Consider the following 54,004-nt stretch of genomic DNA (forward strand, 5'->3'; position numbering starts at 1 on the left):
GCAGCCACGACGAGCACTACTTCCGCAATCCGGGCGCAGTGACGAATGATCCGGTTCCCGCCCCCTACCTTGCCCTCGATCGATGGGAGATCCTGGAGCGGACTGTCGCGAGTGACACGCTCCGCCTGGCATTCGCCGCGTGCCTCTCCAGTACCGACCGCTCCGGTGGTGTGCACGGGCAGTTCGGCAGTGCCACGGCCTGGCCCGAAGTCGAGCCGGCGATCCGTCAGTGGTGCCATCAGCACCTTGAGACGATCGCGTCGAACGCCGCCGCGTTCACAGCGTTCACCGCCTTCAGCCCAGAGCGGTTTGATCAGGCGTGGGCCGACAAACTCCTCGATCGAATCACTGAACTCGCCGCCCTGCCAGGCGAAAGCGAAGACCTCGGCGAGCGCCTCGCGCACCTCGGCGTACTACCTATGTTCGGGTTCCCAACCCGTGTGAGGCAGCTCTACCTGAGGGAACCCGCTCGCTCGTATCCCTGGCCCCCGGATGGGACGATCGACCGGGATCTCGCACTCGCGGTGTCGTCCTTCGCTCCCGGCAGTGAAATCGTGAAAGACGGTCAGGTCTTCACCGTCGTCGGCGTGACGGACTTCACTCCACGCTCCTACGGGAAACCGACTGCGGTCGCCGAGGCGCTCAGAAGTTCCCGGCACGTCGGGCTGTGCTCCGGATGTAATCATCTGGCTGTCGCCGGAGAGGAGGGACCATGCCCGCTGTGCGGCTCCGAACGGTTCCGAGTGGTAGACCTGCGGGAACCCGCCGGTTTTCGGGCCAGTTCTCCTCCCCGCGACTTCGATGGCAACTATTCCTGGTCGGCCCGCATGGTGACAGCCCGTGCCACGACCGACCTGATGGCCCTGCCGCACACCACGTGGGGCGCGGCCGAACTGTATTCGGGACCAGGACAGCGCTACATCGTCAACGACAACGACGGCAACGGCTTCATGTTCCGCGAGGCGTCCGGAAGCTGGGGTGGTTACGTCGTACCGCAGGACATCGATTCCACAGCGAAGGGGTATGGCGAGCCCATTCGGGTGGCGCTCGGCGCGGTGCTCCCGACAGACTTCCTGTTCGTCGGTCCGCGATCGATTACAAACCCTGAGCAAGGACTCCGGCTCGGCCTGGACCTGCCCAAACCTCGATTCCGCACCGATCTCCACCAAGGCCGACGTGCCGCGTGGTATTCACTGGCATTCCTGTTGCGAACCGCCGCCGCCGAGTTCCTCGACGTCGACCCACGCGAGCTCGTCGCCGGAGTGCATCCGGGGCCACATAGTGAAGGGACGGCGCTCTACGCGTTCCTCGCGGACGCGCTGGAGAACGGAGCAGGGTTCAGCACCCACCTCGGCAAGGTCTCTACGGAATTCGCCCAGCACGTAAAGAACTTCCTCGGCGATCTCAGCCGTCCGGAGCACGCGGACGGCTGCGAGACATCGTGCTACGGCTGCCTGCGTGACTACGAAAACATGGTGTTCCACCCGTTGCTGGACTGGCGACTCGGCTCAGATCTCTTCACCGTGCTATCCGGGAAGCCACTCACTCCCGCGTCTTTCGATGTCCATCGTGAGCGGACGTCGCTGGGTGGGCTCCAGGCCCTTTACGGCGGCACGTTCCTCCTTGCCGACGCGGGAGTGATCGGGGTAAAGACGGGACGCGCACCGTACGCCATCGTTGTTCGTCACCCCTTGGAGGCCTGCGAGGAGAACCTCTCCAGCCCTCGTTTGGAGTCCGCTCTCGACGCAGCACTCGCGCATACGGACGACCCGTCGCGAGTCGTCGTCACCGACTGGTTCACGGTGGAAAGGAGTCCCTTGTTGATAATTCAAGAGCTGACTCGCCGTCGCAAGCGCGTCTGACCCATCGCCCAGTTCGCGAGAGTGATCATGGAAACTTGTGAATCGCTGGGAAAAGGTGCCTCCTCACCCTTCCCCCACGTGACCCAGACGCAGGGGGACAATGCGCTGCCGCTGATCCGGCGTGCCTGGTCCGGGGACGCCGGGCACATCGCCGACGTGTTCCTCGCCGCCCGGGCCGAGATGACCTACCTGCCCCGCCTGTACTCCGACGAGGAGACCCGAGCCTGGATCACGGACATCATGCTCCCGGCCTCGCAGGTATGGGTCGCCGAGTCGCACGGCCGGATCGTGGGCTTCGCCTGCCTCCGAAGCAACTGGCTGGACCACCTCTACGTCACACCCGCCGCCCAGGGCCGCGGCGTCGGCACCGCGCTGCTCGGCCACGCCAAAGAGACGCATCCCCATGTGCTCGACCTGTACGTCTTCCAGCAGAACGACGGCGCCCGCCGTCTCTACGAACGGCACGGCTTCACCCTCGTCGAGGAACGGGACGGGAGCGGCAACGAGGAGAACGTGCCGGACGCCCACTACCGATGGCGAAGCTCCGGCGCCCGGTAGCCGAAGCGTCTCCCCCGCACCGATCACTCACACAGGAGTCACAGGCGCGCGAGGACCAGGCCACCGGCGAGGCCGAGGACGACCGACATGGCGGCGACCACGCAGGCCACGACAGCCGGCCCGCGCAGTGGCTTCGCTGCTGCCGCGGGCGAGTCAGCCCGGAACACCGGCAGGATCCAGCGCAGGTAGTAGAAGACGCTGGCGACGGTATTGACGACGGCGACCACGGCGAGCCAGCCGTAGCCGCCGTCCCACGCGGCCGTGAAGACCAGCAGCTTGCCGGCGAAGACGGCGGCCGGCGGGGTGCCGACGAGCCCGAGCAGGCACACGATCAGGGCGAGGGCCGTCCAGGGCGCCCGGCGGGCGAGGCCGGCGTAGTCGCCGAGGGACTCGCCGCCCGTGGCCACGACCACGGCGAAGGCGCCGAGGTTGGTGACGGCGTAGGCGGCCACGTAGAACAGCACCGCCATCCGCCCGAGCCCGGTAGGTCCGGCGACCGCCAGCGGGACCAGCAGATAGCCCGCCTGGCTGATCGTCGAGTAGGCGAGCAGGCGGCGCACCTTGTCCTGGTAGAAGGCGGCCAGGTTCCCGAGGGTCATGGTGGCCGTGGCCAGGATCGCGACGAGGGTGCTCCACCCGGCGCCGGAGGAGCCGGGGAAGATCTCGGTCGCCAGGCGGACCAGTGCCACGAACGCGCCGATCTTCGGCACGGTGGTGACGAACGCGGCGACGGCGGGCGGCGCGCCCTCGGTCACGTCGGGCACCCAGAAGTGCGCCGGCACGCTCCCCGCCTTGAACAGCGGACCGGCCAGCAGGAGCACCATGGCCGCGCCGACGGCCGGCGCGGGCGCCCCGTCCAGCCCGCCGCCGATCGCCTGGTACGCCGTGGCGCCCGACAGGCCGTACAGCAGGGTGACTCCGGCCAGCATGAGGACGCCGAGGAATGCGCTCATCAGGTAGTACTTCAGCGCCGCCTCGGCGCCGGGGGCGTCCTTGGCGAAGCCGGCGAGCGTGTAGGCCGGGATGCTCGCGAGCAGGTAGGCGGCGACCAGGACGAGGAGGTCGTCCGCACCGGCCAGGGCGATGCTGCCGAGCGCGGCGAGCATGACCAGGACGTACGCCTCGGCCTCCCGGCGGTGTCCGCGGGCCCAGCCCGTCAGGAGAAGGAGCACGATCAGCGCCGACGCCAGCACGACACCCCGGGCCACGTTCGTGGGGCCGTCGAGGCGGTAGGCCATGAAGGCCATGCCGTCGTGGTCGCGGGAGGCGGCGAGCGTGGCCGCCAGACCGGCGACGAGTGCGGCCCCGCAGATCCAGGCCACGACGCGCTGCCGGTCCCGCCGTAGGAAGAGGCCGGTGACAAGCCCCGCGACCGCGCCGAGGAGCACACACACCTCCGGGAGGAGGTCGAGCGGGTTCTCGTTCATCGCGTTCACCGAGCGACCAGCGCGGCTATCTGGGCCGCGACCGGTTCGATCAGGTCGAGCAGCCAGCGCGGCGCGATCCCGATGATCACTGACAGCAGGAGCAGCGGCGCGACGGCGGCCAGTTCGTACGGCCTGACGTCGCCGACGCGCGGCGTGAGCTCGCCGGGACGGCCGAGGAAGGCGTGGTGGAGGACCCGCAGGAACAACGCCGCGGTGATCAGGACGCCCAGGATCGCCAGCCCTCCGGTGACGACGGTGCCGGCCGTGCCGGTGCCGATCACGCCCGCGAAGATCTGGAACTCCGCGATGAAGCCGGACAGTCCCGGCAGGCCAAGCGAGGCGAAGGCCGCCACGACCACCAGCTTGGTGAAGACCGGGGCCCGCCCGGCGATGCCGCCGTACCGGCCGAGGTCGTAGCTCTGCGCCCGGTCCCACAGGACCCCGGTGAGCAGGAACAGCGCGCCCGTGACGAGCCCGTGGCTGACCATCTGCGTGACGGCGCCCGTGATCGCCAGGTCCCGGGCGGGCGTCCGGGGGGTGGAGGCGCCGGCCGCGCCGAGGGCGAGCACGATGTAGCCCATGTGGTTGACCGAGGTGTGGCGATCAGCCGTTTGAGGTTGGTCTGCGCGAGGGCGACCAGCGCGCCGTAGATCGCGCTGACCAGCCCGACGCCGATGACCAGCCAGGCGTACGTCCGCCAGGCGCCGGGGAGCATGGGCATGGCGATGCGCACGAAGCCGTACGTGCCCATCTTGAGCAGGATGCCGGCCAGAATCGCGGACCCGGCGGCGGGGGCGTCGGTGTGCGCCGGGGGCAGCCAGGTGTGCACGGGGAAGGTCGGCGTCTTGACGGCCAGCCCCACGCCGACGCCGAGGAGCGTGAGCGCGGCGAGCCCGGGGGCGTCCGCGAAGGGCGGGTGGCGGGTGAGCTCGGTCATGTCGAAGGTGTGCGGTTCGCCGCCGAGGAACAGGCCGATGAAGCCGAGCAGCAGCGCGAGCGATCCGAGGAAGGTGTAGAGGAAGAACTTCAGCGCCGAGCGAAACCGGTCGCCGTGTCCCCAGCCGGCGATCAGGAAGTACATGCCGACGATGGACAGGTCGAAGAAGACGAAGAAGAGCAGCAGGTCCTGGGCGGCGAACAGGCCGAGAGAGGTGGTCTCCAAGAAGAGGAACAGCCCGGCGTAGGCGGGGACCCGCCTCGTCTCGCGCAGCGAGTAGACCGCGCAGGCCAGGAACAGCACCGCCGTCAGCGCCATCAGCGGGAGCGACAGGCCGTCGGCCCCGACGTGGTATCCGGCGCCGAGCGACGGGATCCACCGCAGCCTGGTCTCGTAGGCCATGCCGCCGGGGTAGCCGAGCCACATGACCGCGACGAGGCACAGGTCGGCGGCGGCGACGGCGATCCAGATCCAGATCGCCGTACGGCCCCGCAGCCGCGGAGTGGCGAGCAGGACGGCCACGGCGAGGGCGGGGAGGAAGATCGCCGAAGAGAGCACGTTCACCTCGTGAGAACCACGATCAGGGCCAACAGGACGAACCCCGCCACGGCCTGGGCGAGGTAGTGGTGCGGCAGCCCGGTCTGGGGGCGGCGGGCGAGGGAGCCGAGCCGTGTGACGCCCGTGGCGACACCGCGGACGATCCCGTCGACTCCGCCCTCGAAACGGCGGGTCACGAGCGTGGCGAGGGCCGTTCCCGCCCGGGGCACACCGCGTACGACACCGTCGATCAGCCCGTCGTCGAACCGGGCCAGCGCGCGTGCCGCGGGCGCGGCGCTGGCGACGCCGCGTACGGCTCCGTCGACGACGTGGTCGTCGAACCGGGCCAGCGCCCGCGCGCACGCCATGAGCGGACGCCAGACCAGCAGGATCACGCCCTGCTCCAGGCACAGCCACGACCGCAGGAGACGGGGCGCCCGGAGCCCCCGGCGTGCGAGCACCGGAACCGCCGACGCGACGGCGACCGCCGCCAGCGCGGAGACGACCAGTTCACCCGCCGCGGGGCCGGGCTCGCCGGCGCCGCCGACCAGTCGTCGCCAGAAAGCGAAAATCGTCGGCAGCCCGACCAGGCCGGACGCCACCGCCATCAGGGCGAGCGCGGGGAGCGGCAGCCGGGCGAGCACGGCGACATGACGGGTCCCGGTCCGCTCGGCGTCGTCGTCCACCCGCTCGCCCGCCTGCCCGTCCACCCCCGCGCCCACCCGCTCGTCCACCCGCGCGCCCACCCGCTCGTCCACCCGCGTGTCCGACCGCCGCACCACCGCGACCAGGGCCTTCACGGCGTACGCGGTGGCGAGCAGGGCAGCGGCCGACGCGACCAGGTGCAGCGCCGCCGAGCGCTGCGCGGCGAGGGTGAGGACGGCGTCCTTGGTGATCCACAGCGACATCGGCGGGAGCCCGGCGAGGGTGAGGGCGCCGGCGGCGAAGGTGACGCCGACCAGCGGATATCGTCGTGCGGCGCCGTGCAGGCCCGTGAGGCTTTTGGTGCCGAGCGCCGTCAGCCAGGCCCCCGCGCAGCAGAACAGCAGGCTCTTCACCGCGGCGTGGGCGACCAGGTGGGCCGTGCCGCCCGCCCGCGCGCCCACCCCCGCCGCGAGAACCATGAAACCGATCTGCGCGCAGGTCGAGGCGGCGAGCAACTGCTTGAGGTCGCGCTGCGCGAGGGCGACCGCGCCGAGGAGCAGCGCGGTCAGTGCGCCCGCCCAGGCGACCGCCGTGGCGGCCCACCCGGTGGCCGCGAGCAGCGGCTCCGCCCGGAGCAGCAGGTAGGCCCCGGCGGCGACCATCGTGGCCGAGTGGAGCAGCGCCGAGACCGCGCTCGGGCCCGCCATGGCCCGCGACAGCCAGAACGAGAAGGGCAACTGGGCCGACTTGCCGAGACAGGCGGCGACGATCCCCGCGGCGGCGAGGTCACGCCAGGGAGACGACCCCGCCGCGAGGCCCGCGAGGTCCGTGGATCCGGTCGCGACGAGGGCGCAGCCGGCGGCGAAGTAGAGGCCGAGGTCACCGGCGCGGGTGGTGACGAAGGCGGTGGTCGCCGACCTCACGCGATCGCCGTCCCGCCACCAGAACCCGATGAGGGCGTAGGACATGGCCCCCATGAGCTCCCACGCCATCAGGAGCAGGACGAGGTCGGTGGCGGTGACCGTGGCGAGCATGGCCCCGGTGAACATCAGCATGAACCCGAAGAAGCGGCCACGGTCCTCGTCGCGGGAGACGTCTCCCGCCGCGAAGACCAGTACGGCGAGGGCGACGGCGGCGACCGTGACCACCATGACGGCCGACAGCCCGTCGACCGCGAGTCCCGCCCGCAGCGTCCCGAACAGGACCGCCGACGCCCGGGGCCGTGCCACCGCGAGGAGCACCGCCAGCGGAAGGGTCACCGCCGCGACGGCCACGGCGGTGGCCGGGGCGATCCGGTCGGCCACGCGTCCGGCCAGCGCCAGCACGGCTCCCAGCACGACGGGCAGCGCCGGCAGCGACCACAGGAGCACGGTCATCCCCTGAGGTCCCCGGCGTCGTCGGTCATGTCGACCTCCCGCGCCCGGTAGATCGCGGTCGCGACCGCGAAGCCCATGGCCATCTCCAGGGCCATGACCGTGACCGCGACCAGGACGAGCACCTGCCCGTCGGCACTCGCCGGGGCGGTGAAGTGCCAGAAGGCGCCGCCGGCCACGAGGATGCCGTTGATCATCAGTTCCAGGCCCATCATCAGCATGACGATCGACTGCTGGGACAGCACGCCGTACAGGCCCACCGCGAACAGCGCGACGGCGAGCAACAGGAACGCCTGCAGACTCATGTCAGCCCTCCCCGCCGTGTCCGCCCGCAGGGCCGTGTGATCTCGGTGCGGCCTCCGCGTCCGGCCCTCCAACGGGATCGGCGGGGCGCGGCGCGTCCAGCGCGTCGCCGTACCAGTCGTAACGACCCCGGTGGGTCGCCAGCACGACCGCGGAGATCATCGTGGCGAGGATGGCGACTCCGACGATCATCATTACCAGCATCTTCGGCCCCATGATCGACAGGCCGAGCTGACGCGTCGGGTCGGGCGGTGGGAGACCGCGGCGTTCCGGCCAGGGAGTCAGCAGGACTCCCGCCGCCAGGAGGACGAAGACGCCGCCGGAGACGAGAAGGGCGATCCGCTGGTTGTGCACCATCTTCATGGGCATGAGCCCGGCGGGGTTCATCATGTACATGACCATGAAGACGGCCATGACGAGCATCTCCATGACCATCATCAAGATGATCAGTACGCCGAGGTAGGCCAGGTCGGCCAGCAGGAAGGCGAGCCCCACGGCGAGCAGCGAGGCCAGCAGCGCGAAGGTCGCCCGCGCCATCGAGTCGACCACGAACACCGCGACGCCCGAGGCGACGGCGACGGCCGCGAGCGCCCAGAACGCGATCTCCTGTCCCATCACAGCACCACGATCCCGACGACGAGCATCTGCAGCAGCGTGGCGGGGATCAGCACCAGCCACGACACCTGCGTGAAGCGGTCCATGCGTACGGCGGGCAGCCGGTGACGGGCCCACACCAGCACGGCGAGCACCGCGGCGGTCTTGAGCGGCGTCCACGCCCACGGCGGCAGCACCGGACCGGCGCCGCCGCCCAGGAAGAGCGCAACGGCTCCCGCCGCCGCCACGACGAGCAGCACGTGCCGCCCGGCCTGGAAGATCAGCCGGTCGGGGCCGGACAGCTCGGCGGCCGCTCCTCCGGCGATGTCCGATCCCAGGGGCTGGCCGAAGGGACCCCAGAAGGCCATCGCGAGCGCCGAGACGAGATAGACAGCGAGCGCGACGGGCATCCACACCGCGAACCACAGTTCCCGCTGCGCGCCCGCCACCTCCCCCACGCGCAGCGAACCCGCGCCCAGCGCCGCCGTGATCAGCGCGAACATGTGCGGCAGCTCGTACGCCAGGCCCTGGGCGACGAACCGGTATCCGCCGGCGAGCGGGAAAACGGAGTTGCCGCCCCACCCGGTCAGCCAGACCGACCCCCAGACGCACACCTCCATGGCGTTGAACCAGACGACCCCCACGGGCGGGTCCGCCAGCGGCCCGCCCACGACGGGCAGCACGGCCGCCGCGAGCACGGCGGCCACGGGCAGGCTCCACACCCCGATCCGCGTCAGCAGCAGGTCGGGCAGCGTCGTCCGGCGCCGCTGCTGGACCAGCAGCCGCGCGGCCTCGGCCAGCGGCGCGCCGAGGGCCGAGACCCGCCCCGTGACCAGGACGGCGTGGCAGGCGGCGGCGCCGTACGCGAGCGCGGCCAGCACGGCGAGCACGGCGAGGGGCAGCAGGGTCTCAGGCATGCACGACCTCGCCGGCCGATCGGAGCTGGTCGGTGTCCGGATCCAGGCTGGCGACGACGAGCCGCGCCGCGGCGAGCTCGCAGCCGGTCAGCAATGCGGGCAGGACCTCGATCAGGGCGCGTGAGCGCCGCCCGGCGACCGGACCTCGCGGCCCCTCGTCGCCGCCCAGCGCGCGGTCGTCGTCCAACTCCCCGTCGGCCGGGCCGCACGGCCCTCCGTCTCCAATGAGCGCGCGGTCGTCGTCCATCTCTCCGAGCGCCGCGCGCGTCTCCCCCAGCCGGCGGCGCAGCCGCGCCCACACGTCGCCGGCCGCCCACGGCAAGTCCGGGATGTCGACGGGTCCCACACCCCGCAGCATCCAGCGCAGCACACGGGAGCCCTCCACCCGCCGCGCGAACCTCGCGTACGCGGGGGCCAGCGTGCCGCCCGGTTCTCCCCGCAGAGCGCGGTCTCGCAGCCGCGTCGCCTCGACGGCCGCCCACTCCCAGCCGGCCACGGCCAGCAGCCGGCCGAGGCCGTCCAGGTGCGAGGCCGCCCTGCGCCGCGCCGCCTCGCCCCGCGTCACGCGCCGGCCGTCCAGGGCCGCGAGCCACGGCTCGTCCCAGAACCTCTCCCACCCGGCCCCGCCGAGGAACCGTACGGAGGCCTCCTGGATCACGTCCCCCTGCGTCACCGTGTCCACGACGAGTCCCGCCGGCCAGTACGGCAGCACCGGGCCGAGCGGCACGTGAAGCCGGTCGAGGGTGAGCCCGTCCCGATCCGGACCCCGCTCGGCCATCGCCAGCCCTCCCGGCGCTCCCATGTGATGCTCGTGCCCGCCGTCGTCCTGCCCGCCGTCGCCGTGGTGGCCGTCGCCGTGGTCGTGGTGTTCCTGTGCGGGGCCGCGCGCCTCGGTGCGCTCCGACGCCTCCGCCCGTTGTGCGCGGCCGTCCGCCAGATGGGCGATCCCCCTGTCGAGCGCCTCGGCCACCCGCTCTTCCGATGCGTCGTGAGGGAGGTCCACGCGGACCCGTGGGCCGGGCACCTGGCCCCAGACCCTGTCGACGGCCTCCGTGAGGGAGTGGTCCGGCGTACCGCAGACGACGAGCATGCCCGCGTGGACGGGCGACTGCGCCCCCCTCCACCCGCGTTCGAGGATCGCGGCCTCCGCGAGCAGGCGGACGCGGGTGCCGTGCGGGACGCTCACGACCATGGGCCGCGGACTGTCCGCGGCCCGGGCGAGCAACCACTCGCTCAGGCCCACCGGAACGCGCCCTCCCGCCAGGCGTAGGCGACCCCGACCAGGAGCAGCGCGAGGAAGACGAACATCTCGGCGAGGGCCGTGCCGCCTGTCTCCGTGACCACGACGGCCCAGGGATACATGAAGACCATCTCCATGTCGAAGGCCAGGAAGAGCAGGGCCACGGCGTACCACCGCACGTGGTAGCGCGAAAGTGCGTGCTCCTGCGGCCTTTCGCCCGAGAGGAACGGCTCGACCTCCAGCGAACCCGGCAGCCGTACGAGCACCGCGACTGCGTGGAGCGCGGTCATGCCCGCGAGCAGCAGGACCAGCAGACCGGCGATGCCGCTCCACCCCTCCATTTACCCTTACCTCCCCATGCGCCCGATTCAGCCCCGTTCCCCCCGCCTCGCCCTTCAACCGCCCCGGAAGGGCCTCCGGGCTGATCGCCCGGAGGCCCTTGCCGCGGTGTCGGTTCAGCGGAAGCGGCGGAGCCTGAGGCTGTTGCTGACGACGAAGACGCTGGAGAACGCCATCGCCGCCCCCGCGATCATCGGGTTGAGCAGGCCCGCGGCGGCCAGCGGCAGGGCCGCGACGTTGTAGGCGAAGGCCCAGAACAGGTTGCCCTTGATCGTGCGCAGCGTGCGCCGCGACAGCCGGATCGCGTCGGCCGCCACCCGCAGGTCGCCCCGCACCAACGTCAGGTCGGCGGCCTCGATGGCCACGTCGGTGCCCGTGCCCATGGCGAGGCCCAGGTCGGCCTGGGCGAGCGCGGCGGCGTCGTTGACGCCGTCGCCGACCATCGCGACCGTCCGGCCCTCGGCCTGCAGCCGCTTCACCACGTCGACCTTGCCGGCGGGCAGCACCTCGGCGATCACATCGTCGATCCCGACCTCGGCCGCGACCGTACGCGCGACCGCCTCGTTGTCGCCGGTCAGCAGCACCGGCGTCAGCCCGAGCGCGCGCAGTTCGGCGACGGCGTCGGCGCTGGTGGGCTTGACGACGTCGGCCACCACCAGCACCGCGCGCGCCCGGCCGTCCCAGCCGACCGCGACCGCCGTACGGCCCTCGGTCTGTGCCTCCCTCAGTCTCTTCTCCAGCTCCTCGGGAAGGTGCTGGGACCATTCCTCCAGCAGGCGGGGCCGGCCGACGAGTACGGCGTGGCCGTCCACGATGCCCTGCACCCCGAGGCCCTCGATGTTGGCGAAGTCCTCCGGCGACGGCAGGACGCCCACCCGCTCGGCCGCGCCCCGGGCGATCGCCTGCGCGATCGGGTGCTCGGAGGCGTGCTCCAGGACCCCGGCCAGCCGGAGCACCTCGTCGTGGTCCTCCCCTTCGGCCAGGTGGACCCCGGCCAGGGTCATCCTGCCCTCGGTGACGGTGCCGGTCTTGTCGAGCACGACCGTGTCGATCGCGCGGGTCGACTCCAGCACCTCGGGGCCCCTGATCAGGATGCCGAGCTGGGCGCCGCGGCCGGTGCCGACCAGCAGCGCGGTCGGGGTGGCCAGGCCCAGCGCGCAGGGGCAGGCGATGATCAGCACCGCCACCGCGGCGGTGAAGGCCGCACCGGCGCCCTCGCCCGTGCCGAGCCAGTAGCCCAGGGTGGCGACCGACAGGGCGATGACGATCGGCACGAAGATGCCGGAGATGCGGTCGGCGAGGCGCTGCACCTGGGCCTTGCCCGTCTGCGCCTCCTCGACCAGTCGCGCCATCTGGGCGAGCTGGGTGCCGGAGCCGACCCGGGTGGCTCGGACGACCAGCCGCCCGCCCGCGTTGACCGTGGCTCCGGTGACGGTGTCGCCGGGCCGCACCTCGACGGGGACCGACTCGCCGGTGAGCATGGAGGCGTCGACCGCCGAGGAGCCCTCCTCGACCACGCCGTCGGTCGCGATCTTCTCCCCCGGCCGTACGACGAAGTGGTCGCCCGCCTTCAGCTCGCCCACGGGGACGCGCACCTCGCGGCCGTCGCGCAGCACGGCGACGTCCTTGGCGCCCAGTTCCAGCAGGGCCCGCAGCGCCGCACCGGCGCGCCGCTTGGAGCGGGCCTCGAAGTAACGCCCGGCCAGGATGAACGCGGTGACCCCGGCCGCGGCCTCCAGGTAGATGTCACCGGAGCCGTCGGTGCGGGCGATGGTCAGGTCGAATCCGTGGGTCATGCCGGGCACCCCGGCGTCGCCGAGGAACAGCGCCCACAGCGACCAGCCCAGCGCGGCGATCGTGCCGAGTGAGACCAGCGTGTCCATCGTGGCCGTGCCGTGGCGCAGGTTGGTCCAGGCGGCCCGGTGGAACGGCAGTCCGCCCCACACGACGACCGGGGCCGCGAGCGTCAGCGACAGCCACTGCCAGTACGTGAACTGCAGCACAGGGATCATCGCCAGCGCGATCACCGGCACCGCGAGCACCACGGAGACCAGCAGCCGGGTCCGCAGGGCGGCGAGTTCGTCCGGCTCCGAGGGCGCCTGCTCGGGTTTGGGCGGCTCGGGAAGTCTGGCGGTGTATCCGGCCTTCTCCACCTCCGCCACCAGCGCCTGGGGGTCCAGGCCTTGGGGGAAGGTCACCTTCGCCTTCTCGGTGGCGTAGTTGACCGTCGCGGTCACGCCGTCCAGTTTGTTGAGCTTGCGCTCGATCCGGTTGGCGCACGACGCGCAGGTCATGCCGCCGATCGAGAGTTCGACCGCGCCAGGCGGCCGGTCACCGGTGATGGAGGCCATCACCCCTCCTTTCGCGTCATGCCCGGCGTCAGTGGCCGGAGTGGGCGTGCTCGGATCCGTGGTCCGCCGTGTCAGCGGGAGCGGCCCCTGAGGGTTGCCCCGCCCGTACGGTGAAGGCGGCGGTACGCACGGTCCCGTTGTGCTGGAAGTCGAGGAAGAGCCGGTAGTCGCCGCGGCTGGGCACCTCGGCGTAGAAGGTGATGCCCGGGCCTGCCGGGGTGACGCCGTCGCCCGGGGCGCCGTCGGGGTGGACGTGCAGGTAGGCCAGGTCGCCCACGCGCAGCGCGACCAGGTGGCCGTAGGCCGCAAGGTACGGCTGTAGGTCGGTCACCGGCCTGCCGTCCTTGCTGATCTCGGCGACCAGCCTGCTCGCCGTACCCGGCGTGAGGGTGCCGTCGAGCCGGACGGTGTATCCGTCCACTGTCACCCTACGGCTCGGCGGCGGCAGCGGCCGGGGCGCGTAGTCGCCGGCGGCGTACAGGTCCGCGCCGAGGGTCAGGCCTTCCCCGCCCTGGGGGACGAAGTCGGCGAAGACCCGATAGGCGCCGGCGTCGGGCAGCGTCAGCGGCACCGACCAGGTTCCGTCACCGGCGAGCTCCGGGTGCACGTGCCGGAAGACCGTCGCGTCGCGGCTCACCACGATGAGGTGCAGCTTCTTGTCGTGCTGCGTCTCGTAGGCGGTCACCGGGCGGCCGTCCGGGCCGTCCACCGTGAACCGGAACTCGGTCCGCTCGCCGGGAGTGATCGTCGTGGTCCGCGGGGTGAGGGTGTAGCCGCTCTGGGAAACCTGAAGCCCTCCCGGCACGTGGTCCGCCTTCGGCGCGGCCTGTGCCGGGGTCGCGTGGCCTCCGTGTCCGTTGCCTACAGGCGCCGACGGCGGAGTCGCGCCGACCGCGCCGCCGATGCCGAACGCTCCCGCGAAGGCCACGGCGAGGCCGAGTACGTAGGCGCCCATCCGGGCCGGTGTGTTCATGGGTGATCCACCACTTCGTATCCGGCCTCCTCGACGGCGGCCCTGATCGTGGCCGTGTCGAGGGGATTCTCGCTTTCGACTGTCACAAGCCCGGTAGCCAGATCGACCTCGACACCCGTGACACCGGGGACCTCGCCGACCTCTTCCTTCACGGAGCTGACGCAGTGACCGCAGGTCATGCCGGTGACAGTGTAGGTGGCGGTCGTCATGACACTTCTCCTTCGTTTGGCAATCGATCAGTAACGGGAGGGCCGGAGGCTTCCCCGACCTTTATGTCGCCCTTGGTAGGTCCGTTGTCCCTATTCAACACCCTACCCCCCTAGGGTATTTCCCGGGCCCACCGCTGCCCGGGGCGGACCCGCTCGACCGGCTCACACCTGCACGGACGTCTCTTCGGCACCCACAGCGGCGGGGGTGGCCGGCTTCGGCCCGCGCATGAGCAGCAGGGTCAGTACGGCCCCTGTCACTGCCACCACCGCCGCGCCGATGAACGCGGCCTGGAAGCCGTCGGTGAGCGCGGCCGGGCCGTCCGCACCTCCGGTCGCGGCGAGCGCGGTCATCACGGCCAGGCCGAGCGCCGAGCCGATCTGGTAGGTGGTGTTGACGATTCCCGAGGCCAGCCCGCTCTCCTCGGGCCGTACGCCGGACATCGCCGACATCATCGCGGGGATGTAGGCCAGGGACATGCCGACCGCCGCGACCAGCGAGGCGGGCAGCACATCGGTGACGAAAGCGCCGTCCGGCCGGACCAGGGACAGGCCGGCCACCCCCGCCGCCAGCACGGCGAGCCCGAGGACGATCAGGGGCTTGGCGCCGAACCGGCCGAGCAGCCTGGCGGTGATCCCGATCATGAAGATCATGATCGCGATCGTCATCGGGAGCAGGGCCGCTCCGCCGGGGAAGGCACTGTAGCCCAGGACCTGCTGCAGATAGAGGTTGAGGAAGTACCACATCGGGATCCAGGCGGCGCCCAGCAGCGCCATCGCCAGGTTGGCGACGGCCAGCCCGGGGGCGCGCCAGACGGCCGGCGGCATGAGCGGCTCCCGGATCGCCCGCTGCACGAGCAGGAACAGTGTGAGCAGCACGACCGCCCCCGCCAGTTCCAGCAGCGTGGCGGCCGAGCCCCAGCCCCGCTCGGGCGCCCGCACGATGGCGAACACGGCCAGGGCGATCCCGGCGGTGACGGCGACGCCGCCGAGCACGTCCACCGACCCGCGCCGACCGGCGACCGCGGGCAACAGCGCGGGTACGGCGAGCAGGGTCGCCACACCGATCGGGATGTAGACAATGAAGACCCACGGCCAGCTCAGATACTCGGTGACGACCCCGCCGAGGAACACCCCCGCGGTGCCGCCGGCCGGCGCGGCCGCGCCGTACAACGCCATGGCCTTGCCCAACTCCCGGGCATCGTGGGAGAAGAGCATCATGAGCAGGGTCATCGAGGCGGGGGCGATGAGCGCGCCGCCGACGCCCTGCACGCCCCGGCCGAGGATCTCCACCCACGGGCCGCTCGCCGCGGCGGCGACGGCCGACCCGGCGATCAGGATCAGCCAGCCGACGGTGAAGATCCTTCGGGCGCCGAACAGGTCGGACAGGCGGCCGCCGAGCAGCAGCAGGCCGCCGAAGGCGATGACGTAGGCGTTGAACACCCACTGCAGCGCGCCCGGGGAGAAACCCAGGTCGCGCTGCATATCGGGCAACGCGACACCGATGATCGAGGTGTCCATGATGACCATGAACTGCGCGGCGGCGAGCACGACCAGTGCCCGCCACCTGCGCGGATTGACGGCGTTCATGCCGCACTCCTGTTCTTCGCATCCGCCCCGCGATGGGAGGATGCGCTAGGGGGTTGGGTGTGACGTCGAATGACCGGCCCCGCGGGTGGGCGTGCATGCCAGTGCACGCCCACCGCCTTCTTCCGGGCCTGAACTCTTAGGACTGGCCGGCCAGTGTGTAGCCGGCCTGCTCCACCGCGGCGCGGATCTCCTCGTCGGTGAACCCCGAGCCGCTGACGGTGACCGCGCCGGTCGGCAGATCGACCGTCACGCCGGTGATGCCGCCGACCTTGCCGATCTCCCCGGACACCGACGAGACGCAGTGGCCGCAGGTCATCCCGCTCACCCGATAGACCCTGCCGTCCGCCGCACCCGTCTCAGCGGCCGCCTCGGCCTGAGCCGACTCCGTGCCGCACGCGCATGCCGTGCACATGTCCGTCCTCCTTCGCCTGGTACCCCTAGGGGGTAAATCCGGAGCGACCGTAACATACCCCCCTGGGGTTTGTCTTCCCTGGTTCGCTCCCCGAAGGAAGCCAGGTGGTACACCTCTCGGCGTGGTACAGCCGCCCCCAGAGCCGTCCGGCAGGGAAAGCTCGTGGGTGTCGCCCACCCGCAGGTCAGGTCCGGAAGCGATTCATGGGAAAGCCATGGGATGACGCGCACCCGCACACGGAGAGTGTTCGTCCATGAAGCGTCTTGCCGTTCCCGCCGCCCTGCTCTCGGCCGGCCTGCTGGCCGGTGCCTGCGGCTCCACGGACACCGCCACCCGCGAGGTGTCCTCCATGTCGTCCATGTCGGCGGCACCGGCCGAATCGCGGACTCCTGCCACCAGTCCGGCCGCCGATCACAACGAGCGGGACATCTGGTTCGCGCAGATGATGATCCCGCACCACCGCCAGGCTCTGGAGATGGCCAGGCTGGCTGAGGGGCGCGCCGCCGGCAGCAAGGTCAGGGAGCTGGCCAGGAAGATCGAAGCCGCCCAGGATCCCGAGATCCGGACGATGACCGGCTGGCTGGAGAGCTGGGGCGTCAAGGCCCCCGGCGAGGACGGCATGCCGATGGACCACATGGACCACGGCATGCCCGGAATGATGTCCGGCGAGGACATGAACAAGCTCAAGGGCCTCGAAGGCGCCGCCTTCGACAGGGCGTTCCTGACGATGATGATCCAGCACCACGAGGGCGCCGTCACCATGGCCGAGGAGGAGCAGGGCGCCGGCGTCTACGAGCCGGCCAGGCGGCTCGCCGGCTCAATCATCACCGGTCAGTCCGCGGAGATCAGCACCATGAGGAAGCTCCTGAAGTAGGACTTCCGGGCGGGTGGGCGATGATTCCCTCGCCCATCCGCCTCTGGTGTCAGCTCGACCTGGGGCACTGCCTGCCGAGCTTGGCGACCTTTCCGGAGAAGGCCTTCGCGTGCCTCAGCTCGTCCTTCGCGGTGCCGTTGAGCACTGCGGCCGCCTCGGTGTCGCCGGCCGCCGCGGCCTGCCGGGCGAAGCCCGGGTACATCCGCGTGCCCTCGTACGTCTCTCCCTTGATCGTCGCGCACAGGTTCGTCCCGGTGTCGCGGACCGCGCCGGCGAGGTTCGCGTGCGCGGCGAAATGCTCGGTGCGCTCGACGGCGGCGGTGCGGTGGAACAGCCTGGCGAGCCTGGGCTGCCCGGTCTCCCGTGCCCGGTCTCCGTAGAGGGTGTATTTGGCGTAGGCGAAGGCCTCGCCCTTCATCGCCGCCCGGAGGTTCTCCAGGGTCCTGGACGAGGAGACCTTGGACGGGCCGGCCTGGATCTCCACCGGCTCGGCCCGTACGTCGGTCGGGATCGTCGCCCCGGACGACGGGTCGGTGATGGCCTTCCGCGCCTGGCGGAACTTCTCCCGGTGCCTGGCCTCGTCCCGGCCCACCTCCGAGAAGAGCCTGGCGGCCTCCTGGTCGCCGTCCGCCCTGGCCTGCCGGGCGAACTTCTTGTACATCGTCGTCGCCTCGTACGACTCGCCGCCGATGCTGTCGCGGAGATTCGCCGCGTTGTCGCCGACCAGGCCGATCAGCTCCGCCTGCTCGGTGAAGTGCTCGCGTAACTCGGTGTGCGCGGTGTGCCGGTACAGGTTCGCGACATCGGGCAGGTTCTCCCGGTCGGCCTGCTTGGCATAGGCGCGGTAGGTGACGTTCGCCAGCGCCTCGCCCTTCATCGACTTCGTGACGTTGGTACGCGTGGACGGGTCGACGTCGTCCGAACGAGGAGCGGACGCCGCCATCGCGCACCCGGCTCCCACGGACAGAAGGACGACCGTGCCCGCGGTCGTGAGCGAGATTCTCCAGCAGACGAGACCTCGGGTTTCCATGTGACCCCCCGATGAGCGTGCGGTCCGGCACGAGCAGGGCGGTTTCCCGCGTGGTCACCAAGTCGCTACGGAACACCAGCCCTTCTGACGGTGATACCCCGCCGGCCGAATCCCCGGGACTCGCGGTGGTCAAGGATTCGGACGCCGGTCAGGGCCGCCGGCCCCCGGCGGCGCGACGAGGGAGGTAGGCGGTGTAGCCGGTGCCCCGGAGCCGGTGGGCCCTCCACGCCTGGACGTAGCCGGGAGGTGGGGAGCTTCTGTCGGCGAGCGCCGCGGTGGGTTCGGTCGCGGCGCGGCGCAGCAGGGCGGCTTCGGTGATGTTGCGGTTGTTGCCGCTGACGTCGGCGGAGGCGCAGCCGGCGTAGTAGCCGATCGGCTGCGAGTGACTGCCGGTGACCAGGCAGGGCGGGCGCAGGCCGAGGCGGCGCAGTCCGTCGGCGACCGCCCGGTAGCGGTCGGCGGTGGCCCGCGCACCGGCGGCCCTCTCCTGGAGCACCTCGTACTGCACCGTCAAATGCGCGACGAGCAGCGCGGCCAGGACACCCGCGACGACGATCCGGCCGGGCGCCGGACGGACGGCCCGCACGGTACGCGCCGCCAGCGTGGCGACGGGCAGGGCCAGCAGGGCGTATACGGGCAGGAAGAAGCGCGGCGCGGAGTAGCCGATGAGGAGGAGATAGGGGACGCTCAGCGCGGCGGCGCACGCCGCCGGCAGCACGGTCTCGGCCGCCCGCCCGGTGCGCAGGGCCACCGCGCAGGCCGTCAGGGCGAGCACGGGGAGGGCCAGCCACCACAGCGTGAGTGCCGGGTGCGTCAGCGGGACCGCGCAGGGGCGGCACAGCAGAGGCCCGTTGAGGCTGCGCCAGGCGTCTCCCCCGGCCCAGTGCAGGCCCATGCCGCCTTCGGTGGCGCTGGAGGCGTGCAGGCGGGCGCCCACGCCGCCCCACCGCACGTACGCCTCGGCGACCCATTGGGCGGCGCCTGCGGCGAGCCCGCCCGCGACGGCGAGGGCGGGGGCCGGGCGCCGCCAGACGGGCACCACGCCGCAGGCGGCCAGCAGCGGCGCCGCGAGCCAGACGCCGTCGGAGAACCGGAAGAGCGTGGCCGCCGCGACGGCGCCGCCCAGGCCGATGAGCACGCCCCAGGAGGCGCCGGGCCGCTGGGCGCGCAGGAACCAGCCGGTCGCCGCCACCGCCGACAGCGCCACCCACAGGTTGGGCATGGCCTGGGGGCCGTACAGCACGGTGACCCACAGGCCCGCGAACAGCAGGGCGGCGAGCGCGGTCCGGCCGGGCCCGAGCAGCGGACGCCAGACGCGGTACGCGGCGTAGAGCGCGACGGCCGACAGCAGCGCCAGCACGATCCTGATCACCGAGGTGGAGCCGGTGACGGCCAGCACGGGGGCCGCCAGGAAACTGATCCCCCGCGAACGCGGCGCGCTGAAGTAGGCGGCCGGATTACGCGGATCGACCTGGGACAGATACACCGTCTCGTCCCAGCCGAGCCCGAGGAGAGGCGTGACGAGGGCCAGCTGGGCCGTCGCGTAGCCCGCGGCCACGAGGGCGAGCCACGGGATCCGCCCGCGCGCCCGGCCCTCCGCCCCCTCCTGCGGCCGGACCGCGGCCCGGACGGTCATGCGCCGATCACTTCGCCGTACGACGGCCGGATGGCCCCGGCCAGGCACAGGAGAAGGGAAGTGGACATCGTCCCCCCGGAACGCGGGCCCATTCGGATCACAGCAGCCTACCGCCGGCCGCGGTTGCCGAGTGGTGACGGTTCGGGGGCCGTTCGGCACTGTCGGCCGGCCCGCCGGGGCTGTCGGATGGAGGCGACACTTCGGCGACATTCCACGCGTGGAGGCTCGACATGCCGCGTCCTCTCGGCGTCCTGGGTGATCGGTGGCGGGAACAGGCGTTTCTGGCTGCGACGGGTGTGGCGCTGGTGGGCGGTGGCGCGGCCTGGCTGGCCGGGGCCACGGCCGTCGCGGACGGGTTCTGGACGGCGGGGACCGCGGTGGCCGTCGTGCCCGCGGTGGTGTGGGTGGTCGCCGCGGTGCGGAAGGGGCGGGCGGGTGTCGACCTGATCGCGGCGCTGGCGCTGGCCGGGACCCTGGCCGTCGGGGAGCACCTGGCCGGGGCCCTGATCGCGCTCATGCTGGCCACCGGGCGGGCGCTGGACGCGGCGGCGGAGCGCCGCGCGTCACGCGATCTGCGTGCGCTGCTGGAGCGCGCGCCGCGCTCCGCCCGTCGCCGCAGCGGCGGCGACGTGGTCGTCGTCCCCCTGGCGGACGTACGGATCGGGGACGTGGTGGTGGCCGGCCCGGGCGAGGTGGTGCCGGTGGACGGCCGGGTCCTGACCGGGCCGGCGATGCTGGACGAGTCCGCGCTGACCGGGGAGTCCGCACTGGTCGAGCGCGGCGCGGGCGAGGCGGTCCGCAGCGGCGTGGTCAACGCCGGGGCCGCGGTCGACATCGAGGCGACGGCGACCGCCGAGGACAGCACGTACGCGCAGATCGTCCGGCTGGCCGAGCAGGCGGGCGCGCAGCGGGCGCCGGTGGTGCGGCTGGCCGAGCGGTACGCCGCCTGGTTCCTGCCCCTGTCGCTGGGGGTCGCCGGGGCGGCGTGGTGGCTCAGCGGGTCCGCGGTGCGGGCGGTGGCGGTCCTGGTGGTGGCGACCCCGTGCCCGCTGTTGCTGGCCGCCCCGGTCGCGATCGTCTCGGGGTTGTCGCGGGCCGCGCGCCGGGGTGTCGTCGTCCGGGACGGCGGGGCGCTGGAGCGGCTGGGGCGGGCCCGCACCCTCCTGCTGGACAAGACAGGCACCCTGACCACCGGCCGTCCACGGGTTCTGCAGGTCGTCGCCGCCCCCGGCCGTACCCCGTCGGAGGTGCTGCGGCTGGCGGCGTCACTCGACCAGATGTCCGCTCACGTGCTGGCCGAGGCGATCGTGGCGGAGGCGCGGGCCCGCGGCCTGGCGCTGCCGGCGCCGCGGGAGGTGACCGAGGAGCCCGGCCGCGGAGTGACCGGCACGGTGGACGGGCGGCGCGTGACCGTGGGCAAGACGACGGCACCGCTCGACGCCCGTCCCGGCTGGGCTCGCGCGGCCGACAACCGGGCCGCCCTGGACGGCGCCGCCGTCGCCTGGCTCACCGTCGACGGCACGTTGTGCGGTGCGGTCCTGCTGCTGGACCCGCTGCGGCACGACGCTCCCCGTACGCTGCGGCGGCTGCGCTCGGCGGGGATCGGCCGCCTGCTGATGCTGACCGGCGACCGCGCCGAGCCCGCCCGGGAGGTCGCCGCCGTGGTCGGGCTGGACGAGGTGCGGGCCGAGCAGTCGCCCGCCGACAAGGTCGCCGCGGTCAGGGCGGAGGCCGCACGGGCCGTGACGGTCATGGTCGGCGATGGCATCAACGACGCCCCGGCACTGGCGGCGGCCGACGTCGGGGTGGCGATGGGGGCGCGCGGGTCCACCGCCTCCTCCGAGGCCGCCGACGTGGTGCTGGTCACCGACCGGGTGGACCGGCTCGCCGACGCCATGGAGATCGCGGTGCGCACGCGGCGCATCGCCGTGCAGTCGGCCGCGGGCGGCATGGCCCTGTCGCTGGCGGCCATGGTGGCCGCGCTGCTGGGCCTGCTGCCCCCCGCGGCCGGGGCGCTGCTGCAGGAGGGGATCGACGTGGTGGTCATCGTCAACGCGTTGCGTGCGGTGCTCCCCCGGCGCGGCGCCGGGCCGGTGCTGGAGCCGGCCACCGAGGACCTGATCCGCCGCTTCGCCGCCGAGCACGACGATCTCGCCGACGTGCTGGACGCCGTACGCGACGCCGCGGGCCTGCTCGCCGTCGAGCACGGGCCGCGCGTATTGGGCGCGGTGCGGGAGGTCGACCGGTTGCTGACCGAGCGGTTGCTGCCGCACGAGTACGCCGAAGAGCACGAGCTCTACCCGGCGCTGGCCGGTCCCCTCGGCGGACGAGAGGCGACCGCGACGATGAGCCGGGCGCACAGTGAGATCGACCGCCTGGCCCGCCGGATCGGCACGCACGTGAGAGTCGCCGGCGCCGCCGGCCGGTTGCGGCCCGAGCAGCTGGAGGACCTGCGGGCCTGCCTGTACGGGCTGCACTCGGTGCTGCGACTGCACTTCGTCCAGGAGGAGGAGAACTACTTCTCCCTCGCCCCCTGACCGCCAGGACCGTGATTCTTTCATCGAGGGAGAGTCGTCCGACCAGGTCGTCGAAACTTTCGTTTATGTCGTGTTCTTGTTCTTCCCGAAAACGGGTCACTAGTCTCGCGGCGACGTAGAAGCGCTTCGACGACCTCGAAGGGGACGGCCCCCACCGTGAGACCCGAGTTGAACCGCAGAAGCTTCGTCGCCCTCGCCGCGGCGGCTCCCCTCCTTGCCGCCTGCGGGGGCGGGGCGCGGCAGAAGGCCGGCGCGAACACCGGGGCGGGCCTGCGAGCGGCGTTACCGGCCTACGTGCCCAGCGGCTCGGTCAGGCCGGACATCCCGTCCGTGGCGGGCGGAGCGGGAGCCGCGACCGATCCCGCCTTCCTGGCCTATCCCTCCAGCCGCGTCGCCACCGTCCGGGGAGTTCCGGGCAGGGGCGGGAGCTACACCGCCGTCACACCGCTGTGGGGCACGGTGCCGCCGGCGGGAAACTCCTTCTACGAGGCCATGAACACGGCCCTGGGCGTCACCCTCACCATGAAGCCGGCGGACGGCAACAACTACAACACGATCGTCCCGACGATGACGGCCGCCAGGCGCCTGCCCGACTGGATCCAGCTGCCGACCTGGTGGAACTCCGTCTTCGACGTCGGCGGGCTGGCCGGGACGCAACTCGCCGACCTCACGCCCCACCTGGCGGGCGACAAGATCAAGAGGTATCCGAACCTCGCCGCCATCCCGACCGGCGCCTGGCAGACCGGAGTGTGGGGCGACAGGTTGTACGGCATCCCCTCCTTCTCCAGCGACTTCGTCGTCGCGGGCGCCGTATTCAACCGCCGGGACATCCTGGAGGCGAAGGGAATCACCGCCGGCCAGGTGCGGTCGGCCGACGACCTGATGAACCTGGGCAAGGAGCTGACGGACGCCCGACGCGGCGTCTGGGCCTTCGACGACGTGTGGACCTATCTCTTCCCCGCCTGGAACGTCCCCCTGACGTGGGACGTCCAGGACGGCAGGCTGATCCACAAGTACGAGATGCCGCAGTTCTTCGAGGCGCTCGACTGGCACCACCGCATGGCGCGGGCGGGCTACCTGCACCCGGACGCCGTCGCCGGCCGGAACGCGGACGCCGCCACCCGCTTCTACTCGGGGAAGGTCCTGATCAGTGGGGGCGGCACCGGCGCCTGGAGCCTCACCGACCACCAGTCCGGCACCGCCGCCGACGCGGACTACCGCCGCGGCGCGTTCGACTTCTTCGCCGCCGACGGCACGAGCGCGCCCCGCGTCGCCATGGGACCCTCCACGAACGTCGTCAGCTATCTCAACAGCAGGCTGCGGCCGGACCAGATCGAGGAACTGCTGGCGGTCGCCGACTATCTGGCCGCCCCCTTCGGCTCGGCGGAGTACACGATGGTGAACTTCGGGGTCGAGGGCGTCCACTTCGCGATGAAGAACGGGGTCCCGACCGCGACCGAGGACGGCAGGAAGTTCGTCCAGGCGATGACCTTCCCGTTCCTGGCCTCGCCGCCCGCCGTGATCAGCAACCCCGGCGCCGCCGTCGTCACCAGGGACCACGCCGCCTGGCAGGCCGCCAACGTCAGGGCGCTCTACAAGCCGGTCTTCTGGAACATGAACATCGGCATGCCCCGGTCTCTGTCGGCGGCCGCCGCCGCCCAGGCCGTCGAGGACGCCGTCAAGGACTGCTACCACGGGAGAACGAAGGTCTCCGAGGTCCAGGCCGCCGTCTCCACCTGGAAGACCGGTGGCGGCGGCGACCGGCTCAAGCAGTGGATGACCGACAACGTGCTGGACAAGTACGGCACGGGCCGGTGACCACCCCTCACCCGTTGCGGGAGCGTCCGGGCCGCCGGATCAGGCTGCGGCGCGACCGCTCCCTGCTGATCATGGTCGCTCCCGCGGTCGTCCTGCTGCTGGTCTTCAACTACGCCCCGCTGTTCGGACTGTTCACCGCGTTCCAGTACTACGACCCGCCGGCCGGGGTCGGGAACAGCGAGTGGGCGGGCTTCGACCAGTTCCGCCGGCTGTTCGCCGACCCGTTGTTCTGGGGCGCGCTCCGGAACACGCTCTATCTCAGCCTGGTCCAGCTGGTCCTGTTCTTTCCGATTCCGATCGCGCTGGCGCTCCTGCTCAACTCGGTGCTCAGCGTGCGGGTGCGCACCTTCATCCAGTCGGTCGTCTACTTGCCGCACTTCTTCTCGTGGGTGCTGGTCATCACGATATTTCAGCAGATGCTGGGTGGTGCGGGTGCGCTGAACCAGTTCCTGCGCTCGCACGACCTGCAGACGTGGGATATCACCACCGATCCGGGAACCTTCGTACTGCTGGTCACCTCCCAGGTGGTCTGGAAGGAGGCCGGCTGGGGGATCGTCGTCTTCCTGGCCGCTCTGTCGGCCATCGATCCCGGGCTCTACGAGGCGGCGGCCGTGGACGGCGCCGGACCCTTCCGGCGGATGTGGCACATCACCCTTCCGGGCCTGCGCGGAGTGATCGTACTGATGCTGGTGCTCCGCCTCGGCGGCGCGCTCTCGGTCGGCTTCGAGCAGTTCCTCATCCAGCGCGACGCGGTCGGCCACGAGACCGCGGAGGTGCTGGACACCTATGCCTTCTACTACGGCATCGGCACGGCCGACTACAGCCTGGGCGCCGCGGCCGGGCTCTTCAAGAGCGTGATCTCGCTCCTGCTCATCTGGGGCGCCAACAGGCTGGCGCATTCCTTCGGCGAGGACGGGCTGTATCGGAGATGACCAAGGTGTTCACCATCGGAACCCGTACGAGTGCGCCGACGACGCCGCGAGCGCGGCGCCCGCCCTGGCAGGAGCGGCCGACCGTCGCGGGCCGGTCCGCCAAGGGCCTCTCCCTCGGCGGGGTGCTGGCGCTCATGCTGGTCCCGCTGTGGATCGTCGTGGTGACCAGCCTCTCCACTCCCGGCGCCGTCAACCGGGCCGGCGGCCTCGTGATCTGGCCGGACGGCCTCACCTTCCAGGCGTACCGGGAGATTCTGACCGACCCGACCGTACGCACCGCCCTGATGGTCAGCCTCGGCATCACGGTCGCCGGCACGGCGCTGTCCATGGTCGTCTCGGTCCTGTGCGCCTACGGACTGTCGCGGCCGGGTTCGCCCGGGCACCGCCTAGTCCTGGCGCTGCTGGTCGTCACGATGTTCGTCAGCGGCGGGCTGATCCCCACCTTCCTGGTGGTGACGGGCCTCGGCGGCTACGGGCGGTGGTGGGCGCTGGTCCTCCCGAGCGCGGTCTCGGTCTTCAACATCCTGGTGCTCCGCGCCTTCTACACGAGGACCTCCGCCGAACTGGTCGACGCGGCGCGGATGGACGGCGCGGGCGACTGGCGGATCCTCTGGTCGGTGGTCCTGCCGGCCTCGCGCGCGGTGACCGCGGTGATCGCCCTCTTCTACGCCGTCGGCTACTGGAACTCCTTCTTCACCGTCATGCTCTACCTGCCGACCGACAGCGAGAAGTGGCCGTTGCAGTACGTGCTGCTCACCTATGTCAACCGCGGGGCCGGGATGCCGGGATCGGTCAACGCGGGCTTCGGCATGGCGTACGCGCGGACCGCTCCCCTGTCGACGCAGATGGCGGTGGTGGTGCTGACCCTGGTGCCGCTTCTGGTCGTCTACCCGTTCGTCCAGAAGCACTTCCGTACGGGGGTTCTCACGGGCGCGGTCAAGGGGTGAAGCACCCGGCCACCACGGGTGCCAGAATGGCTCCAGACCGTCGCGTCGAGGCCGGTCGACTCAGGCGGACGGCGTGACGGACGTGCCGTTGACGAGGGAAGGGCGAACGTGACGGACAACCGATCGGACGGACCCGCGGCCGACGAGCAGAGCTCGCAGGGCGGCGGGCCGGGGTCGGTCACCATCGCCTACATCGCCGAGTCGGCCGGGGTCTCGATCCCCACCGTGTCGAAGGTGATCAACGGGCGCTCGGGGGTGTCGGCCCAGACCCGCGCCCGGGTCGAGGAACTGGTCACCCAGTACGGATACCGCAAGCCGAGCGGAAGCCGGAGCAACATCGTGGAACTGGTGTTCCGCGAGCTCGAGAGCATGTGGGCCGTGGAGATCATCCGTGGGGTCGAGCGGGTGGCCCGCAAGAACCGCGTCGGAGTCATGGTCTCGGAGTTCGGCCTCCGCGACTCGGTGGGCATGTCCATCGACGACACGGTCGGACGCCGCCCTCAGTGCGTCCTTTCGGTGGCGCAGCTCGCGCAGGCCGAGCGCGACCAGCTGACCGCGAAGGGCATCCCGTTCGTCGTCTTCGACCCGATCGACGAACTGCCGGACGACGTGCCGTTCGTGGGCGCCACCAACTGGAGAGGCGGCCAGGCGGCGGCCCGGCACCTGATCGAGCTGGGGCACCGCCGCATCGCCATGATCGGCGGCCCGGATCACCCGTTCTGCCGTGCCCGGCTGGCCGGCTATCTCTCCGCGCTGGCCGAGGCCGAGCTGCCCGCCGATCCCGGCCTCATCGTCCGCACCCTGCTCACCCGCGAGCACGGCTACGCCGCGGCACGCGACCTGCTCTCCCGGACCGACCGGCCCAGCGCGATCTTCACCGCGAACGACCTGCAGGCGCTCGGCGTCTACCAGGCCGCCCGCGAGGCGGGACTGTCCATCCCCCAGGACCTGAGCGTGGTCGGTTTCGACGACCTGCCGGTCGTGGCGTGGGTCGACCCGCCGCTGACCACCGTTCACCAGCCGTTGAACGAGATGGCGGCCGCGGCGACCGAGCTGGCGCTGGCCCTCGGGCGCGGCGAGGAGATCACCCAGGTCGGGCTGGAGATCGCGACCACCCTCACCGTCCGCGAGAGCACAGCGCCCCCCAAGCGCTGAGCACTCGCCGTCACCGCGTCAGCTCCGGGTCCACTTCTGGTTGTTTCCGCCATTGCAGGCCCACAGGACGATCTTCGTGCCGTTGGCGGTGCCCGCACCGTACGCGTCGAGGCACTTGCCGGACTGGACGCCGCTGACCGTGCCGTCGGCGTTCAGGTTCCACTGCTGGTTGACACCGCCGTTGCAGTCCCAGATGACGACCTGGGTGCCGTCACCGGTGCCCTGGCCGTAGGCGTCCAGGCACTTGCCGCCGTAGACCCGCAGCTCCCTGGAGGAGGTCGGCGTCCACTGCTGGTTCGGCTGGCCGTTGCAGTCCCACAGCTGCGCCGGCGCGCCGTTCGCCTGGGAGGCGCCGTTGACGTCCAGGCACCGGCCCGAGCCGACACCCTTGATCGGGCCGGCCGGCGAGGTGCTGCCGCCGGGGCGGCGGTACAGGCCGACCTCGGCGATGGCGGGATTGGCCCGGGCGCCGGTGATCCGCAGCCTCACCTGGCTGGTGCTGACGGGAGAGGCCAGGCGGATCAGCTTCTTGTGCCCGATCGTGGTGTCGGTCGCGATCTGGGTCCAGGAGCTGCCGTTCCACGAGTCGAGCGCGAACGACCTGGTTCGCTGACCGATGTTCAGGTCCTCCTGCACCGAGATGACGTCGAAGGTCCGCGCCGCCGGCAGGGTCAGCACGAGTCCGCCGGTCGTGCCGGTCGGCTGCCAGGAGCTGTCCAGGTTGCCGTCCTGCGCGAGGCTCGGGGTGTGACCCGTGCTGTTGGAGGTCCCGCTGTCGTTGGCGACGGTGGCGCCGTTCGCCAGGTTGGTGGCGAACGTCTGCGACACCATGGTGCCGAACTGCGACAGGGTGTCGATCGCCGACTGGTCCAGCAGGCCCTGCCGGTTGGGGGAGATGTTCAGCAGGAAGTTGCAGTTGCGCCCCACCGACCCGTAGTAGATCTCCAAGAGTTCGGTCGGGCTCCGCCAGGTCTCACCGGTCTGCCAGAACCAGTTGTGGCGCGCCGACAGCGTCCCATTGCACTCCGCGGGAGACCACCGCAGCACGTTCCACGAGCTGGTCCCGTCCGACTTGCGCTGGGACAGCACCGCGTCGCTGCCCACATCGGCGGCGGTGTTGAACCCCGGCACCGGCAGCGCGGTGTCGGCGGCGGTGGCGGGATCGCCGTTGGTCGGCACAACCGACCACTCCGACTGGCGCGCGTAGCCGTTCTCGTTGCCGACCCAGCGCACGTCCGGCCCGCCGTCGCCCTCCATGACCGCGTTGGGCTGCAGTCTGCGGGCCATGGTGGTCCAGTCCCTGAAGTTGTAGGGCTGGGTGCGGCCGGTCGGGTTGGCACCGTCCAACCACAACTCGTCGATGCCGCCGTAGCGGGTGAACAGCTCGTAGAGCGTGTTCTCGAAGTAGGTGTTGTAGTCGTCGGAGTTGAAGGTGAACGTCACCCCGTTGACGATCTCGGAGGAGTCGGTCGGGATCGTCACCTGCCTGGACGGGCTGCCGTTGGCGAACTTCCCGCCGGGCTGGTTCTCGTGCAGGTCGGCCGGTGACACGTACAGACCGGCCTTCAACCCGTACTTGTGCATGGAGTCGGTGAAGCTCTTCACCACGTCACCCTGGCGGCCCTGCCAGGACGAGGACGCGACACCGAAGTTGCTGTACTTGGACGGGAAGAGCAGGAACCCGTCGTGGTGCTTGGCGGTGAGGATCGCCCCCTTGAACCCGGCGGCCTTTATCGCGGCAGCCCACTGGTCGGTGTTGAGGCCGGTGGGCTGGAACGCGTTCGGGTCCTCGGTGCCGGTGCCCCACTCCCGGCCGGTGAAGGTGTTGATGCCGAAGTGGATGAAGTTGTACTGCTCCAGCCGTTGCCAGGCCAGTTGACGCGACGACGGCACGATGTCCGCGGCCTTGGCGATGATCGTGGCGGACGAGTCCGACGGCGCCACCGGGGCCACCTGGACCGAGGCCGCCAAGGCGGGGGCGGTCGTCGCCGGCGCGAGCACGACCAGCCCCAGCACGGAGAGTGCGGTCAGCGTTCTTCTCGCGAAGGCGCGCGTCCTCGGCGCGGATCCGAGCCTGTTGGAGGGATGCATGGGCAGTCCTTTCCGGAGCGTGTGGGGTGCGGCGTCAGCTTCGGGTCCAGGTCGTATCGATTCGATGACGATCAAAGGTCGATCTTGGGCAGCTGGGGAGGACACGTGTTGCTCGTACGACCAGGCGGTGCGGGCCGGACGGCCCGCACCGCGGGGCGGGTCAGTACGAGTAGGTCGTGGTGCAGACGGTGCCGTTCAGGGTGAAGGAGGCGGGCGGCGGGTTGGCACCGGTCTGGTTGCCGACGAACCCGAGGCTGACGGTGTTGCCGGCGTTCGGAGCGAGGTAGGTGTTCGAGCCGGCCGGGGTGACGACCACGTGGCTGCCGTTCGTCGAGAAGGTGCCGTTCCAGGTGCTGTCGGAGACCGATTCGGTCGTGGCCGGGAAACTGAACGCCAGCGTCCACCCCGTGATGGGGGTGGAACCGGTGTTGGTAACGCTGATGTTCGCCACGAAACCGCTGCCCCAGCCCGTCGCGAGGGTGTAGGTGACGGCGCAGGTGCTGTCGCGCGGCGTTCCCGTGACGAAGGTGACCGGCGTCGAGGGCATCGAGAGATGGCCCTTCTGGTCGACCGCGAGCACGTTCAGCGTGTAGGAGGTGCCGGGGACCAGGTTCCGCGCGGTGAACGAGGTCGAGGTCGACTCACCGAGCAGCACGCTGTTGGTGCCGAACTGCTGGTAGACGGCGTAGCGGGTGACGGCGCCGCCGGTGGACGGCCGCCAGGAGACGGTCGCGGTGCCGGCGGTGACGTCGCTCGCCACCGGGCTGCCGGGCGCGGTCAGCGTGGTGCTGACCGGGTTGGTGGCCGACGGCGTGAGCTTGAGCGTCACGATCGAGTACGGCGGGACGACCTGCGTGCTCGCGGTGCCCTGCTTGGACGTGGCGATCGCGGTGTACCCGGAGCCGAGGGTGTGGACGGTCGGGGTGGCGTTGCTCGGGGTCCAGCCGTCGTAGCCGAGGTGCACGGTGTAGGCGTTGCCGGGGTCCTGGTTGATTAGTTCGACGCTGAGGCCGCCGTCGGCGTTCCGGGCCGCGTGTACGGTGACGAGCCGGTTGTCGGAGGCGGCCTTGACCAGCGTGTCGCCGGGAAGCGCCACCCTGCTGAGCATCTGCAGCGCGTAGTAGGGCGCGAACGGCGTGTTGAGCGGTGGTTCGCAGACGTTGTCACTGTTGCAGTTGCCGCTCGACAGCAGGCCTCCGTCGCCGTACGACGTCGTCCCGTCGGGCGCGGTGGTGACGTCGCCCATGCCGTTGCGGGTGTCCCAGTAGTCCACCGTGAAGACGCCGTTCTCCAGCGCGGCGAAGTAGACGTCCGCGGTGAACAGGCCGCCGACCTGGGTGTCCGACTGGTAGTTGGACGAGGTCTCCGTCAATGCGATACCGATGTTGGGGCCGTTCCGGCCGGCGTACCGGTCGATCTGCCGCCGCACCTGCTCCAGTTCGCCGGGAAGCAGCCGCACCTGCTGGAGGACGTCCGCGGCGGTGGTGTGGTTCGGGTAGTAGTGCATGATCACGAAGTCGATGTACGGCCCCGCGATCGACAGCACCGTCTGGTTCCAGGCCGCGGTGTCCCCGTCCCCCACGACGCCGTCGGGCCAGTTGCCCGGATCGGTGACCACGGCCCCGATCTTGATCGTGGGATCGACCGCCTTCATCGCCCGGGCGTACTCCACCACGTTGTTCGCGTACGTGGCCGGCGTCTTGCTCTCGTGGTAGTCGAGCTCCCAGTCGGCGCCGTAGTGACCGTTGCCGAAGATCTCGTTGCCGATCTCCCAGTATCTGACGCCGTACCCCTTGGTGACATTGGCGTACTTCACCCAGTCGGCGGCCTCCTGGGCCGTGCCGGAGCCGTAGTTCGCGATGAGGATCGCCTGGGCGTCGATGGCCTTGACCGTGCCCATGAACGAGTCGAAGTCCGTCCCCGGCGCGACGTACCCGCCGCCGGAGACGGTGCTGGTCTTCCAGTGGAAGCCGTCTCCGTACGAACCGCCGGGATACCGCATCATCCGCACGCCGGCCTTGCCGAGAAGGTCCACCGACGCCGGGGTGTTCATGTTTCCGTCCCACACCGCCTGGTTGAGGCCGTACGCGGTGCCGGGCACGGTGCCGAGGCCCTCACGGGCGTTGACGGTGACCTCGACGGCCGGGGTCGCCGCCTGGGCCACGGTGCCCGGGGTGGCGAGGACGGCACCGGCGAGTGCCACGGCCGCGCCCATGGCGAGCCGGCGCCGCCGGCCGCGACCGCGGAGAAACGACAGGTCCACTGGTTCTCGCTTTCTGGAGTTCGCCCGCGCCGGAGACGGGGGCCGCGGCCGATGTGGCCGCGACCCCCGTTCGGTGTGTTGGTCAGGTGGTGCTTCCGGTCACCGTGGTGCCCGACTTGGTGATGTAGTAGGTGATCTTCGTTCCACTCCAGAAGTGGAAGGTGAGGGTGACGCGGCCGTCGTTGACCTCGGCGAAGAACTCGGGTTTCAGGATGATGGTGTTCGCGGTGTAGTCGGGCTGGAAGCTCGCCCAGAACTCCTTGTACGAGGTCCAGTTGGCCGGTCCGGCGGGGCTGCCGTCGGCGTACTTGGCCTCCATCGTGGCGAGTTGGTCACCGCGGAACTGGGTGGGGATGGAGAACGAGGATGTCGTGCCGGTGGCGGCGGCCTGGGTCGGCGGGTCGGAGGTGATGACGCTGATCTGCCAGGGCGCGCCCTGGGAGAAGCGGGCCTCGATGGTGGCGTTCACGCCGTAGGCCCGGTTGCCGGCCAGCCGGGTGAGGGCGGCCGCGGTGAGGGTCAGCGTGGTGCCGGACACGGTGTAGTCCGTGCCGTTCACGAGGTTGGTGCTGCCCTGCCGCAGGCCCTGGAACGAGGTGCCGTTGAGGTTGAGCGTGAGCGACCTGGCGGTGATCGTGCCACTGCGCGGGAGATACACCTGGTCGGAGGAGGCCGTGCCGGATCGCACGGTCCAGCTGGCCTTCATCATCTCGTAGATGCCCTGGTCGCGCCATCGCAGCTCGTTGCGCTCCAGGAACGAGCCCGCGTCCCAGAGCATGGTGGTGAGCTTGCGGATGCGGGCGTTGTAGCCGACGGCCTCGATGTACTTCAGGAACTCGCCGCGTTCGATGATGCCGGGCCGGGTGTAGTCGTAGGCGAGCAGCGCCCACTCTCCGATGATCACGGGGATCCCGCGGGACACGAACGTGTTGTACACCCGGTCGAAACCGCCGACCAGGTCGCTCTCGACGTTGCTGTCGTAGCGGGTGCCGCCGGCGATGTTGGCGCTGAACGGCCACCACCCGTAGAAGTGCACCGTCGCGGCGAGGTTCGGGTCGCGCAGCTGGTTGAAGGTGCCCGTCAACGCGTCCAGCCGGGCCTGCTCGGAGCTGGTGTAGAGGGTGGGCAGCACGAGCAGCCGGGTGGCGTTGCCGCCGCCGGACGCGCGCACCAGGCGGACGAACGCGGTGTTGAGCTCGTTCAGCACCTGGTCGCTCTCGCTGTCACCCGAGGTGCCGGTGAACTGCGGCTCGTTGATGCTCTCGAACACCAGCTTCTGCGAGTAGTCACGGAACGTGCCGGCGAGCTGCCGCCACAGCGCGTTGTACCGGTTCATCACGGTCGTACGGTCGCCGGGGTACCCGTTGATCCACTGCCAGGAGTCGTGATGCAGGTTGATCATCACGTAGAAGCCCTCGGCGAGGGACCAGTCGACCACCTGGCGGACGCGGCTCAGCCAGGCCGCGTCGAGGGTGTAGTCGGGCGCCGCGCCGTGGTGGTTGCTCCAGGTGATCGGGATCCGGATGCTGTTGTATCCCTGGGACCGCACGTAGTGCAGCATGGCCTGGGTCGTCGGCGGGTTGCCCCACGACGTCTCGTCGGGAATGGCGTCGAAGGTGTTGCCCAGGTTCCAGCCGGGCTGCATGGCGGCCACCCTGGCCATCGCGTCGCCCGGCTGCGGAGACGCCGAGGGCGAGGGAGACGGCGACGGGCTCGGCGACGCCGAAGGCGACGGGCTGGGGGAACGCGACGGGCTCGCGGACGGGGACGGGCTGGGAGATCGCGACGGGCTCGCCGAGGGCGACGGGCTCGGCGACGGCGAGCCGACGTTCCCGGTGCACGCGACGCCGTTGAGCGTGAAGGCGCTCGGCGCGGTGTTGGCGCCCGACCACGACCCGTTGAAGCCGAAGGACACCGTCGCGTTGGTCGCGATGGCCGCGTTCCAGCTCACGTTGGCGGCGGTGACCTGCGCGCCCGACGAGGTGATCGTGCTGTTCCACGGCTGGGTGACCTGCTGCCCCGAGGGGAAGGTCCAGGTGAGCTTCCATCCGTTGATCGGGTCACCGAGGTTGGTGACGCCCACGTCGGCGGTGAAACCACCCGGCCACTGAGAGGTGACCGCGTACGCCACGCGGCAGCCCGCGGCCGCCTGGGCGTTGACGGCCGTCATCACCCCTGCCGGCAGCAGTACGGCCAGGGCACCGGCGACCATGCTCACCCACAGCCGCGCTCTGTGTAAGAGCCGCAGATTCAAGAGTGGCCTCCTTTGTCTTCTTTCACAGGTCTTGTCGTGGCGGACGGCAGGCCGGCTGCGTGGGATCGCTCTCGGCAGCCGCATCAGGACGTGCCGATGAACGTCGGAACATGGGTGCCACTACCGTCGAACGGGTTCGGGTCCGTTGATGCGCGAAAGTAGGTCGATCTCAGCTACGCAACAACAACTTGATATGGCGCGAAACATAGCATCGCGATTTGCGGGAGTCGTCCTCCAGCGCATCGCCGCCGAGTCGGCACACGGGCGGCCTCATCAGGGTGATCCTTGTGGAGAGGGTCCCGCTCGCTCCCGCTCCACGTCAGGGGTGTGATGACCACTCCCCCGCCATCTGTTCACGAGCCGCGAGGGATAGGACCTCAGAAAATTTCGCGAAACCGAGGCTGAAAGTTTCAGTTGAAGGTGACCGCCACGGCGATCACCGAACCGGTCCCCCTGTAAGCCGCCCACGCGCCCTCGGGAAGGCTCCGGTGACGGATTCCTTCCCTGCCTCTCGCCGCCGCCTCGGCCTAAGATCGGCAGGGTGACCGTCCCCGCCACGCGAGCCAGCGCACGCGTTCTGCTGGTCGACCGCGACGATCGGCTCCTGCTGTTCCGTTTCCGGGCCACCGACGATCTGCCCGTCTCCCACTTCTGGGCCACGCCCGGCGGCGGTGTCGAAGACGGGGAGACCCTTGCCCAGGCGGCGGCGCGCGAACTGTTCGAGGAGACGGGTCACACCCTGGCTCCGCAGCGGCTGGGTCCGGTGGTGGCCGTCTCCTCCGGTCCTGCCCGATTCGGCGAGTTCACCCTGCAGGCCGTCGACTCGTTCTTCTTCACCCGCCTCGACAGCCTGACCCTGGCCCCCCTGGACCTGGAGGCCCACGAACTCGAGGCGATCGCCGCGCACCGCTGGTGGACCGTCCACGAACTTCAGACCACCTCCGACCTCGTCTTCCCCGTCGGCATCGGCGCGCTTCTGCCCCGGCTGCTCGCCGGTGACCTCCCCGCCGAGCCGGTGCAGCTGCCCTGGCGGCCGTCCGCCACCCGCTGAGGTCCTCCGAGAGCCCCACGCGAAAGCGTCCGGGCGCTATTGCCGTCGGACAGACGAACGGCGATCATGAACTCGGAGTGACGAAACGGTGAACGCCGAACAGGCGGCGGCGCCCGATGCGCCGGCTTCGAGAATCGCTTTTCCTTCCGACGTGTAGTCCTGCTGACGTGTGGTCCGGCCCAGCCGTACCTCTTGCCGCGCGCGCTTTTCCTCACGAGCACCACTACCCCCCGGAGGCAGACGCATGGAAGTGCTCGTACTCTTGCTCGTACTCCTACTCGCCGCCGCCAACGGAGCGAACGACGTGCCGAAGGGCGTAGCCACGCTCGCCGGCGCCGGTGTGACGAAAATCCGCACGGCCATCGCATGGGGCACGGTGGCCACCGCCCTCGGCTGCCTCGTCTCGCTGACACTGGCGTCGAAGATGACCCAGCTCTTCTCCAAGGGCATCGTCTCCGCCACGCCCACCCCGGCCTTCACGGTCGCGGTGCTGATCGGAACCATCTTCTGGGTCGTCCTGGCCACGGTCCTGAAGCTGCCCGTCTCCACCACCCATGCCCTGGTGGGCTCGCTTCTCGGCGCCGGGAGCCTGTTCGCCGGTTCCTCGGTCGAGTGGAGCGGGCTGCTCGGGAAGGTCGTGCAGCCGCTGCTGCTGAGCATCCTGGTCGCGTACGCCATCTCGGCCGTACTGGGAATCATCACCCGGAAGGTCGTGACGATCCGTACCGCGAGAAGGGAAAGGGCCCTGGCTCCGGTCCCGGACGGTGACGCTGCGCCGGTCGCGACCGTGACGAAACAGGCCGAGCCGACCAGGGCACAGCAGGCCATCGGGATCGCCCACTGGGCGACAAGCGGGCTGGCGAGCTTCGCCCGGGGCCTCAACGACGCTCCCAAGATCGTTGCTATCGGCTCCTTCGCGCTGGTGGGCGGGATGACCCCGACCGGCCTGCTGTTCGCCGTCACCGCGGCGATGGCCGTCGGAGGTGTCGTGGCGGGCTCCCGCATCGCCAACCGGCTCGCGTACTCCGTCATCAAGATTCCGCACGTCGAAGGTTTCACCGCCAACCTGACGACCGCGAGCCTCGTCGGGCTGGGTGCCATATTGGGCCTGCCCATGTCGACCACGCAGGTCTCCGCGGGAGCCATCTCCGGCATCGCGGCCAACGATCTTTCCAGGCTCAACAAGAAGACGGTCCGTGACCTCCTGATCGCATGGTTGTGCACACCGCCCGTCGCCGCCGCCGTGGCCGCCGGGGCGTATCTACTTCTCTCGTAACGCGGCGGATCTGCCCGCTCCCCGAGGGATCGAAGGGACCAGCCATGCCCCCGATGCCCAGCGTCCTGTTCGTGTGCGTACACAACGCCGGCCGTTCCGGCATCGACATCGGCGCCGCGACGCCGAAGCTCCCCTGCCTGGAGGATCGGTTCCGGCAACAAGTTGCCTGGCAACTTGTTGCCAGGCAACCGGCGCTTCACCGATGACCTGCGCGAGGACGAGAGTGATGACCTACGGCCGGTCTCTTTCGGGCGACGAGACCGGCCCGCACCGACGGGAGAACCAGGTCACCCCGCGAGGCGACGACGTCCTGTCTCGCTTACCTGTCCTACGACTCGGGAGATCCTCATGCAGTTCGATCACTCTGCGGTTGAGCAGGTTCTGGCCAATGTCGAAGAGCTCGGTCTCGTCAGCGAAGTGGAGCGAGGCGAGATCCTGTCCGTGCTCACACCGGAGTTCCCCTACGCGGCCATGCTGCAGTACACCGATTCGGTGCACGCCCACGTCAAGGTCGACGACGTCGACGCGCTGCCGCACGGCAGGCTCAAGGAACTCGGCTACCGCCCCGAGAACGCCGAGCCGGGATACATCAAGTACTCCACGGACGCGGCGATCAATCTCATCTTCTCCTCGATCCCCATCTCGCAGGACGACAACATCCCCGGGGCCGTCACCCTGTCGAAGCCGTTCATGGACCATGTCGGCATCGACATGCGGGACGAGGCCGCGCAGACGTTCGAGGCGTTCGAGGAGGTGCCGGCGCGGGCGGCGGAACTCGGGTGGCGCGAGGTCCCTCAGGGAGGCTCGACCCCTGTCCACTGCTGCCACACCCAGATGAAGTCGAAGCACTGGGTCTACCCGCCGGAGACGTGGCAGGGCTGGCGGCGGCCGATCGAGTTCGCCTTCGGCACGCTCGTGATCTTCGACAAGAAGATGGGATGCGACCTCCGCCCGCTCGACCCCGGTCACCCTCTGGCGCAGCAGAGTGCGCCGTGCTGCGGCGCGCCCGCCGCCGAAACCGCCGACGCGTCAGCCGAGTAAGGGGGAAAGACGAGGCCGGGCGAATGAGGATCGCCGTCTGCGGTGGTGTCTATTCCAATCCCTGGGCTCTTCGTGCGTTCGTCGACGACGCCCGCCGAAACCAGGCCGACCGCCTGTACTGCCTCGGAGATCTCGGCGGGTACGGCGCGGAACCGGACGCCGTATGGCCGCTGCTGACCGGCAACGACGTCATCTGCGTGGCGGGCAACTACGACGTGGCGATCGCGTCGGGTGCGCAGGACTGCGGCTGCGGATATCGGGACCCCCGTGACCAGGAATACGCCGGGATGATGTACGACTTCACCCTCCGCACCACCGACCGCCGCTTCGCGGCGTGGATGGGGACGCTTCGCACGGAGCGGCGGGAGAAGCTGGACGGCTGCGACGTGCATTTCGTGCACGGCTCGACCACGGGCCTCAACGATTTCTGGTGGGAATCGCTGCCCGAGGCGGAGCATCGCCGCCGAGTGGAGGCGAGCGGCGCCGACGTCATCATGTGCACGCATTCGGGACTGCCCTGGATCAGGCGCATCGGAGACAGTCTCGTGGTGAACGTCGGGGTCATCGGGCGGCCCGCCAACGACGGTGACCGGCGTGTCCGCTACGCACTGGTCGACCTCGATGACGGAGTCGCGCGAGCGCGGATCATCCGCCTGCACTACGACTGGCGGTCACACGCCGAGGCGTTGCGCCGGGCGAAGTTCCCCGAGGCGTTCGCCCGCACCGTGACCACGGGCTGGTGGACGACCTGCCTCGAGGTGCCGCCGACCCGCGAAAGAGCCAGAGGACGTTTCCACCTGTACGACTCCAGCGTCCCCCGTCTGCTGGAACCTTTCGGCCTGGGCGAGGACGCCTGGCCGGACCCCGATCCCTCGATTCCCGTCCGATCCCTGTGGGGCTCGCCGCTCCTGCCGGATCACATCTGGTACACCCGCCCACCAATAGGCGTCGACGACCTGACCGAGGCCGCGGCCGGCTGTGCGATCTCACACGTGCGGCCTTCCGACGGGCACTCCCCCGCCATGCGCTATATCGGCGAGGCACGCCGGCCGCTCCCGGAGCTGACCCTCACGGATCAGGGCTGGTCATGGCACCCGCGGCTGGCCTCCGAGCCGCCGTTCCTCGCCCATCCGGCCGAGATACCGCCGCTCGCCGCTTCCGTCGACGCCGCCCGAAGCGGAGCGGTGGAGGTTCTCCTCGAGGAACTGCAGGCGCAGAACCTGCTGCTGCCACCCAACTACTGCGCCGGCTGACCGAGTGCCGCCGGCCGGCCGTCGTCCGGCGACGTAGCCGTACGCCCACGTACCGGTTCCAAAGGGAGAGCATGACCACCTCACCTGACGCCCTCAGCGCGGAGTCGATCGGCACACGACTGGATCGGCTCCGCTGGAGCGGCACCCATCTGTCCATCCTGATGGCGCTCGGCGCGGGATGGCTCTTCGACTCCTCGGAAGTCAACCTCGTCGGCAGTGTCATCAATCCACTCAGCGAGCATTTCCAGGCGACGGTCGAGCAGTCGTCCCGGATCTTCTGGGTGTGGTTGCTCGGCGTACTGTTCGGAGCGCTCGCCGGAGGGGTGCTCGCGGACCGGTTCGGGAGGCGCCGGCTCTTCCTCGTGACTCTCCTCTGGTACAGCGGATTCACCGTACTGACCGCCGCCAGCCCCAACCTGGAGGTGCTCTACGTCCTCCGCTTCCTGACGGCGCTCGGCGTCGGAGCGGAGTACGGGATCATCAACGCCGCCATCATGGAGTTCATGCCGGCCCGCGTCCGGGGCAGGAGCGCGGCCGCCGTCCGTGGTGGCTGGCCGCGCGAGGACGGGTGGAGGAGGCCGAGGCGATCCTGCGGAGGATGGAGCAGAGGGCGGACGTCGACCCCGGCGCGTCCGTCCCCGGGGGACGCGCCCGAAGCCCCCGCGACGACGCATCGCCCGGCCCTCGCCGAACTGGTCCGCCGCTATCCGGGGCGCCTGCTGCTCGGCTGCGTGCTGGACCTGTCCGAGGCTTTCGGGTACTACGGGCTCTCCGCGCTTCTGTCCATCGTCGTCCTCAAGCAGGTGCACTACACGGACGCGGAGATTCCCTTCTTCTTCATCCTGGGAAACGTGGGCGCCCTGATCGGGGGCATCGGCATGACCCTCGCGTTCGATCGCCTCGGGCGACGATGGTCGGTCGGCACCTTCTACGCGCTCGCGGCGGCGGGCATCGGAGTGCTCGCCGCGGCGACCTCCACGGGCGACAAGGGCCTGGTCCTCGCCGCCACCATGCTGGCGAACGCCGTCGCCACGGGAGCCTGGACGGCCGCCTATCCGACCTTCACCGAACTGTTCCCCACGCACCTGCGAGCCGCCGGAATCGGCACCAGCGTCGCCGTCGGACGGATCGGCGCCGCCTACGGGGCTCTCTACCTGCCGACTCTGGCAGTCCAGATCGGCGCCACGGCGAGCTATGTCCTCATCGCGGCCTTCTGGAGCATCGGGGCCATCGCCATGATCGTCTGGTCCGTTTCCGGCGGCGTCGACGGAGCGCGGCAGCCTCTCTCCGCGCTGAGCGCCGGTGCCCGCGGCACGGCCGGCCTGAGCCCGTCCGCCGGCCCCCTCACGAAGTAGGCGTGCTCCAGGCGTCCGGGAGAATGCAGGTATGGCTGAACAGAGCATCTGGATGCGGAAGGTCGCCGCCGACCCCGGTCACTCCACCTGGTTCATCGAGCGCTTCCGCTCCATGGCTCGCGCCGGCGACGACCTCGCCGGGGAAGCCCGCCTCGTGGACGCCATGCTGCCGCGCCACGCCCGCATCCTCGACGCCGGCTGCGGATCCGGCCGGGTCGGCGGCGCGTTGGCCGAGGCCGGGCACGACGTCGTCGGGGTCGACGTCGACCCGGCTCTGATCGAGGCCGCCGAGCAGGACCACCCCGGCCCGCGATGGCTGGTCGGCGACCTGGCCGAGCTCGACCTTCCCGCGCGGGGCGTCACCACGCCGTTCGACGCCGTCGTCTGCGCGGGGAACGTGATGACGTTCCTCGCGCCGACCACCCGTCGTGACGTGCTGCGGCGCTTCCGTACGCACCTCGCGCCGGATGGCCGGGCCGCGATCGGCTTCGGCGCCGGCCGCGGTTACGAGTTCGACGAGTTCCTCGCGGACGCGGCGGCCGTCGCGCTCGAACCCGACCTGCTGCTGTCCACCTGGGACCTGCGTCCGTTCAGGAAGGACGCGAGCTTCCTGGTCGCCCTCCTCCGCCCCGCCTGACGAGAGGATAAGGAGCGAGCCATGGCCGAAGTGCCTGTCCTGACCGGTGACGCGGCGGAAGAGCTGGACTCACCGTGGCCGCGCTGGGCCTGCTGCGTGTCGGCCCTGATCAAGCGCCGCGCCCGGAGGGCCGCCTCGTTCGTGTGACCCTCGTGGCTCACCGCACCGGGGCGCCCTCCCCCAGAGCGGCGAAGGGACGGCCGGAGACGAGTTCGGACTCGAATCCGTCCGGGCCCTTCGGACGATCTCCGAGCAAGGTCACCCGGTAGAGAGTCCGGCGAGCGGGAATGCGGGCGGTGTCCTCCGCCGCCAGGTGAGCCGTGGCCCGGTTGTCCCAGAAGGCCACGCTGCCGGGCTCCCAGCGGAACCTGACCGTGTACTCCGGCCTGACCAGCTGTTCGTAGAACAACCTCAGGAGATGTTCGCTCTCGACCGTGGACAGGCCCACGATGCGGGCCACCGAGGACGGGTTGACGAACAGGACCTTCTCCCCTGTCTCCGGGTGCACGCGCACGACCGGATGGATCGCGATGAGCGGATCCGATTCCGTCATCTTCACCAGCGCCTCGACCTCGGGGTCTCCGGGCAGCATCTGGAAGCCGGACAGGAAGCGGTGCTCGGCGTGCAGCGTGTCGGCGAAGCTCCTGATCGGGTCGGACAGCCCCGCGTACGCCGCCGCGAGATTGGTCCACTGGGTGTCGCCCCCGTACTCCGGGACCACCGCCGCGCGCAGTATGCCCGCCGCCGGCGGGTTGACCGCAGGCGACACGTCGGTGTGCCAGCCCGAATAGTGGGCCCTGCGGCGTCGGCGGTACACCTCCTCGTGGTCTCTGCCGAGCTCGTCCTCCAGCGGGCGGGGGTCGATTGTGAGGATCTCGGGAAACTCCTCGGCCGCGGGCTTGTGGTAGGGATGCGCGTAGGTGAGCCGGCCGAAGTTGCGGGCGAACGCGATGTGCGCCGCGTGGTCCAGCGTCTGGTCGCGGAAGAACAGTACTTTGTGCGCCAGCAGGGCAGCCCGTACGGCTGAGACTGTTTCCGCCGGCAGCGCCCGGGAGAGGTCGACGCCGTAGATCTCGGCACCGATGTTCCCAGCCACCCGTCTGACATCGATCACAGCGGAATCCCTCCGGAGAGCTCGTCGTCGCCGAGGCAGAAGGGGTTGTCCTCCTGCCAGCGCGACTGGGCGGTGGCGGCTTGGACCGCCAGGTCGTACGCCAGGTCGTCCCCCAGCGATCTGGGTGGGATCACCAGGCATCGCACGGGCGTCAGGCGTGCGCCACGGCTGACCTTCCCGGGCAGCGCGCCCACGCCGAGGTCGACCGCCTGCAGCCCCTTCTCCTGCGCGTAACGGATGGGGCCGTACATCACCAGGTTGAAGTACTCGTACGCCCCGGGGAGGGCCGGGTAGTCGAACCCGGCCGTTCGCACGAAGACCACCCCTTCCCAGTCGTACGACAGGGAGGTGCCGACGATCCGGCCGTCGGCTTCGGCGCAGAGCACGACGCTGTGGCGGTCCAGGTGCCGGGACTGCAGGGACAGCGACCTGTCCACCTCTCTCTCGTCCGCCGCGTGCCCGTACTTGCGCTGAAGCGCGGCGACGAGGGCGGGAAGCTCGTTCCGCACCTGACCCAGCCGGTACCTGCGCAGTTCCAGGCTGCTCGAGAACCGCCGGACCTCTTTCCTGACGACGTGGCGGTAACTACCGGAAAGCGCCTGAATGTACCGGTCGAAACCACCCGCAGGCGGATGGATACGGGCTCTGGCTCCGAGGAAGGTGACGAGGGAGGCCTCCGGCAGGAGATGCCTCACCCGGCCGACCGAACTGTCGAAGAGGTACATGAACGCCGCGCTGCGCGCCTCGCTCTGCCGCATGCGGTCCAGGAACGCGGACACCAGGCACTCGACGACCTCGCGTTGGAGTTCGGCGGAGAGGCGCCGCCTCACGACGAGGTGATTGGCGAACGCGGAGACCGAGCCGCCCAGAAGCACCGGATACCACTCGGCGTACCGTTCGCTCTCACCTCCCGCGTTTCCCGGCGGGAGGAGGAAGGACGCCTCCGGGGGGAACAGGAACTGGCGTACCGGATCGTAGAAGCCGTCGGCCGGCGGCTTCGCGTACAGGTAGGTGGGCAGGGCCCCCAGCAGCTCACCATCCCGCGATACCAGGACATACCGGATGTCCGCCTGCTCCCGCTGGACGTCCTCGATCATTCGCAGCCAGGGGTAGCTGAGGTACAGTCCCAGACCCGCCGCCACATGCCGCCATCGCTCCGGCCCCACGGAGTCGATAGTGGTCGCCGCTGACACCTGCAGCCGTGTCATGCGGCCTCCCGACTCAGCACCGCGATCCGCTCGCGCCGGAGACGGACGGTGAGCAGATTCAGCGTCGCGGCGCAAAGGCCGACGAGCAGACAGCACGACCACAGGGTCCCGGCGCCGAGCCGATCGAGAACCAGTCCGCCCGTGAGCGGGGCCAGCAGTCCCCCGAGCGACCAGGACAGCCCCATCGCGGCCTGATACCTTCCTCTGGCGGTCACCGGCGAGAGCTCCGCGGACAACGAGGCGGCGGACGGCGAGTACAACATCTCGCCCAATGTCCACACGACCACCGACAGCGAGTAGGTCCAGAGGTCGAAGGCCCAGGCGTTGAGCCAGAATCCCAGGCCGATGATCGCCGCGGCCAGGGCGAGCACCCGCGACGAGTCCCGCTGCCGCAGCAGACGCGGCACCAGGAGCTGCCCGGCGACGATGAGCAGCCCGTTCAGGGCCGCCACGATCCCGTACGCGGAGGGTGGGAAGCCGCTCCTCTGCATGACCAGCGGGAGCGTCGAGGTGTATTGGGCGAACAGGAGACCGCAGAGGGTGGCGGTCACGACGAGGCTCAGGAACGCGGAGTCCCGCAAGGGCCCCGGTGCCCGCGAGCGCTCCGCTCCGGAAGCCCCCGGACTCTCCCGGTGCAGGGTCTCCGGAACGCGCAGGAGAACGATCACGGCCATCGCCAGCGACGTGCAGCCGTCGATGACGAACACCAGGTGGAAGTCGAATCCCGCGAGGAGACCGCCGAGCGCCGCGGAGCACGTGATCGCCAGGTTCAGCGCCCAGTAGTTCAGGCTGAACCCCCGGACCCGGTCCTCCTTCGGCAGTATGTCGATCAGCATCGCCGAGTAGGCGGGGTGCTGCATGTTCTGGACCGCCCCAAGGACCAGCACGATCACCAGGATCTGCCAGACGGCCCGCGCGGATCCCAGTATGAGAAGCGCCGCCCCCGCGCTCAGGTTCGCCGCCACGATGGTGGCACGCCGGCCCCAGGAGTCGGCGAGCTTCCCGCCCACGAGCACACCGATGACACCGCCCAGGCCCAGCGTCCCGAGGACCAGACCGACGAGGGCGGCAGAGTAGTGGAGGCGGGCCGACAGATAGAAGGCGAGGAGAAGCGCGACGAACCCGCCGGCCCGGTTGACCAGCAGCCCGAGCCACAGCCACCAGAAGGTTCCGGGCAGGCCGCGAACACCGCTGCGCGGCTGGATCGGCGTCTCGATGTCGCTCGTCATGGGCGCAGGACCTTCGATCGGACATCGGTGAGGAAATCGGCCTGGAAGGGGCGTACGTCGACCTCGCTCTTCGCGCTCAGCACATCGCCGCGGAGCGGCGGGGCGGTCACTCCGTCCTGACACCACGGCACGGGGACCGCCTCGCGGCTCAGGTCGTAGCACAGGCTGAACGACGGGTCGGGCAGCCTGTCCAGACTCAGTACCAGCTCCGCCTCGTTCCAGCCGTTTCCCGGCATGAACGCGTGCGACGGCACAGGCACAAATCCCATTCCTCTCTTGAACCTGAAAAGGCCCGGCTCGCAGAAGTGGCCGTACAGCGTCGGGTCGCTGCCCAGGCTCACCAGGTCTCGGCGGAGTTCGCGCGCCACCTCGAAGATCCGCAGGTGGAGCAGACGGGACAGCCCGGCGCGCCGCGCCTCGGGCTCGGTGACGATGTAGCGCAGGTAGACCGTGGACCCGTTCTGCTGGAGCTGGCAGACGCAGGCCCCGGCCTGCCTGCCTTCCACGTACGCGATGACGGCGATCGAGGTGCCTGGCGCGGCCAGGATGGGGTCACGCAGCGACTCGGCGTAGTTGTGCCCCCTGCGCATCCGTGCGATGGCATCCACGTAGAGCCGGAGGAAATCGTCGTACGCCCGTTCGGTGATCGGATGGTGCACTTCCATGCGAACCGCCGCGTCCGCACCGTACCGGAGCGCCTTACGGAACGCCCGGCGCTCCGACACCGAAAGCTCGCCCAGATACGCCTCGTCCGACTGCGGCGTGCCCCGGAGCCACGTCACCCAGCCCGGCTTCAGCGTGAACCCGGCCCTCACGAGGTCGGGCCACCGCTCGGCGGGGGGATGCATGACCCGGACGACGTCCAGTTCGTGCGGATCTCCGGGCGGCGGGGCCGGCAGAGCCTCGTCGAGGTCGAGCGTGCCGACCCTCAGGCCCAGGTCTTCAGCAAGTCGCATACCGCTTCCACCCTGGCTCAGTAGCCGACGTTCTTGGGATCGAGCCCGCCGAGGCCGAGCAGTTCGAGCAGAGGCTCGTCCCGGCGGCCGAACGCGTCTGCGACCAGGGCCAGGTAGTCGGCGGACGGCTCGGCCTGTTCGAAGTTGAACGGGGCCATGAAGACCGTGGAGAACTGCAGCGTGATCAGTCTTCGCGTTCTGCTCGCGCTGACGTTCTGCCCGCCCCTGTGCCAGACGGCCGAGTTCATCAGGACGACCTGTCCTGGCGATACCGTCATCTCCTGCTCGTCGGGCAGGGGGCGGGCCTCCGGAGCCGGTTGCTCGGCGCGCAGGTGACTGCGCCGCACGACGTAAAGCGGTCCGACCTCGGCATCCGGGGGATCGAGGTAGAGGAGGACGGTGATCACAGCCGGCGCCGCGCCGAGCGGAGGGGGAGGACTCACGTGCGGCCGGAAATCCGTGTGCCACACCGTTCCGTCGCCCGATCCCGGGCGGGTGACCCTGATGTTGGAATTGCGGAGCACGATGCGTGGCCCGAGCAGGTTCCGGACGGTGTCCGCGAGCGGATAGTCGAGAAGCGGGACCGTCAGGAACCGGGGATCACGCCGGTGCGGGTCGCGAATGTACTGGCCCGCGAACTCCTGGGTGTAGGTCCGCTCGCCGGAGTCGCCGAAGCGCGCCCCGACCAGCGCGTCCGTGGCCTGTTCCAGAACCTGCAGCTGGGCCGCTGAGAGTTTCGCCTCGGGGACGACGACCCCGGTCTCCAGGAACGTCGCGGACTCGTCCTCCGTCAGCAGTGACGGGCAACGCCGCTCGCGCTGCAGTACATCGGCATTGTGAATGGTGTAGCTGACGCTCATGCGTGGACTCCGAACTGAGCTTGCCGGGTGCCCCGGTACTGGAGCATGTAGCTCCTCTGCTGCCTGCTGTCGGGAAACGTGCGGGTCTTGTATTCGTGCAGCGACGCGCTTTCCGAACCGCCGAGGTTGAGGGCGTCCGAACCCGAGCGGCGGACCTCCAGGTAGATCTTCCAGAGGAAATAGGTGGCCAGCCGGGGGACCTCCTCCACCGCCAGGAAGTATCCGTGGGAGGTCCCGGTCGTGTCCCCTGTGACGGCGAAACCCGCGAGCCGGTCGCCCTCGAAGAGATAGTGGTAGGTGAGGGCGTCGTGCTCGGGGCCGTCGAGCGCGGCGACGGCCGACCGGTTGAAGCCCCGCTCGTGCTCGTCGTACTGGTCGGCGCGCGCGGCCCGGCGGTTGACGAAGTCGGCCTCTCCGCATCCCATGGGTTTCGGGGCGGCTCGGTAGGTGAACCGTCGGCTGTGCGCGAAGACGGCCTCACGGATCGATTTGTGCCGCTGCCCGGCGGGCAGAGCCTGCGGCTCGGCGGTGACGATCACCTCGGGGAACGCCTCGTCATCGTACGGCGCGTCCGGCGTCCACGGGCCCACGACGTCTCCCCAGCCGTCGGCCCGCAGGGCGGCCGTCAGATCGGCGAGACAGTAGCGCGCCACGAACGGAATTCCCGGCAGCACGTCGGACACCAGTTTCGCGACATGCTCCAGTAGGTCCGCCATGGCGGAGGTCCGCCCTACCGGCCGCAGTGCGACCAGGCGCCCGACGTCGGGCCGCCAGGTGAGGACGACCGCGGCGGCGTCGCTGCGCAGGAGGATTCCGGATCCCCGACTCCGTAGTCGGTAGAAGAGACTGTGACTGCCATGGACGTCGTCCCCATCCTGCCGCATCGTCGGGAAGAGGGCCGCGGGGAAACTCGGTGACACACGATGAACCTCGATCTCCGAACCATGGTGAACCACCTCCGCGATAAGACTCTCCAACTCAGCACCTCTGTCTGCTCATCACCCAGATGTGGGTGTTCGCCAAGGGCGTGTAGACGGGCTTGTCGAGATTGCGTACGCGTTCGACCGAAAGTCCTTGCTTTTCGGCGAGGCCGGCCAGGGAGTAGGCGTCCAGGGCGTACTGGACGTGTTGTTCACGCCATTTGAGCTCCCCGCCCTCCGAATAACGCTCCACTGTGCTGACGCACCGGTCCTGGGACGCGTCGTACCGATGGCTCCAGCGGACCCGGCCGTCCGCATGATTCTCCTCGTATTCCAGATCCCGCCACTCCTCACGCAGGAGCCGCGGGGAGGAATAATCGAATATCAGCAACCCGAATTCGCGCAGGCACCGTGCGGCCTCGGCCAGGAATACCCTGAGCACCGCCGGGTCGAAGTAGTTCAGCGTGTCGAATCCGGAGACCAGGACATCGAACTCACGGTCCTCGAAGGGAAGCCCCTCCGACGCGTCCGCCACGACCGTGCGCCGATAGCTTCCCCTCGCGCGTTCGAGCATTCTCGCGGCCCGGTCAAGGCCGACGATCTGGAAATCGGGCCGCAGTTCCCGCATCAGCCTCCCGCCGATGCCCGTCCCGGCGCCGATGTCGGCGATCCGAGTTCCTGTTCCGCGGGAGAGCCCGGCCAGCTCCGCGACTATTCCCTGACGCCATGTGCTTTCCGCCAGCTCTCCCAGTAGCGCGTCGTACTCCTCCGCCAGGCGCGCGTACATGCTGGAAACACCCCCCTTTCAGCGTTTCCCCGGTGTCACCCGAGAGAGGCGGCGGGCCAGGGCTCCGCGGAGGAGACGAAGAACTTGGTGCCGTCCGGACAGCCGACGAGAATCTCCGGGAACGCTCTCATCACTTCGTCCAGCTCGGGGAGCCTCTCCTGGCGGTCGATCGCGGCCTGGTCCTCGTACACCTCCGACGAGACGAAGGAGTGGGGATCGGCCGGATCCTGCAGGATGTCGAAATGGATCACGCCCGGGACCTTGCGGCTCTCGGTGGCCAGCCGGGCGAACATCTCGCGGGCGACATTCAGCTTCTCCGCCCGCACTCGGACGGCGACACGATAGACGATCACATTGCCCCCATAGATACGTACACGACGCCGAAGACCCGTAAGCCTGGCCGTGACACTTTCTTACAATACTTCGTATAAACGGTCAGAAACAGTGTTGACTTCGCTGAATCGCCAAGCTGGGCTCCGCCTGCGAATTTCCCGCCGAATGGCAATACGAAAATTCTGCGGGCATTTCCATCGACCTTGCGCACCAACCTGGCGACGGGATCGTGATTGCTTTTTCGGGCACCCCGTATATCGATCTCTCCTGACCTCCTCCGCCGCGCACCGCTGTCAGGGGGCGTGGCCTTAGTCGGTGTCGAGGACCCACTTCGCGACGAACACTCGCGATGAGCAGTCGAGCTTCTTCATGATCTTGCGTAGATGGTTGACCACCGTCCACTCGGCGATGCCGAGCTCGCGGCCGATCTCCCGGTTCGTCAGGCCTTGGGACACGAGCTTGGCCACTTCGAACTCCCGGTCGGTGAGCGGTGCGTGACATCGCTGTGACGACGCGCTCCGATCGTGCTCCAGCAGCAGCCGTGAGAGCGCCTCCGCGAACACCTCGACGGGAGTCGAGAGCATCCCCGCATCGCGTTCCTCCTTGAAGCCGGACAGACCTATTACCTGCTTCGCCTTGTCCGCGAGTTCGTTGATCCTCTCCCGCCTGCGGGAAGGCACCGGATGCTCATCGTCGTGGTGCGCGTCGGCGATCGCGGCCAGGACCTTCGCGGTCTGCCGCCACTGTTCGACGGTCTTGGACGTGCGGGCGAGCACGACGGCCAGCAGCTCCAGCCCGATGATCACCTCCTCGCGGTCCTCAGGCCAGCTGAGCAGGGACAGGGCCCGCGACAGGAGTTCCCTGGCCCGCTCCACCTCTCCGGCGTCCGCCGCCACTTCCGCGAGGACGAACAGGGACAGCGCGCCGCCCGGGCGGTCCCCCGCGTCGAGGTTCGCCCGCAGGGCTCTCTCTCCGAGCACCTGGGCCATGTGCGCGTTGTGCGCGTACAGGTGGACCTGTGCGAGATCCTCAAGGGCGTGGCGGTAGCTCTTGGTGGCGGAAACCGAGCTGGTCGCCCTGCTCAGGCAGACTTCCGCGCCGCGCAGGTCTCCTCTCACCAGGGCGACCCTGCCCAGCAGGGAATGACAGCGAGCGACCTCGTCCGCGTCGGGCAGACCGGTGGAGATCGCGAGCGCGTCCAGCACCCTCCGGTGCGCGAGGTCGGGGTCGCCGGCGCTCTCGATCTCGCCCAGCAGGCGCAGGGCCCGCGCCCTTTCCGCGTCCGTGAGGGACCCCCGGCGGAGCACCTCGTCGAGGATGCCCCGCTCGTCCCGGGTGTGCAGCACGTTCCTGGAGCAGTCGCGGAGCAGGTGCAGCGTCCCGACGGCCCGCGAGTGATCGGCCAGATCGATCAGCATCCGGCAGACCTGGATGACGTCCTCGCGCGACTGGACGAGCTGCTCACGGCACTGCTGCCGTTTCTCGTCCGTCGCTGTGGCGGCCGTCTTCGCCAGCCCGCGGAAATAGGAGATGTAGCGGCTCCTGGCCCCTGGGCCGGCGCCCTTCCTCCGCCTGCGGAGGTGGTCACGGGTGGTCCGCAGCATGGAGAACATGAGCTCTCCGTCCGGACGCACAACGGTGAGGAGAAGGTTCTTGTCCAGCAGACTTTCCATCTGCCGGTGGAACGACTCCTCCGCGGCTCCGATGACGGCCGCCGAGGCGGAGAGGCTGAAGGAGCCGCAGAACACCGTGAGGTCGGAGAGTATCGCCAGTTCTCGGGCGGAGACCCCGCAGAGGCTGATCTCGGTAGCCGACCGCAGGTCCGCGTACTTGGTGGCGAAAGTTCCGGCCGAATCGCCCGACAGGTCGTTCACGTCCTCACGGACGGCCGCGTAGATACTGTTCGGGCCGAGGATCTTGGTGCGTGCCGCCGCCATCGTGATGGCGAGTGGAAGGCCGTCCAGTTCCCGGCATATCCCCGCGACACTGCGGACGTTCGCCTCGTTGAGCTGGAACTCGGGGCGTACGGCTCGGGCGATGTCGAGGAACAACTCCACCGACGGCGCTCCCGCGAGTTCGATGAAACTGCCGCTGCGCGGCGGCGTGGCCAATGGCGCCAACCGGAACAGGAACTCGCCGTAGACGCGGAGGGGCTCCCTGCTGAAGGCGATCACGTTCACATCGGCACAGGACGCGAGCAGCTCGGCGACCAGGGCGCGAAGAGGCTCTCCGACCGTCTCGCAGTGATCGAGCACGAGCAGGCGGGGCCCTTTCCCGCCGTCGTGTTTGAACGCGCCCCAATCCGTGTCGGCACGATCATGAGGCCACCCCTCCGAGACGGCGGCGAGCACCGGCTTATCGGGCCCCCCGGTGTCATGCGATTCGGTGAAATCGCAGAAGTAGGCGCCACCGGGAAAACGTGGGGCGATATCGGAGAAGCACTCTAAGGCCAGCCGTGATTTTCCGACCCCCAGCGGCCCGGTCACCGTCACCAAACGTGTTCTCGAACCCGTGATGAGGTTCTTGAGTACGGTCAACTCCTTCTTCCTGCCCACTATCGCGGGCAGCCAGTAGGGCATCGTCGAGGCGCCTCCGCTCATGACGCCGCCCCGTCATCCGCGCATCCATGTTCGTCCACTACCTGGATAAGCATGAGATCGTCCCCGTGATCTCCTGTTGGCTCACCTGCGACTTCTCGGGAGATGACAGACACCCGCCCGTTTTCGGACTACAGGGATGCTCAGTAAATGACAGCCGATACCAGTTCGAACGGCATGGCATCATCCGGCACAACCCCCGTTGGGCGAATGCAGCACCCGTGATCACTCCCCGTAGTACGGACAAGCTTGCACAAATGATTGCAATGAGTCAATCGTTACCGGAAAGCGACAAGCGGACGTTTCCGAATCGGCGTCCCGCCCAGGAGAGCACGTACACGATCGACGACAGCGACACCATGGAGGCCGGTGTGGGACGACAGGACCTCGCCCCTGGCCAGGCCGACGTTCAAACCGTGCCTAGGCGCGAAGATGGGCACAGCGGGCCCTTTTCATCCTGAGCAACGATCCGCTTCGACCGCTTCCCTGGCATCCGCTGGCACCAGTGTGCAAGGGACGGGCCTCAGTGTCTTGTCTTTTTCTGCACACTTGATGTCGTTTCGTGCACGGTGTCGGCCGACTGGGCCGGGGACGGGGCGGCCAAGGACGCCACCGAAGTCATGGGCGGCCGGTCGCCGCCTACCTGCGAGATCTCCTACGGGCGGTTCCTGCGCACTGTCGGGATCCGCTTCCCCGCCGGCATTCCGCCGACGGCCCGGCCGCCCAGCCTTACGCCGGGGGTTCGGGACGCCGTGGGGCCGTCCCCGGGCACGCGCCCGTCGCGCTCGCCGGCCGGCGGAAGGAAGTGACAATTTACTGCTAAGGCGACGACGTTGACACTCGTCTGCGTGCACATCTACTTTTGGAAAATGCCATGTTCGGATGGCGGAGGATTTCCGCGGGCCGATTCGCCACACCCGCTTTTTCTGCATGCCATTTATCCGCAGAAGACCGGCGCTTACCAGGCGGTCAGGCGACTGCGGGCCCTGAGATGCCGGCGGAGTGCGCCGCGCACCGGCTCCTCGGTGATTCCGATGCCCCGTTGACTGCCATTTCGACCCGTATCCGAACCCTGCGCCGGTGCGTCGAGGGATTCGCTTTATCCGGCCCGGACGAGATGATACGCACCCACCGCGGACAGGCCTTCCCACCGTGCAGGCGGTGTGGTAGGAAGGGTTGGCGGAACCGGGAAGAGAGGCATGCCTGAACCATGGCCGAGCGCACACGTACTATTTCGTGGGCCGATCCGGAGCTCGCGGGACAGGCGACATTCACGATGCGCGGTCTGGAGGCGGTACGCGCGATGTTCCGCGGCGAGCTGCCCAAACCCCCGATGGGCGAGCTTCTCGGTTTCACCGGCGAACTGGCCGAGGAAGGGCGGGCGGTTCTTTCCGTGGTCCCGGCCGAATATCACAGCAACAATGCCGGGACGGCACATGGAGGACTGGCCGGGGCACTGATGGACGCCGCGCTGACCACCGCGGTTCTGACGGTTCTTCCGGAGAACCATTACGTGAACACGCTGCAACTCAGCCTCCACTATGTGCGTCCGTTGCTGATCGACGGCGGAAAGGTCCTCGCGGAGGCGACCGTGGTGCACCGCGGTAACACGATCACGACCGCGAGCGCGGAAATCCGGACAGCGGACGCGAAACTCTGCGTGCACGGAACCGGTACTTTCATGATTCGCAGCTTCCGGCGGGACTGATCCCAGGCGACGACGCTTCCGTTTCTCTCTTCTGCCGGAATTTCTCCTCTATCGGGACTGGAGTGAGGATGGTCACGGAATCGGCGGCCGGCCCCCTGGACGACCGGGCGGAGTACGACCGGCGCACGCGATCGGCCGTGCGACTGGTGATGCTCGCCAGTTTCATGGTCCTCGCCGATGTCTCGATCATGAACGTGGCCGGTCCGGTGATCCAGCGTGACCTGGGCGCCGATCTCGGCGAGGTCCAGCTTATGATCGCGGTTTACCAGATCGCGTACGCCTCCCTGCTCGTCACGGGCGGACGGCTCGGCGACATCTACGGCCGGCGACTGCTCGTGGTCGTCGGCACCGTCTGCTTCCTGCTCGCGTCGGTCGCCTGCGGGGTCGCGCAGGATCCCCTGCAACTCATCGTCTTCCGGGGCGCGCAGGGCGCGTCTGCCGCCCTCCTCTCGCCGCAGGTCGTCGCGACCATCCAGGTCGCCGTCCCGCAGGCGCGCCGGATGTCGGCGCTGAGCCTGCTCGGCGCGGTGATGCAGATCGCCACGATCATCGGGCCCCTGATCGCCGGCGTGGCGATCGCCTGGAACCCCGGCGGACTCAGCTGGCGGCTGATCTTCTTCGTCAACGTGCCCGTCTGCCTGGTGCTCCTCGTACGGCACACGCTCGTGCCCGCGGACCGGGCGGCCGGCCGGCGGCGGATCGACGGGGCCGGCGTCGTGCTCGTCGTGCTGACGCTCCTGGCGCTGACGGTTCCGCTCACCGTGGCCCGCGGCCGGGGCTGGCCGTTGTGGGGCTGGGTGATGCTGGCGGCCAGCCCTCTGCTGCTCGCGGCGTTCGCGTTCGTGCAGCGACGCCTGAACGCGCGCGGCGCGGAGCCGCTGCTGCCCCTGCAACTGTGGCGCGAGGGCGGGTTCCGCGCCGGCGTCCTGCTCTATCTGGTCTTCTTCGGCGGCGCCATCTGCTTCTTCCTCTACTACGCGCTCGTTTTGCAGGGAGGGCTGGGCATGTCGGCGTTCTGGACCAGCGTCAGCGTCACGCCCTACGCGGTGGGTGCGATGGCCTCGTCCTCCTACTCCCGAAAGCTCGTGCCCCGCATCGGCGCCCGCCGGACCGTCCTGACCGGGATCACCTTCTGCTGCGCCGGCACGGCGTCGATGCTCCTTCCGCTGGCCCTCTCCCGCACCTCGGCGTTGCCCGTCTGGATGCTGGGACCCCTGACCATCACAGGGATAGGGATGGGGCTGGTCATCGCCCCGCTGCTCTCCTTGGCCCTCGCCGGGATCGAGCCGGCGCACGCGGGAGCGGCCTCGGGCCTGCTGTCCACCGTTCAGCAGGTCGGCGGCGCGCTCGGCGTGGTCGTCATGGGCCTGTTGTTCTCCGTCTCGGAGAGCGGGCCCGCGTCGCTCTCCGAGCTGGGCGACGGGCTCATGCGGGGGCTGCTCTTCGAGGTGGCGGCCTTTCTTCTCGCCGCCGTACTCATCATGAGGCTGGCCCGGGTGACCCGGCCCGCCTGAGCGTGGTCGTCGCGGACGAAGCGGGCGTGTGTCGACGTGCCGCCCGCGGCTCGTCGTCCGCCGATCAGCGGACGACGACCTCGGGGCCGCCGGCCTCGTCGTCGTCGAGGTCCACCTCGACGCCCATCTCCTCGGCCAGGCGCAGGGCCTCCTCGATGAGGGTCTCCACGATCTGCGACTCCGGCACGGTCTTGATGACCTCGCCCCTGACGAAGATCTGCCCCTTGCCGTTGCCCGAGGCGACACCGAGGTCGGCCTCCCTGGCCTCGCCGGGCCCGTTGACCACGCAGCCCATCACGGCCACGCGCAGCGGCACCTTGAGCCCGGCCAGCCCGGCCTGGACCTGCTCGGCGAGGGTGTAGAC

45 protein-coding genes and 1 pseudogene (1 of these 46 cut by a window edge) are annotated in these 54,004 nt (G+C 70.0%); 17 read left to right on the forward strand and 29 right to left on the reverse strand.

The window, feature by feature from the left end:
* Both F5972_RS27500 and F5972_RS27505 read left to right on the forward strand, forming a co-directional pair.
* A protein-coding gene (locus tag F5972_RS27500) for a DEAD/DEAH box helicase (RefSeq protein WP_191910335.1) crosses the window boundary here: on the forward strand, window positions 1-1,862 show its end. It extends 3,250 nt beyond the left edge of the window; the window shows 1,862 of its 5,112 coding nt (coding positions 3,251-5,112); its start codon lies beyond the left edge, outside the window; the stop codon is at window positions 1,860-1,862.
* Window positions 1,863-1,940: 78 nt separating this feature from the next.
* Entirely contained in the window at window positions 1,941-2,420 is a 480-nt protein-coding gene (locus tag F5972_RS27505) for a GNAT family N-acetyltransferase (protein WP_225311946.1), read from the forward strand.
* Window positions 2,421-2,458: 38 nt separating this feature from the next.
* On the opposite strand, the gene F5972_RS27510 is transcribed toward F5972_RS27505, so the two are convergent.
* The 14 genes and pseudogenes from F5972_RS27510 to F5972_RS27570 form a co-directional block, all read right to left on the reverse strand.
* The gene (locus F5972_RS27510; RefSeq protein WP_150937346.1) at window positions 2,459-3,847 is read right to left on the reverse strand and encodes an NADH-quinone oxidoreductase subunit N; all 1,389 of its coding nucleotides are present in this window, start codon (window positions 3,845-3,847) and stop codon (window positions 2,459-2,461) included.
* A gap of 5 nt (window positions 3,848-3,852) precedes the next feature.
* Window positions 3,853-4,428 carry a proton-conducting transporter transmembrane domain-containing protein gene (locus F5972_RS38970; RefSeq protein ID WP_263641863.1) on the reverse strand — a complete coding sequence of 192 codons (576 nt, stop codon included), beginning with the start codon at window positions 4,426-4,428 and terminating at the stop codon, window positions 3,853-3,855.
* Window positions 4,429-4,505: 77 nt separating this feature from the next.
* Window positions 4,506-5,348, reverse strand: a pseudogene (locus F5972_RS38975) (complex I subunit 4 family protein); the annotation flags it as partial.
* Window positions 5,345-7,342 (reverse strand): proton-conducting transporter transmembrane domain-containing protein, encoded by a 1,998-nt coding sequence (locus tag F5972_RS27520; RefSeq protein ID WP_150937348.1) that lies wholly within the window; start codon window positions 7,340-7,342, stop codon window positions 5,345-5,347. The gene F5972_RS27520 and the pseudogene F5972_RS38975, both read right to left, overlap by 4 nt.
* The gene (gene nuoK / locus F5972_RS27525) at window positions 7,339-7,644 is read right to left on the reverse strand and encodes an NADH-quinone oxidoreductase subunit NuoK (RefSeq protein WP_150937350.1); all 306 of its coding nucleotides are present in this window, start codon (window positions 7,642-7,644) and stop codon (window positions 7,339-7,341) included. Before nuoK ends, F5972_RS27520 begins: the two co-directional genes overlap by 4 nt.
* Before the next feature lies 1 nt (window position 7,645).
* Window positions 7,646-8,257 carry an NADH-quinone oxidoreductase subunit J gene (locus tag F5972_RS27530; RefSeq protein WP_150937352.1) on the reverse strand — a complete coding sequence of 204 codons (612 nt, stop codon included), beginning with the start codon at window positions 8,255-8,257 and terminating at the stop codon, window positions 7,646-7,648.
* Window positions 8,257-9,153, reverse strand: coding sequence for an NADH-quinone oxidoreductase subunit H (locus F5972_RS27535; protein ID WP_150937354.1), 897 nt, complete (start codon window positions 9,151-9,153; stop codon window positions 8,257-8,259). Before F5972_RS27535 ends, F5972_RS27530 begins: the two co-directional genes overlap by 1 nt.
* Complete coding sequence (locus tag F5972_RS27540) at window positions 9,146-10,396, reverse strand: hypothetical protein (protein ID WP_150937356.1); 1,251 nt, start codon at window positions 10,394-10,396, stop codon at window positions 9,146-9,148. The genes F5972_RS27535 and F5972_RS27540 overlap by 8 nt, the downstream gene beginning before the upstream one ends.
* Window positions 10,387-10,734 (reverse strand): NADH-quinone oxidoreductase subunit A, encoded by a 348-nt coding sequence (locus tag F5972_RS27545; protein WP_150937358.1) that lies wholly within the window; start codon window positions 10,732-10,734, stop codon window positions 10,387-10,389. Before F5972_RS27545 ends, F5972_RS27540 begins: the two co-directional genes overlap by 10 nt.
* 114 nt (window positions 10,735-10,848) lie before the next feature.
* Window positions 10,849-13,083 (reverse strand): heavy metal translocating P-type ATPase, encoded by a 2,235-nt coding sequence (locus F5972_RS27550; protein ID WP_150937360.1) that lies wholly within the window; start codon window positions 13,081-13,083, stop codon window positions 10,849-10,851.
* A 28-nt stretch (window positions 13,084-13,111) separates the two neighbouring features.
* Window positions 13,112-14,056, reverse strand: coding sequence for a hypothetical protein (locus F5972_RS27555; protein ID WP_150937362.1), 945 nt, complete (start codon window positions 14,054-14,056; stop codon window positions 13,112-13,114).
* Entirely contained in the window at window positions 14,053-14,265 is a 213-nt protein-coding gene (locus F5972_RS27560) for a heavy-metal-associated domain-containing protein (RefSeq protein ID WP_150937364.1), read from the reverse strand. The genes F5972_RS27555 and F5972_RS27560 overlap by 4 nt, the downstream gene beginning before the upstream one ends.
* 162 nt (window positions 14,266-14,427) lie before the next feature.
* Entirely contained in the window at window positions 14,428-15,852 is a 1,425-nt protein-coding gene (locus tag F5972_RS27565) for an MFS transporter (protein ID WP_150937366.1), read from the reverse strand.
* A 136-nt stretch (window positions 15,853-15,988) separates the two neighbouring features.
* Window positions 15,989-16,264, reverse strand: a complete 276-nt coding sequence (locus F5972_RS27570) for a heavy-metal-associated domain-containing protein (protein WP_150937368.1) — start codon at window positions 16,262-16,264, stop codon at window positions 15,989-15,991.
* A gap of 253 nt (window positions 16,265-16,517) precedes the next feature.
* Between F5972_RS27570 and F5972_RS27575 the strand changes: the two genes are divergently transcribed.
* Complete coding sequence (locus F5972_RS27575) at window positions 16,518-17,138, forward strand: DUF305 domain-containing protein (protein ID WP_150937370.1); 621 nt, start codon at window positions 16,518-16,520, stop codon at window positions 17,136-17,138.
* A gap of 49 nt (window positions 17,139-17,187) precedes the next feature.
* On the opposite strand, the gene F5972_RS27580 is transcribed toward F5972_RS27575, so the two are convergent.
* Both F5972_RS27580 and F5972_RS27585 read right to left on the reverse strand, forming a co-directional pair.
* Window positions 17,188-18,168 (reverse strand): ferritin family protein, encoded by a 981-nt coding sequence (locus tag F5972_RS27580; protein WP_225311947.1) that lies wholly within the window; start codon window positions 18,166-18,168, stop codon window positions 17,188-17,190.
* A 148-nt stretch (window positions 18,169-18,316) separates the two neighbouring features.
* Window positions 18,317-19,804: a glycosyltransferase family 39 protein gene (locus tag F5972_RS27585; RefSeq protein WP_150937372.1), complete on the reverse strand. Its 1,488-nt coding sequence runs from the start codon at window positions 19,802-19,804 to the stop codon at window positions 18,317-18,319.
* Between the two features lie 230 nt (window positions 19,805-20,034).
* Between F5972_RS27585 and F5972_RS27590 the strand changes: the two genes are divergently transcribed.
* The 5 genes from F5972_RS27590 to F5972_RS27610 all read left to right on the forward strand — a co-directional run bounded on the left by F5972_RS27590 (window position 20,035) and on the right by F5972_RS27610 (window position 27,193).
* Entirely contained in the window at window positions 20,035-22,341 is a 2,307-nt protein-coding gene (locus F5972_RS27590) for a heavy metal translocating P-type ATPase (RefSeq protein ID WP_150937374.1), read from the forward strand.
* Between the two features lie 156 nt (window positions 22,342-22,497).
* Window positions 22,498-24,159 (forward strand): ABC transporter substrate-binding protein, encoded by a 1,662-nt coding sequence (locus F5972_RS27595; RefSeq protein ID WP_150937376.1) that lies wholly within the window; start codon window positions 22,498-22,500, stop codon window positions 24,157-24,159.
* Window positions 24,156-25,091, forward strand: a complete 936-nt coding sequence (locus tag F5972_RS27600; protein ID WP_225311948.1) for an ABC transporter permease — start codon at window positions 24,156-24,158, stop codon at window positions 25,089-25,091. Before F5972_RS27595 ends, F5972_RS27600 begins: the two co-directional genes overlap by 4 nt.
* Window positions 25,088-26,038 carry a carbohydrate ABC transporter permease gene (locus F5972_RS27605; RefSeq protein ID WP_150937378.1) on the forward strand — a complete coding sequence of 317 codons (951 nt, stop codon included), beginning with the start codon at window positions 25,088-25,090 and terminating at the stop codon, window positions 26,036-26,038. Before F5972_RS27600 ends, F5972_RS27605 begins: the two co-directional genes overlap by 4 nt.
* A 108-nt stretch (window positions 26,039-26,146) precedes the next feature.
* Complete coding sequence (locus tag F5972_RS27610) at window positions 26,147-27,193, forward strand: LacI family DNA-binding transcriptional regulator (RefSeq protein WP_150937380.1); 1,047 nt, start codon at window positions 26,147-26,149, stop codon at window positions 27,191-27,193.
* 18 nt (window positions 27,194-27,211) lie between these two features.
* Here F5972_RS27610 and F5972_RS27615 read toward each other — a convergent pair whose 3' ends face one another.
* From F5972_RS27615 to F5972_RS27625, 3 genes are all read right to left on the reverse strand, one after another.
* A complete protein-coding gene (locus tag F5972_RS27615) occupies window positions 27,212-29,284 on the reverse strand; it encodes an alpha-L-fucosidase (RefSeq protein ID WP_150937382.1) in 2,073 nt (690 codons plus the stop codon).
* 160 nt (window positions 29,285-29,444) lie between these two features.
* Window positions 29,445-31,547, reverse strand: coding sequence for a cellulose binding domain-containing protein (locus F5972_RS27620; protein ID WP_225311949.1), 2,103 nt, complete (start codon window positions 31,545-31,547; stop codon window positions 29,445-29,447).
* 82 nt (window positions 31,548-31,629) lie between these two features.
* Window positions 31,630-33,801: a cellulase family glycosylhydrolase gene (locus F5972_RS27625; RefSeq protein WP_225311950.1), complete on the reverse strand. Its 2,172-nt coding sequence runs from the start codon at window positions 33,799-33,801 to the stop codon at window positions 31,630-31,632.
* Between the two features lie 541 nt (window positions 33,802-34,342).
* Between F5972_RS27625 and F5972_RS27630 the strand changes: the two genes are divergently transcribed.
* The 7 genes from F5972_RS27630 (at window position 34,343) to F5972_RS38980 (ending at window position 40,561) form a co-directional block, all read left to right on the forward strand.
* Complete coding sequence (locus tag F5972_RS27630; RefSeq protein WP_150937385.1) at window positions 34,343-34,852, forward strand: NUDIX hydrolase; 510 nt, start codon at window positions 34,343-34,345, stop codon at window positions 34,850-34,852.
* Between the two features lie 244 nt (window positions 34,853-35,096).
* Window positions 35,097-36,128, forward strand: coding sequence for an inorganic phosphate transporter (locus F5972_RS27635; protein WP_150937387.1), 1,032 nt, complete (start codon window positions 35,097-35,099; stop codon window positions 36,126-36,128).
* Window positions 36,129-36,476: 348 nt separating this feature from the next.
* Window positions 36,477-37,169, forward strand: coding sequence for a hypothetical protein (locus tag F5972_RS27640; protein ID WP_150937389.1), 693 nt, complete (start codon window positions 36,477-36,479; stop codon window positions 37,167-37,169).
* A 23-nt stretch (window positions 37,170-37,192) separates the two neighbouring features.
* Window positions 37,193-38,422 (forward strand): metallophosphoesterase family protein, encoded by a 1,230-nt coding sequence (locus F5972_RS27645; protein ID WP_191910336.1) that lies wholly within the window; start codon window positions 37,193-37,195, stop codon window positions 38,420-38,422.
* A 71-nt stretch (window positions 38,423-38,493) separates the two neighbouring features.
* Window positions 38,494-39,777, forward strand: a complete 1,284-nt coding sequence (locus F5972_RS27650; RefSeq protein WP_191910337.1) for an MFS transporter — start codon at window positions 38,494-38,496, stop codon at window positions 39,775-39,777.
* 31 nt (window positions 39,778-39,808) lie between these two features.
* Window positions 39,809-40,414, forward strand: coding sequence for a class I SAM-dependent methyltransferase (locus F5972_RS27655; protein ID WP_150937395.1), 606 nt, complete (start codon window positions 39,809-39,811; stop codon window positions 40,412-40,414).
* A 21-nt stretch (window positions 40,415-40,435) separates the two neighbouring features.
* Window positions 40,436-40,561 (forward strand): hypothetical protein, encoded by a 126-nt coding sequence (locus F5972_RS38980; protein WP_263641864.1) that lies wholly within the window; start codon window positions 40,436-40,438, stop codon window positions 40,559-40,561.
* A gap of 10 nt (window positions 40,562-40,571) precedes the next feature.
* On the opposite strand, the gene F5972_RS27660 is transcribed toward F5972_RS38980, so the two are convergent.
* The 9 genes from F5972_RS27660 to F5972_RS27700 form a co-directional block, all read right to left on the reverse strand.
* The gene (locus F5972_RS27660; RefSeq protein WP_225311951.1) at window positions 40,572-41,528 is read right to left on the reverse strand and encodes a TauD/TfdA dioxygenase family protein; all 957 of its coding nucleotides are present in this window, start codon (window positions 41,526-41,528) and stop codon (window positions 40,572-40,574) included.
* Window positions 41,525-42,736, reverse strand: a complete 1,212-nt coding sequence (locus tag F5972_RS38400) for a GNAT family N-acetyltransferase (protein ID WP_150937399.1) — start codon at window positions 42,734-42,736, stop codon at window positions 41,525-41,527. Before F5972_RS38400 ends, F5972_RS27660 begins: the two co-directional genes overlap by 4 nt.
* Complete coding sequence (locus tag F5972_RS27670; protein ID WP_150937401.1) at window positions 42,733-43,965, reverse strand: MDR family MFS transporter; 1,233 nt, start codon at window positions 43,963-43,965, stop codon at window positions 42,733-42,735. The genes F5972_RS38400 and F5972_RS27670 overlap by 4 nt, the downstream gene beginning before the upstream one ends.
* Window positions 43,962-44,921 (reverse strand): GNAT family N-acetyltransferase, encoded by a 960-nt coding sequence (locus tag F5972_RS27675; protein WP_150937403.1) that lies wholly within the window; start codon window positions 44,919-44,921, stop codon window positions 43,962-43,964. The genes F5972_RS27670 and F5972_RS27675 overlap by 4 nt, the downstream gene beginning before the upstream one ends.
* A 17-nt stretch (window positions 44,922-44,938) precedes the next feature.
* The gene (locus tag F5972_RS27680; protein WP_191910338.1) at window positions 44,939-45,781 is read right to left on the reverse strand and encodes a phytanoyl-CoA dioxygenase family protein; all 843 of its coding nucleotides are present in this window, start codon (window positions 45,779-45,781) and stop codon (window positions 44,939-44,941) included.
* Entirely contained in the window at window positions 45,778-46,497 is a 720-nt protein-coding gene (locus F5972_RS37500; protein WP_191910339.1) for a hypothetical protein, read from the reverse strand. Before F5972_RS37500 ends, F5972_RS27680 begins: the two co-directional genes overlap by 4 nt.
* Before the next feature lie 262 nt (window positions 46,498-46,759).
* Window positions 46,760-47,488 (reverse strand): class I SAM-dependent DNA methyltransferase, encoded by a 729-nt coding sequence (locus F5972_RS27690; protein ID WP_150937410.1) that lies wholly within the window; start codon window positions 47,486-47,488, stop codon window positions 46,760-46,762.
* Between the two features lie 35 nt (window positions 47,489-47,523).
* Window positions 47,524-47,841, reverse strand: coding sequence for a putative quinol monooxygenase (locus tag F5972_RS27695; protein ID WP_150937412.1), 318 nt, complete (start codon window positions 47,839-47,841; stop codon window positions 47,524-47,526).
* Window positions 47,842-48,129: 288 nt separating this feature from the next.
* On the reverse strand, window positions 48,130-50,076 hold the full coding sequence (locus F5972_RS27700) for an ATP-binding protein (RefSeq protein WP_191910340.1): 1,947 nt from the start codon (window positions 50,074-50,076) through the stop codon (window positions 48,130-48,132).
* Between the two features lie 1,552 nt (window positions 50,077-51,628).
* Here F5972_RS27700 and F5972_RS27705 point away from each other — a divergent pair.
* Together F5972_RS27705 and F5972_RS27710 are read left to right on the forward strand one after the other, a co-directional pair.
* Window positions 51,629-52,126: a PaaI family thioesterase gene (locus tag F5972_RS27705; protein ID WP_150937415.1), complete on the forward strand. Its 498-nt coding sequence runs from the start codon at window positions 51,629-51,631 to the stop codon at window positions 52,124-52,126.
* A 68-nt stretch (window positions 52,127-52,194) separates the two neighbouring features.
* Window positions 52,195-53,640, forward strand: a complete 1,446-nt coding sequence (locus tag F5972_RS27710; protein WP_150937417.1) for an MFS transporter — start codon at window positions 52,195-52,197, stop codon at window positions 53,638-53,640.
* Between the two features lie 64 nt (window positions 53,641-53,704).
* Here F5972_RS27710 and F5972_RS27715 read toward each other — a convergent pair.
* On the reverse strand, window positions 53,705-54,004 hold a 300-nt coding region (locus F5972_RS27715), incomplete at its 5' end, for a flavodoxin-dependent (E)-4-hydroxy-3-methylbut-2-enyl-diphosphate synthase (RefSeq protein WP_191910317.1).

Source organism: Microbispora cellulosiformans (assembly GCF_008728085.1).
Lineage (GTDB): Bacteria > Actinomycetota > Actinomycetes > Streptosporangiales > Streptosporangiaceae > Microbispora > Microbispora amethystogenes.

Bases quoted from the DNA above. Each gene is read 5' to 3' on its own strand.
- F5972_RS27510 (WP_150937346.1), bottom strand. From the start codon at position 3,847: ATGAACGAGAACCCGCTCGACCTCCTCCCGGAGGTGTGTGTGCTCCTC.
- F5972_RS38970 (WP_263641863.1), bottom strand. From the start codon at position 4,428: ATGGGCTACATCGTGCTCGCCCTCGGCGCGGCCGGCGCCTCCACCCCC.
- F5972_RS27520 (WP_150937348.1), bottom strand. From the start codon at position 7,342: ATGACCGTGCTCCTGTGGTCGCTGCCGGCGCTGCCCGTCGTGCTGGGA.
- nuoK (WP_150937350.1), bottom strand. From the start codon at position 7,644: ATGAGTCTGCAGGCGTTCCTGTTGCTCGCCGTCGCGCTGTTCGCGGTG.
- F5972_RS27530 (WP_150937352.1), bottom strand. From the start codon at position 8,257: ATGGGACAGGAGATCGCGTTCTGGGCGCTCGCGGCCGTCGCCGTCGCC.
- F5972_RS27535 (WP_150937354.1), bottom strand. From the start codon at position 9,153: ATGCCTGAGACCCTGCTGCCCCTCGCCGTGCTCGCCGTGCTGGCCGCG.
- F5972_RS27545 (WP_150937358.1), bottom strand. From the start codon at position 10,734: ATGGAGGGGTGGAGCGGCATCGCCGGTCTGCTGGTCCTGCTGCTCGCG.
- F5972_RS27550 (WP_150937360.1), bottom strand. From the start codon at position 13,083: ATGGCCTCCATCACCGGTGACCGGCCGCCTGGCGCGGTCGAACTCTCG.
- F5972_RS27555 (WP_150937362.1), bottom strand. From the start codon at position 14,056: ATGAACACACCGGCCCGGATGGGCGCCTACGTACTCGGCCTCGCCGTG.
- F5972_RS27560 (WP_150937364.1), bottom strand. From the start codon at position 14,265: ATGACGACCGCCACCTACACTGTCACCGGCATGACCTGCGGTCACTGC.
- F5972_RS27565 (WP_150937366.1), bottom strand. From the start codon at position 15,852: ATGAACGCCGTCAATCCGCGCAGGTGGCGGGCACTGGTCGTGCTCGCC.
- F5972_RS27570 (WP_150937368.1), bottom strand. From the start codon at position 16,264: ATGTGCACGGCATGCGCGTGCGGCACGGAGTCGGCTCAGGCCGAGGCG.
- F5972_RS27575 (WP_150937370.1), top strand. From the start codon at position 16,518: ATGAAGCGTCTTGCCGTTCCCGCCGCCCTGCTCTCGGCCGGCCTGCTG.
- F5972_RS27580 (WP_225311947.1), bottom strand. From the start codon at position 18,168: ATGGAAACCCGAGGTCTCGTCTGCTGGAGAATCTCGCTCACGACCGCG.
- F5972_RS27585 (WP_150937372.1), bottom strand. From the start codon at position 19,804: ATGACCGTCCGGGCCGCGGTCCGGCCGCAGGAGGGGGCGGAGGGCCGG.
- F5972_RS27590 (WP_150937374.1), top strand. From the start codon at position 20,035: ATGCCGCGTCCTCTCGGCGTCCTGGGTGATCGGTGGCGGGAACAGGCG.
- F5972_RS27605 (WP_150937378.1), top strand. From the start codon at position 25,088: ATGACCAAGGTGTTCACCATCGGAACCCGTACGAGTGCGCCGACGACG.
- F5972_RS27615 (WP_150937382.1), bottom strand. From the start codon at position 29,284: ATGCATCCCTCCAACAGGCTCGGATCCGCGCCGAGGACGCGCGCCTTC.
- F5972_RS27635 (WP_150937387.1), top strand. From the start codon at position 35,097: ATGGAAGTGCTCGTACTCTTGCTCGTACTCCTACTCGCCGCCGCCAAC.
- F5972_RS27640 (WP_150937389.1), top strand. From the start codon at position 36,477: ATGCAGTTCGATCACTCTGCGGTTGAGCAGGTTCTGGCCAATGTCGAA.
- F5972_RS27645 (WP_191910336.1), top strand. From the start codon at position 37,193: ATGAGGATCGCCGTCTGCGGTGGTGTCTATTCCAATCCCTGGGCTCTT.
- F5972_RS27650 (WP_191910337.1), top strand. From the start codon at position 38,494: ATGACCACCTCACCTGACGCCCTCAGCGCGGAGTCGATCGGCACACGA.
- F5972_RS27655 (WP_150937395.1), top strand. From the start codon at position 39,809: ATGGCTGAACAGAGCATCTGGATGCGGAAGGTCGCCGCCGACCCCGGT.
- F5972_RS38980 (WP_263641864.1), top strand. From the start codon at position 40,436: ATGGCCGAAGTGCCTGTCCTGACCGGTGACGCGGCGGAAGAGCTGGAC.
- F5972_RS38400 (WP_150937399.1), bottom strand. From the start codon at position 42,736: ATGACACGGCTGCAGGTGTCAGCGGCGACCACTATCGACTCCGTGGGG.
- F5972_RS27670 (WP_150937401.1), bottom strand. From the start codon at position 43,965: ATGACGAGCGACATCGAGACGCCGATCCAGCCGCGCAGCGGTGTTCGC.
- F5972_RS27675 (WP_150937403.1), bottom strand. From the start codon at position 44,921: ATGCGACTTGCTGAAGACCTGGGCCTGAGGGTCGGCACGCTCGACCTC.
- F5972_RS27680 (WP_191910338.1), bottom strand. From the start codon at position 45,781: ATGAGCGTCAGCTACACCATTCACAATGCCGATGTACTGCAGCGCGAG.
- F5972_RS37500 (WP_191910339.1), bottom strand. From the start codon at position 46,497: ATGGCGGACCTACTGGAGCATGTCGCGAAACTGGTGTCCGACGTGCTG.
- F5972_RS27690 (WP_150937410.1), bottom strand. From the start codon at position 47,488: ATGTACGCGCGCCTGGCGGAGGAGTACGACGCGCTACTGGGAGAGCTG.
- F5972_RS27705 (WP_150937415.1), top strand. From the start codon at position 51,629: ATGGCCGAGCGCACACGTACTATTTCGTGGGCCGATCCGGAGCTCGCG.
- F5972_RS27710 (WP_150937417.1), top strand. From the start codon at position 52,195: ATGGTCACGGAATCGGCGGCCGGCCCCCTGGACGACCGGGCGGAGTAC.